Raw genomic sequence first — 57,671 nt, forward strand, 5'->3', positions numbered from 1 at the left:
GCGACCTTCTCTAAAAGTAGTTTCTTTAGCCAACTGATAACTGTGACACGCATAGAGTGCCAAATGGCGGCCTTCTGGCAAATGGAACTGAGTTGGATCAGAAGACAAGGCCAATCGTGCAGCCTCATCATCTTGGTAAAAAAGATACGAAGCAATGTCGTTCTGTTCCTTTATTCCTTTTAATGGTGTAAAACGTGCCAGTGTGCCCTCTTCTTTAAAACGGGTATTACCACTAGCATTACAACAATCCATCAACAGAACAATATCAGGGTTACGCGTCGCGATTTTAGCAATCAACCAACGTAATTCTTTATCGCGTAAGGCGGGTACAAATTGCCCATTTTTTGTAGTAAAACTATCCTGACAGACAATGGTTTCCGCGCGATGTGTACTGCGTTCTTCAGGGTCTAGGTGCCAGAGTTCCTGGGGGCGGGTTTCGTAGGAACCGTGCCCACTGTAGTGAACAAGAACCATATCGCCTTCCTCGGCCTGGGTGAGAAAGTCTTTGAAACCCGCTATAATTTCCGAACGCGTGGCTGTTCCTACTCTCCTGCTAGCGGGTATTGGGGCCTTTATCTCTGGGTCCTCTAGCTGCTGCAAAACGGGGCTCCGCAGACAAAGTAAATGCAGGCATTTTTCTGCATTACTCACACTTTCACGCAGGTACTTCTCAACGGCCCTACTGTCCTGAACACAACCTCCCAAATTTGCCCCCGGCACCTCGTAGCGGTCAATACCAATCAGGAGGCAATAAATACGACGGCCCGCAAAAGGTGGACTTTGGGGCAGTAATTCAATGGGTTCTGGTGTGGTGGTGTTCATAGGCTAGGAGTTCAAATTAAACCGATCTAACGCTTTAAGGAAATCATCCTTGCGCCGGCGAGAGATGCTGATGGCTTTGCCACCTTCCATAATCACAAAGCCGCCTTCGTTGCGAATGTATTCCGTCATTGCACTTAAATTAATCAAGTAAGAATGGTGGATTCGGCAAAAGCCCAAGTCCTTCAACTCTTCTTCCACCCAACCTAATGACCTACTGATTTTCAGCGGCTTACCTTCCTTCAGATAAACCAATGCTACATTGTCTTCTGCTTGAGCATAAATGACTTCTGACAACTCAATAAATTGCTGGCCAGTACTGATAGGGAATCCAAACCGAGGTGCCACAGGAACCTCTGGTATATTTCCGGTGGAACTGCTACTTCTTTGTTTTTGGCGTGCTTTGCCTACCGCATCCAGCAATTCGTCTTCATCAATCGGCTTTAGCAAATAATCAAGCGCACTGTTTTTGATTGCCTGGATGGCATATTCATCGTAACTGGTCGTGAATATCAGATCAAAAGTAGGGTGCTTGATGGCTTCAAGCACATCAAAACCACTCATATCTCCCAATCGGATATCAAGAAACAGCAGGTCCGGCAGGTGCATTTTTATCGCCCGTATGGCTTCTTTGCCACTGGTACATTCCGCTATGATCTCTACCTCTGGGCAGTTGTTTTGTAGTTTCCAACGTAGATTGTCCATGCCGCTGGGTTCATCTTCGACCAAAATGGCTCTTAACTTACTCATGGATCACATTATTGATTTGCTGATTTCTTTATACGGCAACCACAGTACGGTACGGGTGCCGCAAACTTCGTTATTTTCGTTTCGTAGGTCACTCACCTCCACCTTTGTATCCTCTTTACCTAATAATTGTCGATTTGCGAACTTTAAGAGGCTATGCTCACTTCGATGTTTCGTAGACACGCGAGGCAAGGCAGCATTCCCATGACCAATTAGTTCATCTGTAATAATACAACATAAATAGGAACCATCCCGCTTGGCCTCCAAGGAGAGTAAACTTGGCAATTCATTCCGCACAATACGCTCACAAATAGCTTGTTCAAGAAAAGGTTGAAAAATAAGAGAAGGAACCGCTACTTGGTCTACTTCTAGCTCACCTGAAATTTCTATCTGATAGTTAAGTTTACCCTTGAAGCGGAGTTCTTCCATAGCCAAATAATGCTTCGTGATCGCCAATTCCTTACTCAAACTAGTCATTTGTGTACGCGAGGCCAGCAAAACTTTGCGCATCAAGTGAGAGAAATGGACCAAGTATTTTGAAGCTGCGCGCTTTTGATCCAAGTTGACCAAGCTTTCGATTGCATTCAAGCTGTTAGAAAAAAAATGGGGGTTCAGTCGCGCATTTAACACCTCCATCCGACTTTCCAGTCGCAGATATCTTATCCTTTGTAGTCGAAATGACCACAGCAACAAAAGTACCGTTAGTAAAGTGAGGACGTAAAAAATACAGGCCATGAGAAAATGGGGTAATTTAGACGATTTCTGATTTGGGAGTTTTCCTTTTTTACGCTTATATCGCTATTGCTAACGCTTGTTTTTGCACCTTGCCCAGATGAATACTGTACGCTTGCAGCTTCCGTTGATCAATCGGTACAGGCCACCCCATAAAAGGTAAAGCAGGTGCATCAATCTTTCCGTTCTTATCCACCATAAGAGGGCAAGAAGTGAGGTCTTCTTTTAAAAGCATCGTCCCCAAAGCCCCCTCGCAAGCCGTCAGCTCCGGAGCAATCATTGCAAAAAGCAAGCCCGCAGCTGTAAGAATGCTGGTTTCACCATAATGAGCACTCAACTGGCAGAGTATCCCATTGGCTTGAGCCAAACGATAAATCTTGAGGGTATTGAATAGCCCTCCGTTTTTGGAAAGCTTGAGGCTAAAATGGTTGCACGCCTCATTTTCAATCAATCGCATTGCATCAGCATACGTACACAATGATTCATCGGCCATAATGCTTGCCTGATCGCCAAACGTTTGTACCAATTGTCTTGCTTCATTATCCTTCCCTGGCGCAAGTGGCTGTTCAAAGGAAGTGACACCTAAGGTGAGTGCTTTGCTGATTTGCTCTCGGGCCATCGCTAAGCTCCAGCCAGCATTAGCATCCATGCGAATTGGCCTTGTATTCCCCATTAGGGCTTTCATTTCTCTAATACGGTGCAAGTTGGGTGCTACTCTGCCATAAGCTTTAAATTTCCAGGAAGAAAAATTCAGTTGTTTTACAATAGGCCCAAGTTTAACCCAGTTACCTTGCGGAAGAACGCCACTGTACTGTACCTCAGATGAAGTGATGCCAGCGCCCAGTTCTTCTGCCAAATCTCTTTGATACTCCCAGCTCCAGGCATCTAACAGTGCAAGCTCGATGGCACATACTGCCGCAGGGCCAATCCCCCTATCGAGTTGCTCACTGGTCCATTTTTCTATGTCATCCAGGGAAGAAAACACTAAGCTTTTCAACTCCTCTTCCCAGTTAGCAACGCGGTCTAAAACACTGCTTATATCTTCTCCCGTCACATAGGTTCGTGGACAGCTTTCACCAAATCCTATGGATCGTTCTTTTGTATGAATACAAACAACAACCGATTTAGAGAACTGTGTCTTCTGGTTGGCTTGTGCAAATTGAATCCGTAATGGAATCTGTATATGGTAGCAGGATATTTTCTGTATTTGCATCTTATTTAGTGTATTCGGCTTGTAAAGAATTCCTAGAAGTCATCATAGGTGCAGCCTTCAGTTTCAAGAAGGCTTTCTTTGCCATAAAGACCAGGTTTTCCCAGGTGGCAGGGCCCATTGTCAACAGGCCGGATCCTTGTAAATATCCAGGGTTCTCCTTTGCAAAAAGATAGATATCAGGATCTCGGAGTTTTTCTTCCGCGATAATCATTTGAGGGTCATTAACCAGAAAACTATCTTTGACAACCGTTCCACTGGATGGACAATAGCAGTGACCATAGTTAGATTGCCCCAAGTAATCCCGCAAGTTTTTCATCCGTAAAGGAAGAAGTTGATGGCGACGAGGGTAGTATTCCAAAAGGTTCTTGGCGAAAACGAGGTAAGCACGATACGTGAGAGCGTCTGCCCAAAAGACGACCTTTCTGCTTAGCAAAGCTCGCCAGTATTTAGCCATTAGCAATAAGCCCGTACGGTTGATGAGGCCACAACCTCTTACTTGGTTGGAAACTACTGTTTGGCCAAAGTAAATAGTAAGGAACTTGTCTTTCGCCAAGTTGATTTTTTGAATACGCAGCCCCGTGAATCCTACGATACGTCCATTCCGGCGATAAAGTGCATAATGCGTATTGCGATCAATACGCTCGCGGAAATTTTTCTCCGAGTAATTGTAGTAAGGCGCGTAGATTGCCCACATTTCAGCAATCACCCGTTCTTCTAAATCATTGCCACAAAGTTCTATTTTGATCCTTTTCTGCATTGTCTTTTGTTATGTTGACAATACAAAACTGCTGGAAACACCATTGATTTAGAATAGCAGCGGGGTAAGTGGTCACTTCTGGAGGGTAATGTGCATGTTTAATGAAAATATCAGCAGCATTCTTTACCCAAGTAAGTAATAGACATAAAAAAAAGCCCTGTCAGCCAAATGCTAACAGGACCCAAAAGTCATCCCTATGATTAATTCTTTAGCGTAATAGGAATTACGCAATATTCTTAGCGTAAACGCTTTAACAAAAATAGACTTCCTTTTTTTCGCTACAAAATAATATCGGCTTCCTTTACGAAACGTACACTAAACTAACGGGAACGGTGACTTTATGGGCTTTTTTAGGCTTCCAAAAGTCGATTCTTGATTTTTTTATAAAAAAGTAAATATATAAAGCAGCGTTTTTGAGACATAAGGCATCTAAGCCTTATACACGAGTTGATTTTCAGAGCGAACCTTTAACAGATTTTCCTTCAAATGAAGCACCACTGAGCGTAATGCGAGTGGTGCTTTCTTCATTTTACCCGTATTTTCTCTATTCCCAGGCCCTTCCTCTTTTATCCTTTTAGATTGTTCTTATCTTGTGAAAAATTAAGACACAGGTAAATAAGTGTACTTAGCCATATCAAATTAACCAATTTATCTATATGAGATCTTTTCTTTTGACCAGCTTAATGGTCATCACATTAAGCATTACTAGTTTTGCGGGGGAAGGCATGTGGCTTCCGCTACTACTTGGCCAACTCAATGAATCTGAGATGCAGGCCATGGGCATGAAAATGACGGCTGAAGACATCTACAGTGTCAACCAGGGAAGCCTTAAAGATGCCATTGTCCACTTTGGCGGTTTTTGCACCGGAGAAGTTATCTCTTCTCAGGGCCTATTACTAACCAATCATCACTGTGGATTTGGACAAATCCAGTCGCACTCCAGCTTGGAGAATAACTATCTGGAAGATGGCTTTTGGGCAATGACCAAAGAGCAAGAATTACCTAACCCCGGTCTTTATGTCACCTTTATTGTTAGAATCGAAGATGTAACGGAAAGGGTAAATAGTGTTCTGAAACCAGAAATGGCCCCAAAAGAACGGCAGTCTGCGACTGATAAAATCCTGGAAGACATCAAATCTTCGCTCACAAAAGAAGAATACCAGGACGTCTCCATTCGCCCTTTCTTTAATGGTAACCAATATTTTGCCTTTATCACAGAAACTTACAATGACGTAAGATTGGTGGGTACTCCTCCGTCTAGTATTGGAAAATTCGGCGCTGACACCGACAACTGGGAATGGCCACGCCATACAGGCGATTTTTCGATGTTTCGCATTTATGCTGGCCCCGATGGTAAACCAGCAGAATACAGCGAAGACAACGTTCCAATGAAGCCTCGCCACTACTTACCTGTTAGTATGGATGGTGTAGAAGAAGGAGATTTTACGCTGATTTTCGGCTTTCCTGGTAGAACCAATGAATACCTTCCTGCGGTTGCGATGGACCAGATGGTCAACAAACTAAGCCCTGTACGTATTCGCTTACGCGATAGATCTTTGGCCATTCTTGATCAAGCGATGCGCGATAACCCTGAAGCTCGCATCCAGTACGCCGCCAAACAAGCAAGCATTGCCAACGGCTGGAAAAAATGGAAAGGAGAACGCCTAGGTATCGAAGCAACTGATGCTATAGAAAAACGCTTGCAGATGGAGCAAGATTTTATAGCAGCGATCAAAGCCGATGAAGACCTGCATGAAGCTCATAAAAACCTCTTGCCTGAGTTTGATTACCTCTACAATAAGATAGAACCACTGGCTATAAGCCGTGACTATGTTATCGAAATTGTTTATCGGAATGTAGAACTCTTCCGACTGACAACAACGCTAAAGCGATATTTGAATATCTACAAAAACAATGGCATTGATGCACTCGAAGAGCGCCTACCTGGATTACAATCCTACCTCGAAGAGTTTTACAAAAACTACAACCCAAAAATTGATCAAAAGATAGGAAAGGTCATGATGGAGGTTTATCATAAATCTGTTGTACCAATACATCAGGCTCCTTATGCCAAGGATCAACTTGAGTTTGCTAGTGGTGATGTTGAACTCCTTATGAATAAAATATTTGGTAACTCTTTCCTTACTAAAGGAGATTTCATGTTGGAAATTTTGAGCGAATATCCCGCAAAATTTTTCGAACAGCTAGAAGGCGATTATGCCTACCAATACATCAATGAGCTACTTAGTTTTTCAGAAGAGACTATCTTCAATCCTTACAATGAAGTCAATGAGCAAATCCAAGATGCTCAGCGCCGTTATATGGCTGCGCTAATGGAGGTCTTCCCAGATCGACGCTTCTACCCTGATGCCAACAGCACCATGCGTGTTACCTATGGCCAGGTCGACGGATATTCTGTAAGTGAAGATGAAACCTACGAATTTGCAACCGACCTTGATGGTGTTATTGAAAAATATGTTCCCGGTGATTACGAATTCGATGTCCCCGCCAAGCTTCGGAAACTCTACGAAGACAAAGATTTTGGTGAATATACCAATGACGAAGGCCGGGTTCCTGTTTGTTTCCTCGGTTCAAATCATACAACGGGAGGCAACTCTGGCTCTCCTGCCATTGATGCCCACGGTAACCTCATTGGTCTCAATTTCGACCGTACCTGGCATGGTACGATGAGTGACATCAACTACGACCCCGAGATTTGCCGCAACATCATGGTTGATGTAAAATACATCTTGTTTATCGTCGATAAGTTTGCTGGCGCAGGTCATTTGGTTGAAGAAATGACCCTGGTACACCCTAAGCAGTAGGCGAGGTAATAAATTACCGCATTTGTACTAAACATGAGTCATCCTGGATTTTGGCCTTAGCCAAAATTCGGGATGACTCTTTTTTTTCATCCTAATTGTAAACAACAATTGTAATTAACAGGCTTCGCTGCAGAAACAGAGATACTTCCAATTGCTATCTGCACCTTTACGACCAGTAAGTTTGTATAAAAAAGATAGAGAGATGCGGTTAAGCTTTATTATTCTAATCACCCTTTTCGGAGGCCCTTGCCTTATTGCGCAACAAATCACTGACATCCTATCGGAGGATCAATTTGAAGTATTTCAAAAACATTCTCCCGAGTTTCGAAAATCGCCCAACATCCTTCACCAGGCGGTTCAAGCCAACGCTGCGCTTATCACCCAGTTTCTTCTTGATGAAGATATTGATCCTAATCAATTAGACGATCAACAACTTTCGCCACTCCATTATGCGGTCCAGCAAAACAACTCAGAGATACTGGCTGTACTTTTGGCTGCTGGCGCAGCGGTTGATATCCCTTCAGGTGGTGAGCTCGGCGCCACGCCCCTTATGTGGGCCTGTGCCAAGGAAGACGCCAAGGTAGCGCGCTTGCTTTTACAAAATGGTGCCAACCTCAATGCCATCGACCGGCAAGGTGACCCCGTCATCAATTGGGCGGCCTACTACGGTCATCCGGAAGTGCTCAAATTGCTGGTAGAAAAAGGCGTTGACGTAAGTGTTCAAAGCAAGCATGGCGATGCAGGCGATGTATTATTGCGGCTTTGGCATTCGGATTCTTTACTGGAGATTTTCCACTCTACATCAATTTACCAGTCTCCTGGCGCTGAAGTGGAAGCTATTTTCAGTCAAACTACCCATAAGGACCTCCTTCCGCTAGACAAGTTATTGCAAAGCGGCGATTTTGCCGATAGCCGGGATGGTTTTGGCAACGGACTTATTCATCGTGCTGCCAGCCTTGGACAGGTAGACTTACTGGAACTGCTCTTGAAACATGGCGCAAATCTTAATCTTCTCAATCGAGTTGGGCAATCAGCACTTTGCATAGCTGCAAAAAATGGGGACGATGCCACGGTAAAACAACTCCTAACAGCAGGTGCAGATGTTAATGCTACAGATACCCTTTACGCATTGAGTGCGCTTATTGGTGGGGTCGTAGGCGGTGATACAAGTCTTGTAAAAATACTTATCGAAGCAGGTGCTCAATTGGATCATCAAGAGTATGTCAACCAAGCTACAGCACTACATTGGGCGATTTTTTACCAAAATGAAGCAATGGCTCTTCTCTTGTTACAAGCCGGCGCAAATTGGAAAATGAGCTTATTTAACAATCAAACAACAACAACCATTGAGTTAGCAGAAAACATGGGAATGACGGCTTTGACAGCAAAGTTAAAGGGATTCCAAAATCACCTTCAGAACTTGAGTGGATCGTGGAAAATGGAGCAGATTGCATACCTCTACCCCGATACAACCTACTTGATCGACGCTCCAGCTCCCGGTATTTTTGTTGTCAGTCCTGAGCGCTACGTTATTCAGTATCACCCCTCGAAAAATAACAGAGCACCTTTTGCAGATTTCACCAATCCTACTTGCGAGGAACTTAGGGCCGCTTTTCAGGGCTTGGTTTTTAATACGGGGCAGTTTCACCTGACGGATTCCTTATTTATAGCCCAACCCAATATTGCGAGAGTCCCCGGATTTGAGGGTGCACGACAAGTTTATAACTATCAAATCAGTCGTCAACAATTGGTGTTAACCCTAGAGGACGAACAATACCCCGATGGTACTCGCCCGGATTGGGTAGGAAAAATTAGCGTTCGTTTTACCTTAAGCAAAGAGGAGTAAGTATCTTTCCCCACCATGTTGATAAAAACGATTCTATTTGCTTATGCCATCTTGGCGATCTTCGTATCGGGAGGTTTATTTTTTCAAAAGAAAAACCTCCCCTATCGCCTGCTATCCGCCTTTGTGTTATTGCTGGGCTTGGAAATGATCGACTTCCTTTATTCTACCAGCCCTATCCGAGATATTTATCCTGAATTCTTTGGGAGATACTACTTTATTTCCGGGTTTCTTTATGGCCCGCTACTTTGGTTTCACTTACAATTCTCGCTTAAAGGCAAAGAGAAATTCAACTTAAAAGACGCTTGGCATCTACTTCCTATTGGCTTAGTTATGATCTACTTTGCTGATATTTTTGTGCTCCCTGGGGCTGAACGCATAGCCTATATGCAGCAGCATTTCAGTGATCGAATCATGCCCATGAACTATGCTCGGGCATTGAGCCAGATGGCGTATGGAGTCATGATATTGAGGCTAGTTCATAGCCTTGCCGCGTCACTACCTCCGCTTAAACGCATCTTTTCTGTTTGTTTGGTCAGTGTTTACTTCTTAACCTCTGTACTCATCAGTTGGCTCACCCAATTTGCGGATAGCTGGAACGATTTCATCCTCATCTATTTTGTAATCAACACGGTGGTAATGTTGATAGCGTATATGCTCTATTGGCAACCCGACTTTCTGCTGGAGCTAGGTGAGAAATACCTCAACTCCGGTATCCCCAGAAAGGACATGAAACGTATCCAAATCAAGATAACATCAGCACTTGCGGACGAGCAAATCTTCTTAGACAATCAGCTCAACTTGAAAGCCTTTGCCGCGCACATCAAAGAAAACCCTCATCATATTTCTCAAACCTTTTCTCAATTGATCCGTGAATCATTCAGGGATCATGTCAATCGCTACCGCGTAGAATTTGCAAAGATCCTCCTGCACAAAGAAGAACTACAACATTATACCATAGAAGCCATTGCACAGGAGGCCGGGTTCAACAACCGGGTCACTTTTAACAAAGCCTTTAGCAAATTTGCCCAGACGAAGCCTTCGACTTATCGCAACCGGGGTAATTAGTAGTAAGCTTTGATTCCAACAAAGTAATCCGGAGCAACCCTAAACCCCAAGAAAATCTCATCTAAAATTGGTAACTTGTTGTAAACCAATATTGGGAAAGGTCTACTCTTGCAACCATTCCATTCGTTTGAGCTGCTGGTACAGTTTTTCGGCCTGACCGAAACTCAAGGTCTGCTGACCATCGCTGAAAGCTTTTTCTGGCTCGTGATGTACCTCCATGATGATACCATCTGCTCCTGCTACTGCCGAAGCCAGCGCAATCTTATCCACAAAACGGCGCACCCCGATACCGTGGCTAGGGTCTGCGATAACAGGCAAGTGGGTTTTCTCTTTGAGCATCACCAAAGCATTGATATCAAAGGTATTGCGGTATGCTGTCTCGTAGGAACGAATACCACGTTCGCAAAGCATTATTCGCTCATTGCCATTGCTAAAAATATACTCTGCAGAAGCCAAAAGTTCGTCAATAGTGCCGGAAATACCTCGTTTGAGTAAAACGGGACGATCCACCTCTCCTAAAGCATCTAGCAAATTGAAATTCTGGCTATTACGAGCGCCTACCTGAAACACATCAACATAATCGTACATTTCTTCAATTTGGTCTACCATCATCACTTCTGTAATGATTTTGATACCGGCTTCCCGTGTCTGCTCATGCCACATTTTGAGGCCGTCAATCCCCAAGCCACGGAAGCTGTATGGTGATGAACGAGGCTTGTAAACCCCACCACGCATAATGCGGATACCATTCTTTTTCATGTGCTCAATCGTGAGTGCTACTTGCTCCTCCGATTCGATGCTACATGGCCCTACCATCATTGCGGGCGACCCCTCTCCTATCCGGATACCATCCCCCAAATCAATCACTGTATTATCTACGCGCCATTTTTTTGAAACCAACTTATAAGCATCACTCACACGATGAATATCTTTAATACCTGGCAGGGTTCCAATCGAGCGAATATCAAAATCGGTCTTGCCCACTCCAACCAAATAATTGGCATACTGGGTTTTCACAGGATTTACGGAGTACTTGATTTTGGTCAACTGTTCTTCCAGTCCAGCCAGTTGATCCGTAGTAATTTGAGGTTCTAATTGAATTATCATAAAGTTGTTGTTTTAAGGAACAGCAAAAAAGGTTACCCTCGCACCATTGCTACAAATTGATCGGTCGTTGTTTTCACTTCATCACCCGCAGTAAGCGCTTTGATATAAGCACTTCCTATAATCGCGCCAGCTGCATATTTACAGGCCGTAGCATAGGTAGCATGGTCGGATATACCGAAACCAATGAGACGAGGGTTCCGTAAATCCATAGCAGCTATCCGCTCGAAATAGGTTATTTGCTGATCGGAAATCCCGCTTTTCGCTCCTGTAATCGCTGCGCTAGATACCATATAAATAAATCCATCACTCAGCTCATCCACTATTTTTATCCGATCATCGGTCGTCTGCGGTGTAATCAGGAAGCTCATACTCAAGCCAGCTGCTTCCACCTTCTGCCGGTAATGTTCCTCATATTCGTAAAGTGGCAAATCAGGCAAAATCAAACCATCTACCTCTGCTTTAAGGCAATCCTCTAAAAAGCGATCGAAGCCGTATTGTAAGACTTGGTTAAAATAGCCCATCAACACTAGCGGAACATCCACCGACTTCCTGACTTCTCTTAGCTGCTCAAACAAGAGCGGCAAGGTAAGTCCGTTGCGGAGTGCTTGGGTGCCACTCTCTTGTATTGTGGGGCCATCCGCAAGCGGGTCGCTATATGGCATTCCCACCTCTATGAGATCGACACCAGCGTCCGACAGGCTCTTAATAATGGCCACCGTATCCTCTTTATGAGGATATCCTGCGGTAAAGTAGATGTTCAGGATATGCTCCTGTTTATTTTTAAAAAGCTGTTTTATGCGATTCATTCTCTTTGTTGTTTTGTACTCGTTGGCGCTCGTGGTAGTACTCGCTCCCGCGAGTGGGGGGCTCGCTACGCTCGCGGAGCATGAATTCCGACCTTTCGTCGGGATGAGCACTACCCTCTATCGAGGTACTTCATATACGCCTCCAGGTCTTTGTCGCCTCTGCCTGAAAGGCAAACTACGAGTACGTCATCTGCTTTATACTTCATTTTATCCAAGGCTGAGAAGGCATGAGCTGTTTCCAACGCAGGAATAATACCCTCTGTCCGGCTAAGATCAAGGGCTGCTTGTAAAGCTTCTTCATCAGTTACATGAATTGCCTCGGCACGGCCTGATTTGATGAGGTGGGCGTGCATGGGGCCAATTCCTGGGTAATCCAAGCCAGCAGAGATACTATATGGTTCGATGATCTGGCCGTCGTCCGTTTGCATAAGTAGGGTACGGCTGCCGTGAATCACTCCTTCGGTTCCCAGAACACTAGTGGCGGCGGATTCTCCAGAGTTAATCCCCAAGCCGGCGGCTTCAACGGCAACCAGGCGCACGCGTTCGTCATTAAGATAATGATAGAAAGCACCAGCAGCATTGCTGCCTCCGCCTACGCAGGCAATAATAGCATCTGGATAATCTCGGCCCGTATGCTCCTCTAATTGATAGCGCATCTCCTCTGAAATGACCGACTGAAACCGGGCGACCATATCAGGATAAGGGTGAGGCCCAACTACCGAACCAATAATATAATGTGTATCGGTAGGATTGTTGATCCAATCTCGAATCGCTTCATTGGTCGCATCTTTCAGCGTGCGGCTACCGCTCAATGCAGGCCGAACTTCCGCTCCCAGCATTCGCATTCTGGCTACATTAGGAGCTTGACGGGCGATGTCTACTTCGCCCATATAGACGATGCATTGCACACCCATCAGAGCACAAACCGTTGCTGTGGCTACGCCGTGCTGACCAGCGCCAGTTTCAGCAATAATGCGTTTTTTACCGAGGCGCTGAGCTAAAAGTATCTGCCCAATCGTATTATTAATCTTATGAGCCCCGGTGTGATTCAAGTCCTCTCTTTTGAGGTAGATGGTCACGCCGTAGTGTTCACTTAATCTTTTTGCTAAATAAAGCGGCGTCGGACGACCTACATAGTCGCGAAGTAAGCGCTGGAAATCCTGTTGGAATTTCTCCTCCTGCATCATGCTCAAGTAAGTCTGACGTAATTCTTTTACGTTAGGGTAGAGCATTTCCGGGATGTAGGCACCACCAAAATCACCGTAATACCCATGCTTATCTACTGCTATTGTTTTCATTTTTTATGATTTTAGCTTGCTTAAGAAGGTTGCCAACTTTGAGGCATCCTTTAGGCCGGGTTCAATTTCAAATTTACTGTTCACGTCAATTCCGGCCAGCGCGGGATGCTTTACTGCTTTTACTGCCGCTGCATCTTCCGAGCCGATGCCTCCACTCAAAAGGAAAGGTGTTTTTCCGGTGTACCGGTCCAGAATTTCCCAGTCGAATTTGTGGCCAGTGCCACCGTATTCCTGACCTTTAGTATCAAAAAGAAAGTAATCACAGTAGGCTTCATAATCTACGGTAATACCAAAATCAAAAGCGCGGCTTACTCGAAACGCTCGAATGATCCCAGCCTTACGAATACTGCTGTCTTGCCATAATTGCTGTAGCGTTGCGCAATAAACAGCTCCCTCCCCGCCGTGAAGTTGAACGTAATCCAGCTCGTAATCATGTACAGCTTCCAACACTTCTCTGAACTCCGCATTCACAAAAACACCCACTCGTTTGAGCTTACCTTCATGTCGTTTTTCCTCCTTAAGAAAAGCTTGAAGGTTAGCTTGGTGGCCAATATATCGCGGTGACTTGGGGTAAAAGATAAGTCCTATCCAATCCACTCCTAAGGCGCTAACTGCTTGAATGTTTTCCGGTTCACGTAAACCACAGGTCTTGATAATCATTTTCTTTCGTTGTAAAAACTTAAGCAATTGCGCCGTCCAGTAAAGCTTCCAATCGCTGGATGCGTTGGATAAATTCTCGGCAATGTTGTCCGGGGTTTTCATCACGCATAAAATGCTCGCCGATCAGAAAGCCCTGAAAACCCGCCCGACGCAACTCCACAATAGCTTGTGCGTCATTCAAGCCACTCTCCGAAATTTTGACCATTTCCGTGGGAAGCATCGGAAAGAGTTCAATGGAATGCGAAATACTTACTTCAAAGGTTTGCAGATTGCGATTGTTCACACCTACAATGCTTGCCGAAGGGCTAAGTTTATCTAGCTCTTGGGGACCGTGCAATTCCACCAAAACTTCTAACCCTAAGCTACGCGCAAAAGTCGCTAACCGATGTAGTTCATCTTTCTCCAAACAAGCAGCAATCAACAGAATGGCATCAGCACCAATACTGCGTGCTTCTACAATTTGGTATTCATCAATAATGAAATCCTTGCGAAGTATCGGGCAGTAGTTGAATTTCCTGGCCTCGGTCAGATCCGCATTTTTGCCACCAAAAAAATGTTCATCCGTAAGGATAGACAAGGCCGAAGCACCAGCCTGCATGTAGCCGATACTTACTTCTTCGACCTTTGCGTACAAATTGATTGCGCCTTTCGATGGGCTTTTTCGCTTAAACTCAGCAATAATACCCTGCTTGTCTTCTCTTTGCAAGTACTTACTCAGACTGACTGTTGGTGTCTTAAAGTAGATACTGTCTTCCAGTAATTTCACAGGAAAGCGTTCCTTTCGATCTGCTACTTCCTGCTTTTTATGAGCGACGATTTTATCAAGAATATCCATGATTCGTTAGTTGTTTGAAGTTATTTTGTAAAGTTTAGCAAGCGCGTTCCCTGTTTCAATGCTTTCGCGCGCTTCTTGTACACAGTCCAGCAATGATTTTTCCGGGCAAAGCGTATGAATAGCCAATCCCGCATTAGCACATACAACTGCTTTTTGAGCAGGAGTGGCCAAATCATTGAGGACATCCAGAAAAATAGATTTCGCTTCGGCTGGGGTTTCCCCACCATACAAGGATTTGGGATTAACCTGATACATTCCAAAGTCATCAGGCGAGAGTAATCGCTCTCCACGAGAACTGTGTACTTTCGCAAGGCCCGTAAGGCTGATTTCATCATAACCGTCTAAAGCATATACGATGGTATAGTCTCTGCCAGATTCCTGCATGAGGTAATGATACAAACGGGAAAGTTCCTGAGAGAACGTGCCAAATAATTGATGAGAAGGCTGCACCGGGTTTACCAACGGCCCCAGCATATTAAAAAAGGTCTTCATACCCAATTGCTTGCGCACTGGCACAACCGCTTTAAGGGCTGGATGGAAGAGTGGCGCATGCAAAAAGCAAATATTTGCCTTATCTAATTGTCGCAATAAGACATCAGAATCATTGGTAAATTCATACCCCAGTTCCATAAGCACATTAGAAGAACCTACCGCAGAAGAAACACCATAACTACCATGCTTGGTGACTTTATAACCAGCACCAGCCACCACAAAACAAGAACAAGTGGAAATATTGAAGGTGTTCTTTCCATCGCCTCCCGTGCCAACAATATCAATGGTCGTTTGTCCGCCTACATTCAAGGGCACTGATAGCTCAAGCAGTGCATCACGGAACCCCTGAAGTTCGGCCATGCCTATACTCCGCATTTGAAATACTGTTACAAAACTTGCGATTTGTACATCATTGAACTCTTCACGGGCAATGCCCAACAGCATTCTTCGAGCTTCTTCTCGATTCAATTGCTTGTGAGCGAATAATTTTTGCAAGGTCTTTCTCATAAGGCAACTGCACGTTTTTCTTGAACAAAAGCAAAGAAGTTCTCCAGCATTTGATATCCCTGCGGGGTCATAATACTTTCTGGATGAAACTGGACACCAAACAAGGGAAACTCCCGATGGCGAATAGCCATAATCTCTCCGGTTTGGTCTACTGCCGTTAGTAAAAACGCTTCGGGCAAAGTATCTTTCTTGATCACCCAGCTGTGGTAGCGCCCTGCCCTAAATTCTTTGGGGATTCCCTTGAAAAGGATAGGTTCTACCTCTGTCTGTAGCATATTGGTTTCAATACCGTGGTATACTTCAGCTAGGTTTTCCAGGCTTCCGCCAAAAGCTTCACCAATGGCCTGATGACCTAAACAAACGCCAAGAATAAATTTATCTCCCGCATACCGTTTGATCAGCTCAGGCATAATGCCCGCCTCTTCGGGCAAACCCGGCCCCGGAGAAAGAATAATCACATCGTAAGCTGCGACTTCCTCTACCGTAATGGCATCATTACGAATGACATCAACCTTCCGTTCCAGTATCTCCTGCACATATTGCACCAGGTTGTAGGTAAAGGAATCATAATTATCAAGCACTAAAACTTTCATATTTCTATTGTTGGATCGGTAAAAAGGGTACTGGAATCAGTTACTAGATTTTAGTCGCTTCCTCTAGTGCTCGCTTAAGCGCACCAAGTTTATTATTGACTTCCTGTAATTCTTTTTCTTCATCGCTGGCCACTACAACACCCGCACCAGCCTGATAAAACAGCTTATTATTCTGACTCATAAACGAGCGAATAACAATTGCCTGATTCATTTCTCCATTAAAATCTACATAGCCTAAAGCGCCACCGTAAAAGGAACGATTTTGGTTTTCGTAGCGATTGATCAGTTCGATCGCCTTATACTTGGGCGCCCCCGAAAGCGTCCCCGCTGGAAAGGTGTCCCCAAAAATTTGAATAGGATTACTGTCTGGCCCCAATTCCCCGGTAACGGTAGACACTAGGTGAATCACGTGACTGTAGTAATGAATATCTTTCAACTCCCGCACCTGTACATCATGGGCATGGCGACCAAGGTCGTTTCTGGCCAAATCGACCAACATGATATGTTCGGCATTTTCTTTAGGGTCCTCGCTTAAATCCTGGGCTGCTTGCGCATCTTCTTCCATATTCCCGGTACGGCGATAGGTACCAGCGATAGGGTTCAACTTGGCCTGCCCATGACGGATAACCATCTGCGCCTCGGGAGAAGAACCGAATATGCGGTAATCTCCATAATCAAAATAGAAAAGGTAGGGAGAAGGATTTACAGAACGGAGAACACGATACACCTGAAATTCGTCGCCTTGAAAAGCTTGCTGAAACTGACGGCTGAAAACGATCTGAAAGACATCTCCCCGCTGGCAATGCTCCTTACCAATTCGCACTAGGTCTTTGAACTCCTCATTGGTCAGGTTGCTGGTTTCTTCTCCTTTCAAAGTAAAAGGGTGTACCCTAAATCGGGGGCTATTGATACGCGTTTTCAGTTCCTCCAAACGACTTTCTTCACCGGGGAGCCTGTTCTCTAATAGATATAATTCGTCCTTATAATGATTGATGGCGAGAATAAAGCGGTAGAGGTGGTAACGTAAATCCGGCAGGTCAAATTTGCGCTTTTCTTTCGGAAACTCCAGGGTATCAAAATACTGCACGCCATCAAAGCCTGTATGCCCAAAGAGACCATTGAAGCCTCGAAAAGGCGCATCTCCTTGCGGCTCGAAATGACTTAAGAAGTTCTTGAACTCTTCCGCCACGGTTTCCGTTGCCGCTAAAGGGCGAGCATTCGTTTCTTCTCCTGGCAACTGGGTTTTCAAAACACCAGCCTGCACCTGAAAACTGGCCAATGTATCCAGGCCAATAAAGCTAAAACACTCCTCTTTGTTACTGATATCATTGCTTTCCAGCAAAACAGGATCGGTGTAGTGATCTCGCAAACGCAGATACAGCGAAACGGGGGTAAGCGTATCCGAGAGCATTCTACTAACGCTCACTTTCAAGGCTATTTTTGTTGTTGTAGACATCTATGTTGCACTAAAGATTATGGTCATCTGGTAAAATAAAAATCGGCTTGCCGAGTGAACGACAAGCCGATTTTCATAGTGTAAACAAATACACGAGCAGCCTATTCACTCTGGTTAGAATGTTTAGAATGCCACCACCAATTGTTCTGATTACACAAATTCATTGTAAATAATTATAGCGCCAAATATAAGGCAGGACAATTGACTTATGCAAGGATGGGCTGGATTTTCTTGAAAATATACTTTTTATGACATTTGTGAAACAAAAAACAATTTAAGTATATTTATGCGACTGAGTAACGCGCGGTGTCCTTGACTTGTGAAACGAGAATCCATTAATAGATTCTCTATTCTTTGATAATCAAAGANTAAAAGCACACCCTCCTTCAACCCCCAGTATAATGAACGTTTCTCTGAAAACTTCTTTATTCCTGTTTCTATGTTATTTGCCAATATTGATAGTCGCTCAAACAGAAACTGGATTTGTCTATTTAAAATCTGGAAAAACACTACAGGGCCAGGTTTTCACTCCTTCAGATAAGGATGATGAACACTTTTATTTCCTTGCTGAAGAGGAAAATAGCGACACGATACTTCTTAATCCATCTATTGTTGATCGCTTTGCCATCGTGACATCAAACGGGAAGGGACGTAAAAATAGCGTATTCATAACCCACCCTACAGACAAAGGTGAGCTTCTTTTTGTTGAGCCAGTTAGAGGACTTGACAATTTGTTTGCACGCCCAAATGGGAGGAATTTTTACCTTCTAAATAACAATGACAGATTAACAATTATTCCGGAAAACAAACCTTAGGGGCGGGCAACCGGGAAGTTTACATTTTAGTTTTATCCTAGATGGTTTATGTTATGTACAGTATGGGCAAGGTAATTTTGCAGCATTGAATCTTACTGACTTTCAAGGACTAACCGAGCTTAATGATGTCCCTTTTCNTACCAATGTGATCCGACACTATGGCTTCGCAGTAAATGAAATGGGTTACGTTTTGGTCGGCCCTCAAGGAGATCAAGAAGATCTTCCATTTTTCCCATCACAATTTTGGCAGTTTGACCCTACGACTAGCCAATGGAACCGTCTTTCAGATTTTCCTGGTACAGGTCAGATACATTTTGCTGTTTCAACTGATCAAGAGCGATATATCTATGTTGGGATGGGAGCCCAAAGTAATTTGCAACGGCAAATCTTAGAGGGAGATATGTGGCGGTATGATGTCATTGATCAAAAGTGGGAATTTATTGGTTATGGCCCCAAAGGTGAATTAGAAGTAATTCCAAGTAGAAACGCAATTGAATTAGAAGGAACTGTCCTCTGTGCTCTTCGAGACGGAGAATCATCACCAAGCTCTACTCCTACGTCAAGTAGATATACCATGATGCTTATTGACCCTAGTAAAATTTGGACACGATAGCACTATTGAGGTCCATTGTTCATGAGTTGTGCATAACTTAATAGCCCCCTAGCCTACACATGCAATATCCGCCAAGTCATTTCCTTCAGTAATTCTCCTTCTGGTTTACCCGTTGCATTATAGCCAACGCCTTTGCTTTTGAGGTCAAACTCACGTAGGATGTGGATGACCTCTTGTGCTTTGCTAAGTGGGTAATGACGAGCAGCACCTCGGTATTCTCTAAGAAAGAAGCTGGAGCGCAAGCCTAATGTTTGCAAGATTTCCGGCTCTGCGGCGCGGGCAACAGAATGGAAGAGGTAAATTTTACTGAAGTAATTGTACAAACTACCAATAACCACCTGGATTGGATTCTTGCGCGGGTTGGCAATGAAATATTGCACCATCCTGTTGGCTTTGAGTACATTCCTAACCCCTAGTGCTTTTTGAAACTCAAAAACGTTGTAGTCCTTACTGATGCCAATGTGTTGCTCGATTAGTTGCTGGGTCACTTCGGAATCAGGGGGAAGATTGAGCGCCAGTTTATCTAATTCGTTGACGACTTTAGATAAATCACTCCCCAGGTATTCTGCCAACAATTCCGCTGCTGCTGGCCCCGCCTTTAGCTTCTTGCTGCGTAAATAATCCGCTATCCAGTCGGGCACCTGATTATCGTAGAGAGGCTTGGCTTCGAATATGGTGGCGTTTGCTTTGACGGCCTTGCCAAACTTAGAATTGAAATTGTACTTTTTGTGCTTATGGCAGATGACCAATACTGTCGTCGGGCTGGGTTTCTCGACATAGCTCAAAAGGTCTTTAAGCGATTTCATCTCCTTGGCTTCCTTCACTATTACCAGCTGGCGCTCGGCCATCATCGGGAAGCGGCGGGCAGCATCTACTACCTGCAAGTTGTCTGTATCCTTCCCATAAAGGATGGTTTGATTGAAGGCTTTTTCATGCTCAGCCAGTGCATGTTCTTCAATTGTATCTGCAATCAGGTCAATAAAGTAACTCTCCTGACCGTGCAGGAAATAGACAGGAGCGAATTGCTTCTTTTTGACGTCCGCTAAGATTTTTTGATAACTCATACCTGTTATTGCGCAAAAAACAAGTTGAGCGTTCGCTTCGCGGCTACTTCGTGGTCTCTGAGGTTTTCCAAATAGCTGACACGCTTAAAATGAACCGCTTAGCCAGCTTTTTGAAAAACGAAGTCTCAACTTATTTTTGTGCTGTTTTCTTACTCTATTTCTTCGAAGAACCCGGTTTTCCTGTTTTTCCGCACCTTATCCCAATCAAAGTACCGGCCATTCATAACCACGTAAACCCCTGGTTGCAACATTTGGGCGAAAGCCAATGCACTCCCCAAGTTAAAGAATCCATCACTGGATGTACCAAAAGCGTAGGGAATCATGGCCCCAGTCAGCACAATGGTTTTATCAGCAACCCCTTGTTCTGCCAAATAGGTAGCTGTAGCAACCATTTTATCGGTCCCGTGGGTTAGCAATATATTTTTGCTTTTCGACCGGCGACAATTATGCAAGATAATACTTCGATCATCATCCGTCATTTCCAGGCTATCGACCATCATCAGGGTTTTCAGGTCGATATCAAGGGTGCAACGCCCGCGTTCAAACATACTGCTTAAATGCGTATCCTTGAAAAACAACTCGCCGGTAATCATATTGTACTCTTTATCAAAGGTACCTCCGGTTACAAAAATCTGGATCATTGGTTAGTTAAGTTGGCTATTCGCGAAGGTAGTTTTTGTCGATAAGAAATAAAACTATTCCCTGTAGCCATTTCCTACTCTACTTTAAATAAGTCATCCGAGACCCCTTGGTTTACTTTTAAAGTAGTCACCTGAAAAATTAAAGATTCTTCTATAAAGCCACCTGTCATGATAATTTGATGTGGAAACTTTACGCCATTTGTAGTCCGATAATCTGAAAAATCCGTCACTATTCCATCTCCATCGATACCGCCTACTACACGTACAAGGTAGCCTGTTCTGGTATCATAATAATGGATAGACTGCCTTCCCGAAGTGCTGGTCACTTCAATAGAATGAACATTTTTCCTATTCAATACTTCACTGCCTGTAAGTTTGAGTTCGACACCTTCCTCTTGGTACCGTAGTTGCGGAAAAGTTACCGCCAATGAACGACACATCTCCAAATCCTCTTCGGTTATTTCTTTTGGCGTATTTGTTCTTAGAATACGAGCATTGTTTCCATCAAAAACAATCTTTGCGAATTCAAGGTCACCGATGTGGAATTCTCCAAAAAACATCTCATCATTTTTCTTAGCACGTGTCATGATCATTGTTTCCGCCTGGAGTTTAGCTTCCGCCTCCATTTGAAAATCAGTAACCGCTGCCAGACGCTCCCGCCCACCTATAGCTGATAAATATTTCTCTATGACTCCTTCTGCTGTAACATTTTCTGTGATAGATGTCATTTCTACCATTTCAAGCTCAGCTCCTTCTTTGTTGTAGTAATGCACCTTACCATCGCCCGCAAACCGTGCAAGCGAAGGAGCAATAACTTGATCTCCGGCTACAATAATGTGAGCTCGTCCAGGTAAAAGATATTCCCGCGCAACTTCCAGTATTCCGGCTGATGTAATATTATTTATCCGTTGAAAATAATCATTATAATAATTGCGGGGCAACTTGAATCGAACAATAGAAAGTGCTCTTCCTGCTTTGCCATCTTGATGGAATAAAACTTCCTGATTTTTCCTAGATTGGCTAATCAAGGATGCTTTGGCATTAGCCAGTGCTTCTTTAGTAACAAGTTGATTTCTAAAGACGGAGAGTACATCTAAAATATCCTTTATTGCGTCCTCTGCCATTTCATGAGGAAGAACTCCCGGAGCTACCTTCAAAAACCCCAGATGCTGATCAGGAATGACCGTTACGATATCATCATACTCATTCCAGCTTTTTTCAGCTAATCTAGCTTCCACAAGTTGCTCTAAAACTTCTACCTTAAGTACATCTTCAGAACTGGGCCGTAATGGGATTGCATAGCCAACTTCAATGCTAATATCCTTGGCAGAAGGAACATTAACAAAACTAAGCCTCGTACTTTCAGGCAAAGGCGCTGGATTGTAAAAAGCTGCAAACATTGCCCCCTGTCCACGCCAGTTTCCAAAATACTTCTCCGCTAAAAAGCGTACTTCTTTTGCTTCAATATTCCCGGCAATAACCAAGTAAGCAACAATGGGACGATAGTATTTCCTATGGAAATTTTGACACGTTTCCTGTGTTACATTTGCCACGCTACTCTTCGATACCCTTTCTCCATAGGGATGATCTGCACCAAAAGATAATTGATTGAACAGATTACTAGATTGGTCGATGATTGAATAATCTGCCCTATCTAAATCGCCTTTAAACTCTTCTTTTAGCATCTCCAAGGCTGGTTCCGGAAAGGTTGGATGCTGGATAAGCTCTGCCAATAATGCCAAAACGGCCTCTTTATTTTCAGAGGGTGCCGATAATCGTAACGCTGTACTTCCCGAAGCCAAACTACAGTCCAATACCTTTAACAGAGAATCAATCTCTGACTTGGTGTGCATCTTTGTTCCCACAGGTAATAGCCGCTGAACAAGTTCGCCTACCCCTTTGTATTCCCCCTCTTTTACGAGTGGATAATCAAGCACTAAATCTGCCGAAAAACGATGGCTACTTGTATCGTTGAGCACAATAACCCGGAGGCCATTTTCTAGTTTAAAATCCGTAAAATCAACAGCAGCAGAGGCTTGCTCCTGCCCCCACAGGGTGTTTCCGAGACAGCAAAGTAAAAAGAATAGAACGAAGCTTTTATATTGCATTTGTAAGCAGTTTCTCATAGAAATTAATGAGCAGAAGGACACTCAAGCGCATTTACTCAATGACTTGTAAAGTCCCTTGGGTAAAGTTATGGAAATATGTTTTATTCCCGAATACTTACTCTTTTCGCAGGAGTTGTTCGGCTTATATTTTGGAAACGTAATAAGGATAAAACATGAGGCATCCCGATGAGGATTACAATAAATTATAGATCATCCTCCGAACCATGTAATGCCACTACACGCTATAAGTCCATGCTAACGCACAAGTCGGATAGCTAGTGGGATTACAAAAAATCTTCTTCTTGAATGGCAAGAAACTCCTCTTTTGTTACATAATTCCAATTAACAGAATAATTGATATGATGGTCCTCTGATTTTTCAAATATTAACTTGGAACCATGGTCAGCTACTAGAGTAATAGTGAAGTTACTCATGATTTTTTCGAGGTAAATATTCTCAATCATTTCTAGATTTCTGTCATAGCTATTATCCATACCAACAAGTAACTTTCCATCTTTCATATTCATCACTAAACAGAAAACGGTACTATCTGTAAAGAACTCATAAAATAGTCCTTTAGACTGTTCATTACCTTCAGGTTGAAAGACTAAATAAGATTGACATGGCTCAAATTTCTGTTCTTCAAGACATAGACCTTCATCATATGTTGACTCCACCTCAAATGGCTTGGTATCCACTAATGTCAGATTATGCCATAACTCCAAATCACAGTATTTTTCACCTATATTCAATTGAATAGTCGTACTATTTACCTGTCCAGAAAGTCTATTCCTGTCATAATGCCTTAAAATAACTAGTGAAAGGATAAATAATATGACTGCAAGACTGCCAATTTGTATCAGTGTTCTCATTTTCTAAAATTCCTTTGCAGCTCTATTTTCATTAAACACCTGGTCTCGGCTATGCGCAGTGTCCAGAAGGGCATTGCGTATAGGTGTTGTTGTAGCCAGTTTTTATTCTTTTAAATATTCTAAATATCCATTTACGGCTTCTTCTATTTCTTTCTTAACCTCGTCATTTTCTATTTCTGGACAAGTTTCAGGGTGTAGAAGGCACTTTTGCCACATATCCTTAATCTCCATTAGGTCTTCCGTTGTAAATTCAAAAATCTGAGTATCCAATATAGCAATTGCACTCATTTTGCATTCATATGCTTGATAGAACATTATTTTAAATATGTCCGTCAAATATTGTGAGCAGTCATGAGATTCTAAGGCAAAGACCATTGTCCCAGTATACCCTTTGTTTTCCTTTTTAAAAATCGCTTTTAATAATGGTTCTACTGCTCTGTTATCCCTAATCTCTTCGAGAGCAAGTGCAGCTCTATCTCTTATACTTGAGTCGCTTTGGTCTAATAGCGTTATCAAAAAGTCCGTGATTTCTTCACCTCCTAACTCACCAAGTCGTCTTGCGGATTCTTTCACAAGATTCCAATCACTTGAAAACATATTAGATTGTAATTTCTCAATCTCTTCCTTGTTCCTTTGATTTTTGATGGTCGTCATTTTTTAATTGGCTACAACTCGTTAATATGTGTTTACATTTGGCTATACCAGCTAAAGAGAATTGAAATCGCCTGACCTTAATGAGGTTTCTAACTTCTGCTCTTGTTGATTCAAATCCCCCATGACATACTTCGAAAAATCATGTTTTTTTGTAACGACAGTCACCAAAACCAGAAGGTCTTCCTTCCATTTTTAGATAGAAGGAGGAATTAAAAACGAAGAAAAAACGGAATTCTTTACCGCGTGGCTGCCAGCAAATAGAGGATAGCCATCCTCACCGCAACCCCATTCTCTACTTGTTGGAGAATGATACTGTGGTCAGAATCAGCCACTTCACTGGTGATTTCTACGCCGCGATTGATTGGGCCGGGGTGCATGATCACAATAGGGTGGTCCAATTCATCGAGCAAAGCTTTGGTGACGCCAAAATGTTGGGCGTATTCGCGAAGTGATGGAAAGAATTTAAGCTCTTGCCGTTCCAGTTGGATGCGGAGAATATTGGCTACGTCGCACCAATGCAGCGTGTCTCGAATATCATAAGAGACTTCTACGCCCAGGTCTTTAATGTATTTAGGAATCAAGGTTGGTGGGCCGCAAACTCGCACTTTAGCACCGATTTTCAACAAGCAGAAAATGTTGCTCAATGCTACCCGGGAGTGCAAAATATCGCCAATGATCGCTATCTTCTTTCCAGCTAGATCGCCCAATTGCTCCCGCATTGAGAAGGCATCTAAAAGCGCCTGTGTTGGATGCTCATGGGTACCATCACCCGCATTGACGATGTTTGCATTGATATGCTGAGAAAGAAAATGGTGAGCCCCTGGTGCAGGGTGCCGCATGACGACCATGTCGACCTTCATCGACAGGATATTGTTAACGGTATCCAGCAGGGTTTCCCCTTTTTTGACGGACGAGGAGGAAGCTGAGAAGTTCACCACATCCGCAGAAAGTCGTTTTTCTGCTAATTCAAAGGATATACGCGTTCTGGTAGAATTTTCAAAAAAGAGGTTGGCAACCGTAATATCCCGCAAGCTGGGCACCTTCTTAATCGGACGATTAATAACTTCTTTGAACTCTTCTGCCGTTTGAAAGATAAGCTCAATATCTGCTGCCGTGAGATATTTGATGCCCAGTACGTGCCGGGTACTCAATTGCTGAATCGTAGCCATTTAGTCCTCTGCCGGTTTTTGTGGAAAAAGTATAATTTGATCTTGTCCGTGATGCTTTTGATACTCTACACTTACGTAAGCATCATCGAGGGCATCTACCCGCATACCCACGAAATCGGGCTGAATTGGCAAGTGGCGATTAAACTGCCTATCGATCATCGACAATAAGGTTACCGAACGAGGGCGACCAAAATGATTAAGCGCCGTGAGTGCTGCCTGAATGGTTCGCCCTGTATAAAGGACATCGTCGATAAGAACAACTTCTTTTTCTTCTACCAGGAAAGGCATTTCGGTAGGGTTAGCTTTGAGTGGTTTCTCCCTTGTTCGAAAATCATCTCGATAAAAGGTAATATCCAGCTTGCCAAATTTAAGATCATCAATGCCAAGCAACTTCAACTCTTCGATGATCACTTCACCGAGCCATACGCCTCGATGCTGAACGCCTACCAAGCAGGCATTGGAGAAGTCATCATACCGTTCAATCAGTTGATGACACAAACGACGAATGGTGAGACCAAAACGTTCGCTATCCATTATTACACGACTGTTATCCATGTTGGACAAAGGTAAGTCTATATCCGCAAATTCAATAGTTCTTCGCACAGAGAAATTACTACCTTTGTTTAATGGATAACAGTAAACCCAGTACCATCCAGCGATTACCCGCTGCTTTTCGCCCCCTGGCTTTCGTGCTGGTTGCTGTGGCTGTTAGTTTCTTATTCCCCGCTGATCTGCGTTTCAAATACCAATATGAGAAGCAGCAGACCTGGCGCTACGAAGACCTGGAAGCCCCCTTTGATTTTGCTATCCGCAAAACAGAGGAGGAACTAGCAAACGAACGCCAGGAGGTTGTTCAGCATTCTGCCCCTGTCTTTGTGTTAGATGCTGATATTGCCAAAGCAAGAAAAGTAGCATTCTCCGACCAGTTTCAACAGCAACTTGAGCAGGCTAAAAAAAGTGCTCAATTTAGAGATGTCCCTCTCCATGCACAGAAATACCTCAATTATGGATTGGCATTTCTGGATCGTATTTTTCAACGGGGCATTATCAAGCTCGATGGTAATCAGAAAAACATAGCGCAAGGCGAGGTTATCACCGTGTTGCGAGGCAACACCTATCAGGATCAGACCCTCGAAAATGTACTCAACCTCAAGGCAGCTACCGAGCTTATCACCGACTCGCTCCCCTATAGTGGGCTTTCTGAACCAGAATTCCTATTGCCCTTACTACAAGATCAATTACAGGCTAATATCTTCTACAGTGGCGATCGGACTCAACAAATTCTCGACGATGAGCTTGGGAAAATTGTCACCTCTCGTGGCCTTGTTCAAAAAGGGGAAGTGATTATTACCAAAAATAGTGTTATCACAGAAGAACTCTACCAGACCTTGTATTCTTTCGAACAGGAGTATCAAGAGCAGGTTATTTCCAAACGATCCATTTCTAACATTTTTTTCGGGTACCTCATCCTCACCCTGCTGGTGCTTTTCTTTCTGGCACTTTACCTCCGTAAATATGCTCCACTCGTCTATAATCGTTTGCCGAAACTGTTATTTATCCTGATTTGGCTGGTGATCTTCAGTTACCTCGTTTACGTGATTGAAAATACCGAAGGGCTCAACAGTTACCTGATTCCTTTTTGTATTGTGCCCATTGTAGTCAAAACCTTCTACAATGAGCGATTGGCACTTTTTACCCACGTCATTATCGTATTACTTGCCGGGTTTCTTTTTTCATTGGGCTTTGAATTTGTTTTTCTTCAGATCATGGCGGGAATGGTCGTCGTTTTAAGTAGTATCAATACGCGAGATTGGTCAGGCTTTTTCTACGCTATCCTCTATATTTTCCTCACCTATTCGATTGGCTATTTGGGGTTGGCACTTATCCGGGAAAACAGCCTCAGTGCGATTGATTGGTCCATTTACACTTGGCTATTCCTCAATGCGTTTTTGACCCTCCTCTCTTACCCTTTGATTCCGTTACTAGAACGCGTTTTTGGCTTCGTCTCACCAATCACCCTGGTGGAGTTGATGGATATGAACCAGCCTCTTTTGAGAGACCTGGCCCTCAAAGCACCAGGAACTTTACAGCATTCGCTACAAGTTGGCAACCTTGCTGAAACTGCTGCCCGCCGTATTGGCGCAGACCCCCTGCTGGTAAAAGTAGCCGCTTTGTACCACGATATTGGTAAAATCAAAAACCCGGAATACTTTATTGAAAACCAATCGGGCCGTAATCCTCATGAAGGAAAAACGCCGTTGGAAAGTGCCGGAATCATTATTGAGCATGTCATTGAAGGTGTCAGGATGGCTAAAAAAGCTGGATTGCCTCCACTGTTAATTGATTTCATCCGAACCCATCACGGAGATACCCGTACTGAATATTTTTACCGAAAACATCTTGAGGATGACGAGCAAGAAAACGGACAGGACGAGGAAGAACAGTTCCACTATCCTGGCCCAAAGCCGCGTAGTAAGGAGGAAGCTATCTTAATGATTGCCGACTCGATTGAAGCGGCCTGCAAAAGCTTGAAAGACCCCACGGAAGAAGAACTCTATAATTTGATTGACAAAATCATCGAAGGGAAACAAAAAAAAGGTCAACTTAAAGATGCGGTGATCAGTTTCCGAGAACTGGAGCAATGCCGCATGGTTTTCCGCCAGATCATGAAGAGTGTTTACCATGTGAGGGTCGCGTATCCGGAGGAAGAGGAATAGGTTGGATGGTTGATGGTTGATGGTTTTGGACACACTTTTAGGTAAACCTATATTTATAAGGTAAGGCTAGAATAATTGAAGGTCTCCCCAAAGGTATCTCGGAGAGATGCCCTATTGGTAGAAAACAATGATAGCGTATCAAATCGACCTCAGATGAGGTCGCACCTTAGGTGGCCTGTTTGTCATGGCCCGATGTGTAGGCCAGCAGGCCGGAACACGCCGCATCCCGATCCATCGGGAGAGGAAGACAAGGGATGGGTAGGAGCGGTAGCGACAGACAGCCCGGTGCCTTCTCCCGACTGCATCAGTCGGGAGAAGGCATGGCCCATAAAACGCCTACTCCCTTCCAAATTTACGGCATACGATCACCCTACCCTCTTTGTAGGGGCAGTTACGGCAATCATTGCCACAACAATAACCTCGTTGTTTAAGGAAATAGGCTGTCAAGACCATTAATCCGTTCTCCAGATAATAATCACGGCCTTCCACTAATGCAGACATAGGGACTTAAGCCAATGATGCTGGGTACTGCTGACGAAACCAAGCGTACGCGCCAAAGATCACTCCGCAGTAAAACAAATCACCTGCTACGGTACTCCAGAAGAAGGGGATACCTGCTACGATGGCGGCAACAAAGCCGGTAAAATCCTTGGTATACAAAGGAGAAACCTGCCAGGAGGCTGCATTTGTGAGCAGGAAGAAAACAACAGAAGCTGTGAGGCTGGCCTTGATGACATTGCCTGTCTTGACACGGCCTCTAAGCCACCAGCCAATGCCCATAATCATTGCAAATGCGATGTATACAAAAGGACTGATCTTCCAGACAAAGCTATTGTAATAATCAGCGTAGATGATATTATTGATAAAGAGGTCGCTGAGGTAAAGGGCAACCACAGGGATCAATAAAGCCTGCCATTTATCCTTAAGTTGTGAAGCACCAAAAAGCGCAACTGCACCTAAGGCCGTAAAATTAGGATAGTGAGGGATAATCCGGCTGAGAACAGCAAAGAGGACTAATACGATGGCCAGAATTAAACTTTTGGAGGGCTGATTATTCATAATACTAAAATACAAAATGGTTCGCTGCAAAGATATGAAAAGTTTACCTTTGCCCATCGCAAAAAAATGATTCTCTGCTATTCTTTGATAGTCAGAGAAGGAGAAAATTTTAAATGCCCTTCGATACATCATGGATGCTATGAAAAATATTCTTGCCTTTTTACTTATTTACTGTTTAGTTTCTGCGTGCAAGCCAGATACGACTACCAGTACTCCTCCAGCAGCAGCAAGCAGTAACCCTGAGAATATTGCTTTATTGTCTCACCGTTACCTGGTACAGGATCAACAATTGTTGACGACCTTTCGTACCAGAGCCAACAAAGGGGTAGATGTTTATATCTATGAAGGCAAAGACGTGGTGGAGTTGGCTAAAAAAGGCCCACTTAAAGGTGACCTTGTCATTTTAGAGGACCTCTACCAAGCTCACCAGCTGAAAAAGGCAGGCGTAATTTCGCCTTATAATGCGGGCACCTTTGGTGATTATGTTCCTTCTCGCTATGTGGATAACGAAGGTTATTGGGCAGGAGTGAGCCGGTGGACGATGAGTTTTGTTTATCGTCCTGATAAGGTAGACTTGCTCCAAATGCGTAAATATGGAGGCATCCTTGATCCTCGCTACAAGGGTCGGGTTGCGATGGCTCATCCGGATAGTAGTGGCCTTATTAGTATGGTGGCCAGTATGATAGCGGCTCATGGAGAAGAACCCGCACGTATTTATCTGGAGACCCTGAAACAAAACCTCAACCACGCTCCTAAGGGCAGTGATTGGGAAGCCATTTCCTCCGTACTCAGAGGAGATGCCGACATTGCTTTTATCAATGGTTCAGAATTTCTTCGCTACCAGCATTCCGGCAATCCGGAGATGTTCAAATCACTGGCGGCTTTAGAGATGGAGATTCCTACTGACAATGATGAAAACAATTATTACAACATCACGCCTATCTGCATCTTAAACAATGCTCCTTATCGAAATTATGCCATCAACCTCGTAGAGTTTCTCACGATTGAAGAAAACCAAGGTATGTTTGCCGAAGCCGTTTTTGAGCATCCTGTTAATGTTTTCTCGCCATCTGGAGAATTACTGAACAATACTTTCAATCTCCCTCAAGGAAAGATAAGTGCAGAAATGACAGAAAATCAACTAGATAAGGCCGAGCAATTGGTTCACCAAATCTTCCGCTAACTTTTTTTCATCGTCTCCACCCGGGAAGACGTATTAAAAAGCATTTTTAAACGTTAAGGTAAAAACGCAACACAATATATATGGGCTTTAAAAGACTACTCTACACTTCACTTGTTGTTCTTTTTTGTTCTTCTCTGCTCTCTGCACAGGCCAATTATTGGCAACAAGCTGTAAAGTATAATATGGACATCGACTTTGATGTAAACAAGCATCAATTCACGGGCGATCAAACCATTATTTATACGAACAACTCACCAGACACGTTGAATCGCGTTTTTTACCACCTCTACTTCAACGCTTTCCAGCCTAATAGCATGATGGATATCCGCTCTCGTACCATTCGGGATGCAGATTCTCGGGTAGCAGACCGTATCCAAGGACTAAAACCTGATGAAATTGGCTATCACGAGGTAGAAATGCTCACCCAGGATGGTAATGCTACTACGTTTACCGTTGCAGAAACTATCCTCGAGGTTGACCTTCCCAACCCGATCCTTCCAGGAGCGAGTACCGAATTGAAGATGAAATTCAATGCTCAGGTACCGGTACAAATTCGCCGCTCAGGGCGCGACAACCGCGAAGGCATCTCCTACTCTATGGCTCAGTGGTACCCCAAGCTAGCAGAATATGACTACCAGGGCTGGCATGCCAACCCATACGTTGGTCGCGAGTTCCACGGTATCTGGGGTGACTTTGATGTAAACATTACCATCGACAAAGACTACCTTATCGGTGGTACCGGTTATTTGCAAAACAAAGAAGAAATTGGCGGCGCTTATAATAACGGCACTGCTGGTACCGCAACCGGCAAAACCCGTACCTACCGTTTTTCAGCACCAATGGTTCACGATTTCATGTGGGCTGCTGACCCTGATTACAAGCACACTACCCTTACCCGTGCTGATGGTACTGTACTCCACTTCTATTACCAAGAAGGCGATGCCACGACGACTAACTGGGAGCTTCTTCCTGGAATTATGGACAAAGCTTTCGACTTCATCAACGCTAACTACGGGTATTACCCTTATAAGAAATATTCGTTCATTCAAGGTGGTGACGGCGGTATGGAGTACCCAATGGGTACCCTTATTACCGGTGAGCGGAGCCTCAATAGCCTGGTAGGTGTATCGGTACACGAGTTGATGCACTCTTGGTATCAAATGGTACTCGCCACCAACGAAAGCCTCTATGCATGGATGGACGAAGGATTTACGAGTTACGCCTCCGCTGAGGTAATGAATCACCTCCGTCGGGAAGGACTCATCCAGGGAGATGCCGTAGCTGATCCTCATTTGAATGATGTAACCGGCTTTATCAATTTTGTAAAATCCGGGATGGACGAACAGCTTAGTATTCATGCTGACCACTTTTCTACCAATGCCGCTTACGGCGTGGGTTCTTATGTAAAAGGGTCTTTGTTTTTGTACCAACTGCAATACATTTTAGGTCAAGAAACCTTTAAGGCAGGTTTTCTCCGGTACTTTAACACTTGGAAATTCAAACACCCCAACCCTAACGATGTAATTCGGGTTATGGAAAAGGAATCAGGCATGGAGTTGGACTGGTTCAAAGAGTACTTTGTATACACTACCCGTCTGCCTGACTATGCTGTCGAGGGAGCCGACGAAGGGAGCAAGAAAAAGACATCCGTCGTCCGTTTAAAGAATTTAGGCACCATGCCTATGCCCGTTGATGTAACGGTAACCATGAGCAATGGTGACGAGGTGCTTTACACTATTCCCCTAGGCATTATGCGTGGTGCCAAGCAAGCAGAAGGTGGAAAAACCTATAATGTTGCTCCCGACTGGCCTTGGACCAACCCAACTTACGAATTGACCTTGGATATTGCTTTCAAAAATATCCGCTCAATCGAAGTGGACGCAAGTGGACGGATGTTGGATACCGACCGTTCTAATAATACATGGCAGCCGTCTGACAACAAGTAACAACACTGCGTAACCCTTGCACCTCCCAAAAGCTATACCGATCTTAAAGCAGTTTGGGCCTTTGCTCTAACTACTTTGATCGGTATATCCCGACTTATTTTTTTGTGCTTGTGCCCAAAAAAGTTCCTTGTCGGGATAGTTAAGAGAGAAGGATAATTATTGGTTCATTGTACTACTGATTATCCTTCTCAATATCTAAGCAACTATCGTACAAAGCCAACGCATGAAGATTCTACTACTCTGCAAAAAATTTCCTTATCCGCTTAAAGACGGAGAATCTATTGCGGTGCATACGCTTAGTCGTGCGCTTAGTGAATTGGGCTGTGAAGTCAGCCTTCTGGCGATGAATACCAGCAAGCATTTTTTCAAAGCCAGTACTTATCCACCTGAAGCCAGCCACTTCAAAACCATTAGAACTGTTGGCGTTGATAATCGGCTGAAACCCGCTGCTGCTTTTCTCAATTTATTTTCAGAGGAATCTTATCATATTTCCCGTTTTGTTTCTCCAGCTTTTTCTCAAATATTGTCTGAGATGCTGAAGATGGAAAACTATGACATTGTTCAGTTGGAAACCTTGTATCTGGCACCCTACATTCCTACGATCAGGGCCAAATCGCAAGCGCTTGTAAGTATGCGGGCTCATAATGTAGAACACGAAATATGGGAACGCATCACCAGCCATACCAACAATGGCCTCAAGCGATGGTACTTGCGGCACCTTACCAAAAAGTTAAGGCGTTTTGAGACGCAAGCCTTACGCGATTACGACATTTTGCTTCCTATTACAGAAAGAGATTTGCGGTATTTCCGCAACTTGGGATGTGAAACACCAGCAGTGGTAACCCCCATCGGTATTTCTGTTGAGCAATTTGGCGAAACAGGACCTCTGAGTAACCAAAACCCTAGCATATCTTTCATTGGCAGCCTTGACTGGATGCCCAATCTGGAAGGCCTTGAATGGTTTATTCAGCGGGTATGGCCTTTGGTGCAGAAAGAGTTTCCTCAGTTAGAACTCCATATTGCTGGTAGGAATACACCAAAATCACTGCTACAGCTGAAAAAGAAAAATATCATTGTTCACGGAGAGGTACCCGACTCTGCTACCTTTATTAACCAACACCCCATGATGATCGTACCTTTACTTTCTGGTAGTGGAATGCGGGCAAAAATTCTAGAGGGGATGGCACTTGGAAAAGTCGTTATCTCTACGAGTATTGGCTTGGAAGGTATCACTGCTACCCACCAGGAAGATGTTCTTGTTTCGAATACTCCTGATCAATATGTTGAAAGCTTACGCTACGCCCTGGGGACTGATCAGCGCTTAACCGATATAGGGCAACAAGCCCAGCGTTTTGTTTGCGAAGAATATGAAAGCCTTCATATTGCCAGGCGGGTAATGGAAGCTTATACCAATCACTTGGTGGAGATTGTTTGATGCTTATGTCCCTTTTTCTACAATGTATTTTCTGGTCGAGCCTTTTGGCACTCTTGTATACTTACCTGATTTATCCGGTAGTGTTGTCTATCCTCGCCCGGGGTAAGCAACTCGATACCGAACAATACGAATCTCCTGAGCATTTTCCACGTATTTCAGTGCTGATGGCCGTCCATAATGAGGAAGCTGTTATCGAGGAAAAACTCACAAGCTTGATCGAGCAGGAATACCCGCACAGAAAAATCAATATCTACATTGGCTCCGACAATTCTTCGGACAATACGAATGAAATCATCAGTGGCTATGCTGTACAGCATACCCATTTGCATTTTTTCCCTTTTTCTAAACGCCAAGGTAAGCCGGGCGTTATTAATCAATTGGCGGCAACGGCTACGCGTCACTTCCCTGCGGGAGCTGACCATGTTTTTGTGATCACAGATGCCAGCGTGATGATGAGCCCTGGAGTCTGTGCTACTTTGGTAAAACATTTTAAACATCCTGATCTTGCTATTGTGGATGCTCAGATGTTGCATACCGGTATGCTGCAAAAGGATATTTCCGGTTCAGAAAACAGTTACATCTCCTGGGAAGGCCGTTTAAAATACTACGAGGGGGTTTTGTGGAAAAAAATGATTGGCCCTTTTGGAGGCTGTTACGCCTTGCGCTCCGACTTTTTTGCGCCCGTCCCTGACAATTTTCTTGTAGATGATTTCTACATTACATTACAGGCTTTTCGCAAAGGCGGTTTAGCGATCAAAGAGCCTTCTGCCCTATGCTACGAACCTGTGGGGCACGAGCTTGACGAAGAGTTTCGGCGCAAAGCCCGAATTTCGGCAGGTAACCTTCAAAACATGTTTACCTTCCCGGATTTGTGGCTTCCTCCGGTCGGATTACCCAACTTTCCATTCTTTTCTCATAAAATTTTGCGTTGGCTTGGGCCAATATGGTTAATTTTGCTGTGGTTAACAGCAGGGTTGTTGTTCCACAACCAATTTTATGCCCTACTGTTTATACTGCTAACTGCCTTATATGTGCTTACACCACTCCTTGACGAAGGTCTTAAAAAGTTGCACATACACTGGGCTTTATTGCGAAACGTTCGCTATTTCCTAACCATGAACCTGGCCTTATTGGCTGGATATATACGCTATGTTAAAGGTATCAAATCCAATGTCTGGCAACCACCCAAACGACAATAAAGAGTTTAACCTCCACACTATCGAAGAAGCCATCGCCGCTATCAAGGCTGGAGAAATCATCATTGTTGTCGATGATGAGGACAGAGAGAATGAAGGCGACTTTATCTGTGCTGCAGAGTGTGTTACGCCCGAAATCATCAACTTCATGGCCACTCATGGCCGGGGTTTAATTTGTACACCGATTGATGAAAACAGGGCCAATGAATTGGATTTACCAATGATGGTGACTTCTAATACGGCGCTACATGAAACAGCATTTACGGTATCCATTGACCTTATCGGGCAAGGTTGCACGACTGGCATCTCCTCTTATGACCGAGCGACGGGTATCAAAGCTATGATTGATCCCGAAATCAAATCGACCGACTTTGCTCGTCCGGGACATATCTTCCCACTCCGTGCCAAAACGGGTGGTGTGTTGCGGCGTACAGGGCATACCGAAGCGGCTATTGACCTTGCTCAAATGGCAGGGTTCGCTCCGGCGGGTGTACTCGTAGAAATTTTGAATACTGATGGGACGATGGCTCGATTGCCCCAATTGATGAAGATTTCTGAACGCTTTAATTTAAAGATTATCGCGATCAAAGACCTCGTTGCCTATCGTATGCGCAATGAGCGTTTGGTTAAACGAGAGCTGACGACCGAGTTGGATACTCGTTTTGGCAAATTCACCGTAATCGCTTTCCGCCAACTAACGACAGATGATCTACACCTGGCTTTCGTCAAAGGAGGAAAATGGTCTACCGATGATAATGTCCTGGTCAGGGTTCATTCCGGAATGGAAAGTAATGGCCTGCTAAATCTACTCATGGGCGATAGCTATGTGAGCCTGGATAAAGCGCTTCAAAAAGTTTCAGAAAAAGGAGAAGGAGTTGTGCTGTATATGCGGCACAGCGAAAAACATGACGATATCCTGCAACACCTCTCAGAGCTCAATGATAGTAAGCCTAAGAAGGAAAAAGTTGCAGACAACAACCACCAGGTAGAACAACGTGACTTCGGCGTAGGTGCCCAAATCCTCCATGACCTAGGTCTCAGAAACATTGTGCTCCTGACCAATCACCCCCGCCGTCGTGTAGCTATTGATGGCTACGGGCTGGAGATTGTTGGAAACGAAGAGTTGTAATTGTCAATATCGGGAGTGTAGAGAAAAATGTTTTCGCGCAGAGGCGCAGAGTTTTTTTCTTTGAATACCAATAGTTGTAAATTACCTAAAGCTATTGGACACACATTCCTAAACACCCTCTAAATATCAACAGTGAATTGCGATACGAAAGGAAATACCGGATCGAAGGCTTGTCTCCTCCTTGGGTAGCCCAGGTGCTGCGGAGTCATCCAGCTAGCTTTAGGCCGTTATTTCCTGATCGTCAGGTCAATAATATCTATTTTGACACGCCAGCCCTTGATGAGTTTTATCAAAATGTGGCGGGCAACCCTCAACGACGTAAACATCGCCTGAGGTGGTATGGGAAAACAGCCGTTCAGCTCCCCCACCCCGTTTTCGAAATCAAGATAAAAGACGGTGAGTTAGGCACTAAAGAAAGCCAAAAACTACCGTCTACCGACTGGAAAGACCTAAGGTCGCTGTTCCAGCAAATACCTGCTTTGCAATACCTCCCCTTACGCCCAGTACTGATTAATAGTTATGATCGCTCCTACTGGGGTTCCGCCGATGGGCGCTTCCGGATTACCATTGACTGGAAGATGAATTTCGCGCCCTTCTCCTGGAGCCACCCGCCCGTCAACACCCAATTTATTGACGATATGGCCTGTGTCTTAGAGCTCAAATACGAGCAAGAATACGATCAGGCTGCGCAGGAGGTTTTCGCCCATCTCCCTTTCCGACTTACGAAGAATAGTAAGTATGTGATGGGAGTGAGTTTGGTGATGGGGTGATGTAAGTAAACCAAAACAACAATAACCATGCAAAAAGAACTTTCAGAATTAACAGATCAAGAACTGTTAGCAGAAGCGAAGAAAATGAAATATGCTCCCATTTTGAGTGCGCTAACCATTGGGATTATGATTGGCGTTATCGCTTGGAGCGTTTGGAAAAACACGGTTGGGCTTTTCACATTAATCCCATTGTTTTTTATTTGGAAAATAGTTAACGGTTCTAAAAACAACGACGCTTTGGAAGAGCTGTTGAAAGAGCGAGGGTTGAAATAAGTACTTGGACAAACCAGGGAGTGAATGGATATTTTTTAATAGAAAATACTGATTTAAGAAACGTTTACTCGGATAGTTTTGACATCAAAGTTCGACTGTGTAAATTACAGAATAAAACATGAGTTCCTTCTACTATGGTAACAATAAATAATAAGACAACAGTAGACTTAAACCCTTCGGTAATTATCGATTTCTCCATAAAAGAAGGGTCACTTTTTTTGGATTTAATAAATATTTCCAGTGTTCCTGCAATTGATGTGGGGGTAGTATTTTACTCAAAACTTATGGGGAGAAACGGAAGTAAAGACATATCTGCACTACCCATATTCCAAGGGCACACTTATCTAGCTCCATTCAAGAAAGTTTCAATTTTTGTAGATTTACTGGACATCTTTTTCGCGGATCAGAAAGCAATTGATTCCATTGAAAACCCAGCGAATATTTTTAATATGGAAATCATGTTCAAAAACGAATTGGGCAATAGGTTTACAAAAACAATCAAATATAATTTGAATTCGCTCAACGGGTTACCTCCCAAAAGTAGTACCAGTCAGGTATAAACACTATCCACAAAACACTAAAAAACCAATATCATAATGGCAAACCAATATTATAACTTTTCATTTGATGTTAAGATTAACGGAGAAAACATTTTATGTGATGAAGTCCTAAACTTATCCTTTAGTAGCCAACCGGTAGAGGGAGCTCCTGTTGATGAAGCCCAAGTCAAAGATGTATTTGAAAATGTGATCTTAAAGCGTAACATCACCAAAGGTGATAATCTTTTTTTTGACCTTTGGAATAGTAGAAGGATATCTCATGGCCCACAACAACCCATTCAATTAATAATTCAATTACTTGACGATGTGGGGGCAGCGGTCGTCGTTTGGTCGTTTTTTGATGTATTCCCAGTACGGGTAAGTTTTTCTGACTTCGATTCTCAAGGGAATGCCATAGCAAAAGAAAGTCTGGAACTTAGTTTTGGCATTATCAATGTTGATTACATCAAAGAAAATAACTCTAATTAAGAGCTGATCTAGGAATTTTATAAGCTAGTTTTAGTAGCTCTTTCACCTAATGTTCTTATGGTACCGCACCTAAAAACCACTTAAATTCGTTAGCTCCCCTACTCCCAATCGGCCTTTTTCATTGCGTGCCAAGCGTGTAACTGCCAGTTGTGGATCATGTTCAAAGGCAATCAACCAATCATTAGCTTCGGCCTCTTCCAGCAAGCGTGCTTTTTCGGCTAGTGTATCCAGTGGTCGTACATCATAAGCCATTACATAGGGCATCTTGATATGGAAAGACGAAGGCAGCAAATCAGCAGCATAAACCAAGGTTTGTCCTTGGTGCTCTATGATGGGCAGCATCATGGCTTCTGTGTGGCCGTAAACATAACGCAGGCGAATGCCCGGCAGCCATTCGAGATCGTCTTTTTGTACATCCAGCATTTCAAGAACACCGTGCTCTTTCAGTGGTAAAAGGTTTTCTTTCAGGAAGGAAGCTGCTTCTCTGGGGTTGGGATCGATAGCCCATTTCCAATGACGATCATTGGTCCAGTAGGTCGCATTGGGAAAGGTGGGTACCAACGCTCCTTTCGCATTGTATTTCACTGCTCCACCTACGTGATCAAAATGCAGGTGAGTTAACAACACATCGGTAATATCTTCGGGTTTCAGGCCCTGTTTAGCGAGGCTCCCTATCAGCGTATCCTCGCCATGAGGGTGGAAATGAGAGCGAAATCGTTCGTCTTGTTTGTCACCAATTCCTGTATCCACCAGAATCTTTCGGCTGCCTGTTTCGATGAGTAAGCAGCGCATTGCCCAGGTGCATAAATTGTTCTCATCAGGCGGGTTCAGGCGTTGCCATAATTGCTTGGGTACGACGCCAAACATAGCGCCGCCATCAAGTTTGAAAAGTCCGGTAAGTATAAAACTGAGCTTCATAGTTAAATTTATATCTCGAAATCAACGCCTCGTTTGAGGAGATCAGCTTCTCGATTTTGGAAAAGTTCCTGATATTTTTCTTTATCAAAACTAAAGAGCATCGCTGGGCGGTGAGCAACATTAGTTTGTCGGCCAACCTCGTTTAGCACCCCCATTTTCAAAATGCGGGTACGAAAATTGCGCTTGTTCAAGCTGGGAACTCCCAGTACTGTTTCGTAGAGTTGCTGTAATTGGGAGAGCGTAAAATGCTCTGGTAGCAATTCAAAACCAAGCGGCTGGTAGCGAAGTTTAGCACGTAGGCGATCAAGTGCCACACGAAGAATCGTAGAATGATCAAAGGCCAATTCTGGAAGCTCATTGATGCTAAACCAAGCGGCATCTTCGGCATCGGTGTCCGCTCGCAGGGTGTGTTCCGAGAGATTGACCAGTGCAAAATAGGCAACACTGATCACCCTGCCGCGCGGGTCGCGGTCGAGACTACCAAAGGTATAAAGCTGTTCCATGAACACATTCTCTACGCCAGTTTCTTCCTTAAGCTCCCGACGGGCCGCATTCTCCAAGGATTCCTCCATGTGTACAAAACCGCCGGGCAAGGCCCATTTATTAGCATAGGGATCTAGCTTACGCCGAATCAACAAGACTTTTAGCTGTTGAGATTCATCTAGACCGAAAATGATGCAGTCTACCGTGATGGAAGGGCGTTGATATTCGTAAGTATATGGCATGCCTAAGTTACTTGTTTTGAGCGATCAATTGTTGCTTTAGAGCAGCTAACTGAAGCTCTAATCCATAAACATAGGGTTTATCAGCCCTTTTCTCAAGGCCTTTAATTTGCGTGCGACAAAAGTCTTTAATTTCCTCTAAGGTAGGAAAATCATAGCAGAAATCTCCCTCTTTTATGATGGGTAGAAGAAGGTCTTTACTCTCTGCATTTTCGGGTAACTTTATGGTTCCTGCCATATTAAACGCGACCAACTCCGGCACCACTCCCGGAGGGCGACCAACCTGATAAATGATGTCTCCTACCGGAATTCCATCTTCATAAAATCGACGTACTTGCTGTGCACCGGGATTGGAGGTTTTAATTTCCTGGTCACTCAATTTGATACGTGGCTCTAACTGGCCTTCCTCATTGGCTATAGCAGCCAATTTGTACACGCCACCCAGTGCAGGTTGATCATAAGCCGTAGCCAAACGAGTACCAATACCCCAGGTAGTAATTTTAGCGCCAGCGTGTTTCAGATCACGTATAGCATGCTCGTCCAGGTCATTGCTCGCGACAATCTTTACTTCAGGAAAACCTGCCTCATCCAGTAAATCTCGGGCCCGCTTACTGAGACTGGCCAAGTCACCGCTGTCCAAGCGAATGCCTATCATCCGGTGCCCCTTTTCTTGAAGCTCTAAACCAACCTTGATGGCATTTTCAACGCCATCAATCGTATCGTAAGTATCTACCAAAAACGTACAATTATTGGGTAAGGCAGCAGCATATTTCCGAAAAGCTTCCAATTCATCGGCAAAAACCATGATCCAGCTATGGGCGTGGGTTCCTTTTACAGGAATGCCTAAATGCTGGCCTGCCCAAACGTTACTAGTCCCATTACAACCACCAATGAAAGCTGACCTGCTGGCTGTCAGGCCACCATCAATACCTTGTGCCCGCCGTAGGCCAAACTCAATCAGACTGTCGTCTCCGGCGGCCTGGCGCATCCGAGCAGCTTTGGTAGCAATAAGGCTAGAAAAATTGACCAGCGTAAGCAAGGCAGTCTCTATCAACTGAGCTTGTGCCAAAGGAGCTTCAATACGAATTAAGGGCTCATGTGGAAACATCAATGTTCCTTCTGGCACAGCGTACACAGAACCTGTAAAACGCATTCGCTGTAGGTAGTGCAAAAATGTTTCTGAAAACAGAGCCCGACCATCTCCACCTTTTAAGCTTCCTAAATACTGTACTTCTTCGGCAGAGTAACCAAAGTTCTGCAAGAAATCTGCCACCAATGCCAAGCCTGCGGCTACCGTATACTGCCCCTTAAAAGGATGAGCCCGGAAGAAAAGATTAAAAACAGCTGGACGGTCGTGTATCTTCTGCTGCCAATAGCCATAAGCCATCGTGAGCTGGTACAAATCGGTGAGGTTCCCCCACCCTGCCCGGTATATTTTACTTAAATGAGAGCCTTGGATCATTAGACTTAGTTTGTTTTCAAAACTAAGGTATGGCTTATTCTTGTAATTTACAAAAAAGCACCACTTATTTCTGATACAACCTATTTGGGTAACTATTCGTCTATACTACGTCACAATAAATAACCGGGAGACTGGTTTAAGAAACGAATGTGACCACAAAGATTACGACAAGTATGCCATTTAGTATGAAGATATCATTTTTCCTTTTTTTGAGCCTTTGCTTTACCAACCTTCTTTTCAGTCAGGACGATGATGCCCTTGACCCTCTAAAAAGCTGGGAATTGGCCGAGGCGACATGGGAAGAAAAAGCCCATTTTGAGGGTAAGTTTCGCGTGTGGAGCCCTGGTGACTTCCAGGAAAAAATTGATAGCATTGATACGCCTCTGGGCAAGATGGTCTACCATACGCTGTACCTTGCGCCTACCAGTGAAAAAGCGGAGAACGAGGTGTACATGATCAGCTATGTCGATTACCCGGAAGGGACACTACCGAAGGACAGTACTGACCTCTTAAATGCACTACTTGACGAAACCCAAGAGGCTGCTCTGGAATCGGTTCGAGGTGAAATGATGTTTTCTCAAGATGGTTTTATCCAAACTTTCCCTTATCGCTATTGGCGGATTGACTACCTCAATGGTCGAGGGAGTATTCGTACCAAAGCCATCATTGCTGATCACCGTTTCTACACTGTCCAAACCGTCACGCGTCGGGAGTATGGGATGAATACTTCTACTGATAGGTTTATTGATTCGTTTGCGGTTTTTAAGCAGTAAGTTCTAGTCAGCCTTGATTTTGGCTTAGGCCAAAATCAAGGCTGACTAGAACTTACGAAATCCTAAGTTATTAGTAATGCCAACTACTTCGCAATTACCAGTCGTTTGGTCATCTTTTCTGTGGCTGTTTGCAAGCTTACGAAGTAAACTCCATTCGCGAGACCAAGGCGTTGTAAGTCCAGCGTTTGTGATTGTTGGTCCATACTCCAGGCTTGGTGCCAAACTATCCGGCCAACTTGATCCATTATCGTTAATTCCGCATTTTCAGAAAGTGGCTTTACGCTAACATTCACGGCATCCTTCGCAGGGTTAGGAGCTAGCTGTAATCCCAAGGTTCTGGCAGCTGGAATAGCAATAGTTAACTGCGGCAGCTCACCCCCTGGGTTATTCACCGATTGCTGCTTTTGCTGATCAGTCGTTTGCGCTTGTGTCATTTCATCCTCCGACGCTATTAATCCCGCTGTGGAAAGTACATTTACTGAATAGTCCTCTACTTCTCCGTCACCAAAGTTATCGCAAGCGTTTGCATATTGATTGTACTGCATGGCTACCCGCATACGGGTGGAGCCTGCTAATGCATCTGTTGGTATCGTCATAGAGGTTATAATGTTTCCATTGCCATTTTCTTGTACCATCAGTTCAGCGGCACTGAAATCCCCATCTTGGTTCCAGTCTACCCAAACCCGCCAGTATTCTTGGTAGGAGCTACCCGAAAAACCTGGGCGCAATCTCATGTTATAGGTTGATCCGGTGCTCACATTGGTACTCAAGGCCGTATAATCACCATAGCCGCCATCGTCACCAGAATTGTTATTGATGCTTCTTAAACGTACTCTTCTGATCCATTCGTAACTCGTATTTTGTCCTTCTGATTCACAATAAGAAATACAACCAGGAATATCTTCACAATTTGCAATAACGACCGTATAATCCTCTACTTCTCCTTCAAAGTCATCGTCGCAAGTATTCTCAAAATCACCATAACTCATCACAACGCGCATTGTGGTTGTGCCTGTCAAAGTACCTTCCGGTAGTAAGATATTTGCTAATTGAAGCCCTTCTCCTTGTATTTGTGCAACTCTTTCAGCTGGATTAGAAAACACCCCATCCTGATTAAAATCGATATAGACGCGCCATCTTTCCGTGTAACTGCTAGCTGCATAACCGGGAGTGAGGGCTATTTCATAATTATTGCCAATTGCGAGCGTAGTGCTTAATGAAGTGAAATCAGCATACCCTCCATTATCTCCGGAATTATTATTTAGATCAGCTACTGCTACTGTTTCAATCCATTCATAAATGGTGTTATTTGGAGTAGTAACTTGTACTTGCGTAAAACACGAATTCGATAAACTGCCATCACTTACGGTAAGCGTAACGGTATACGTACCGGGTGCAAAAGGACCTTCATTGTCTATACTGTAGGTAAGCGGATCGCCATCTGGATCAAAAGAGCCAGCGTCAAAATCGGCAGGGAATAATAGTGGTGATTCACAATCTCCACCTACGGAGACACTAAGCCCATTTAGACAAACAGCAACGGGAGCTTCGTTTTCACAAAAACCACCGGGGTCAACAATACTCACCTCCGAGAAACAAGTATTGGTATTGCCACCAACATCTTCTACCGTTAGGAAAAGGGTAAATGTTTCTCCTACATCAGAGCAATCAAATTCCGTAGGACCGCTGCTAATACTGAGATCAATATCACAGTTGTCGAAACTACCTGCATCAATATATTCAGGCAAGGCGGTAATCGTACCGTCGGGGCCCAGGCTCACATTGACATTACTGACACAAATGGCCGTAGGGCTCATCTTATCTTCGACAGTAACGGTACTCCAACATTGATTCGTAGAACTGCCATCGCTAACAGTAAGAAAAACAGTATAAACACCAGGATCATAAGGCCCAGGGTTATCTAAACTAAAGGTAAGTGGATCGCCATCATCATCAGACGAGCCTCCATCAATCATTTCTGGTGTTAGGGTAACATCGCAGCTGCTTCCTACCGCTACATAAACATAGGCTAGACATACAGCAAGAAGCCCAGCCTCTGAAATATTTTCACCAGATGGTGTTCTAAAAGGGGCATTCTCAGGAATACTGCCCGCAAAAAGGTGACTAAAGGTTAAAAATAAGGAGCAGAAAAAGGTAAGGTAGGGACGCGTAATAGATAAATGCTTCATAGCAAATTCTTCTTTTAGGTGTTTTAGGATATGGATTTATAAACCGAAACTGTCCATAAATCTAATGATTATAGACACTAAGATAATGCATTGAATAATAACTCATTAATCATATTCTATTTTTTTTGAATATTTATCCGCCTTTCATTTAAAGGCATCATCTGAAATATGGCCTAACGATTTCTAATACGTACCTTTAAATGAAAATGCTCGCACGAAGCCGCCTACTCCTTTTCTCTTTCCTATTAGGTATTTCTTATCTCCTTAGTGCTCAATCCGATCCGGCTCATTTCCAGAGTTTGGAATGGCGCAATATTGGCCCCGCCAACATGATGGGCCGAATTGCAGATATTGATGCCTTGAATACCGACTATCGCCATGTCATTTGTGCCTCCGCTTCGGGAGGTGTTTTTCAAAGTAAGAATGGAGGGATCACCTGGGACGCTATTTTTGATGACTATGGCGCGGGGTCCATTGGCTCTGTTGCTTTACACCAGGCGCAACCGGAGATCATCTGGGTAGGAACGGGCGAATCTGCCAATCGCAACAGCTCAGGTTGGGGAGATGGTTTGTACAAAAGTACCGACGGGGGGCAAAGTTTTGTTCATATTGGATTTGAGGACAGCCATCACATTGCAGACATTGCCTTACACCCTACTGACCCTAACATTGCTTATGTAGCAGTCGTTGGTCACCTTTGGGGATATAGTGGAAAAAGAGGCTTGTATAAAACAATAGACGGGGGCGAAAACTGGGAAAAGCTAACGAACAAGCTCCCCCAAGATGGCAAAACAGGCTGCACCGAAATCGTTATGCACCCCGAAGATCCCAGTACCCTCATTGCTGGTTTTTATCATCGATTGCGGCAACCTTTTTATTACACCAGTGGAGGTGAACAAGGTGGATTATTCAAAAGTACAGACAGTGGAAAAACTTGGAAAAAACTGACAGAAGGACTGCCTACTGGCGCTATGGGAATGATTGATATTTCCATTTGCAGAAAGTATCCCAATATTTTGGTGGCTGCCATTGAGGCGGATGAAAACTTGCCTAAAGGCGTACCGGGTTCCGGTGTGTATCGCTCCGATGACGGCGGTAACCATTGGCGTTTTTTGTACAAACATGCCGTTCGGCCTTTTTACCACGGACAAATAGAAATTGACCCCTCCCGGCCTGATACGATTTACGTCGTTTCGCGTGACTTCCAAATCTCTTATGATGGTGGTGAAACCTTTAAGCCCCGGCGTTGGCGCACGGATGGAGGTGATGATCACGCGATGTGGATAGCCCCTTATGATAGTGATATCATGTACTTGGGTACAGACCAAGGTTTACGGATCAGCATAGATGGTGGAGCGACTATTCTTTCTTACAACAACATGGCCATTGGCCAGTACTATGCGATAGGTGCAGACATGCAAGACCCTTACTGGGTAGGCGGCGGTTTGCAAGATAATGGCTTGTGGGTAGGCCCCAGTAACAGCCGAGAACCCCGAGGGATTTTGAACGAACACAACACTTGGGTAGGCGAAGGTGATGGTTTCCATTTCCAGGTAGACCCTACCGATTGGCGAACAACCTACTTGGTGAATCACGTAGGTTTTGCCGTAAGGATAAATCGTGAAACCAGAGCGTACGAGTACATTACACCAAGCCCTCAAACCATTAGCAATTACCGCGATCATTTCGACCCTAAACGTACTGATCCTTTAATTGAATACACTATTGATCCAGGAGAACACTGGTTTTTCTACGAAGAAACCGACCGCCAAAAGCTTCCTCCTCAATTTCGGTTCAACTGGAGTAGCCCGCTGGTGCTCTCTCCTACCCTTCCCCAACGAATCTACTTTGCGGGTAACCATCTGTTCCGTTCCGATGACCGGGGAAAAAGTTGGCGCATTATCAGTCCTGATTTAACCGGTAATGATCCGGCGTGGCGCAATCCATCCGCTAGTGGTTACCTCACGCGTAGTGTTACAGGTGGAGAGAATCATTTCACGATAGTGACCACCGCCGAATCGCCCATGAATACGGATGTCGTCTGGGCAGGTACGGATGACGGTTACCTGCACGTAACCCGAGATGGTGGTCACCAATGGGAGGAAGTAGGTATTAACCTCCCCGAGGTACCTCGCCGTGAAGCTGCCCCAGGAAAATCTTACGGAGGGAGTGCCTGGGTAAGTAGAGTGGAGCCTTCTCGGCATCAACCCGGGCGGTGCTATGTCACGCTAGACAATCATCGCTACGATGATATGCAGCCCTATGTTTTTGTTACCGAAGACTACGGAAAAACCTGGAAAGCACTTCAAGAAGGCTTGCCAAAAGAATGGAGTTGCTACGTTGTTCGAGAAGACCCACAGGTAGAAAACCTGCTTTTTGTGGGCACAGAAACTGCCGTGCATTTTAGCCTCGACCGAGGTGAGCATTGGCAAACGCTACGAAACAATATGCCTTGGGTAGCCATTCATGACTTGATCATCCACCCGCGCGAGGGAGACCTCATAGCGGGCACCCACGGTCGGAGCATCTGGATATTGGATGACCTGAGTGCATTGCGTGCCCTTGCACAAACAGGTAGCAAAGGAGAATTCAGTTTTCTACCAAGCCGGCGGGCTACCCGTTGGCAAAGTATCAATACCGGGCGCAAGCAGCCCTATTTTGAATTTAGGGGCGAAAACCCTGCGCCTGGTGGACTGATCCAATGCTGGGTAGCTCCCGAAAAAGAAGGAGACTCGTTGACGATTACCGTCAAAGGAAATCTAACAGAAAGCCAGCGATGGAAAGTTGCCGCCAGGCCAGGCCTTAATCGCATCTATTGGGATTTGGATTTCCCGCCTGTTCCAGCGATGAAAGACATTTCCGTCATGTTGGAAACAATCGATCAATTGAGAGGAACCATTGAGGATAAAACGAAACAGAGCGAACTAGCGGAATTGTATAATGAGTTTGTAAAAGTCAGGCAAAACTATGATGAACATCGCTACCTGGAACTATGGGATATAATGTCTGCTACCTATGGCCGCTACGGATATTCACTAGGCAAAAGGCCACGTAGAACAAGTGCGGAAGCCGGTCATTACGCGGTAGAAATTGAGTACCAGGGCCAAGTAGTCAGTGGCCAGATAGAGCTGAGAGACGACCCAATACTCGATAAATAAACAAGTCTTTCCGCAAGAAAAAGAAATAGGCTTTGGCTTGCAGGGTTAAAGAAAAGTTTCTTTCTTTGCGTTCCCCTCAATGAAAATTGCTTTTTTAGCATTTTCGTTCCATTTCGGGATGTAGCGCAGCCCGGTAGCGCGTTCGCCTGGGGGGCGAGAGGCCGCAGGTTCAAATCCTGTCATCCCGACTTAAAGCCTGTTCTTCGGAACGGGCTTTTTTGTTTTAAACCACCTAAGGGTTCTTCTTTTTAACCACTTAAGGCACATAAGTTTTTTTGAACCATGTAAGGGATTATAAGGACATTTAAGGTTTTTTAAAAACAAGGGGATGCAACGTCAGATTTACAATCTTCGAAACAAATTTTAAACTATGTGGTATTTGCTCATCTATCAACTGGTCGATAATTACCTGGAAGCACGTGAGGCTTATCGGGCCGACCATTTCAAGCACGTAAAAGAAGCACAAGCCAAGGGCGCTTTTTTCATGGGGGGAGCATTTGACGATGGAAAAGAAGCCGGGCTCCTTTTCAAAGTGGGCAACAAACAAGAGGTGGCGCACTTTGTACTTAATGATCCTTATTACAAGGCTGGGCTCGTGACGAGTTGGGAGGCCAAGTTGTGGCATGTGGTGATCGGGCCGGAACAACAACAGTGACCTCCCAAGCGGTTACAATACTCCCTTCACCTTCTCTACCAAAATTTCGTTGGTTACAGTAAAGGTTTTTTTAAGGCGAATATCCGTACTGGATGCGCCTATTTTTACTTCATAGTCACCGGGTTCTACCATCCAGGCAGCATTATCCGTAGCGAAAGAAGCTAAATCTTTAGCAGTAAGGATAAAAGACAGTTTTTCTGTTTCTCCTGGCTGGAGGGTTTTGGTTTTACCAAACGCCTTAAGCTCTAAAGCAGGCTTTTCCATAGATTTCCCTGGTGCTGTGAGGTAGAGCTGTACGACTTCCTTACCACTGTATCCGCCGGTATTTTTCACGGTAACTTCTACCGTAAGGTTATCCGAAAAAGAGTCAGCGCTTAAAGACAAACCACTGTACTCAAAGTTGGTATATGACAAGCCAAAACCAAATGGGTAAGCAGTAGGCTTTTGGTAAGTATGGTAGTAGCGATAACCAACCATGATTCCTTCATCATAGCTAATTTTAGTGTCTTTACCCATACTCATTGGACCTACCATTTTTTCTTTACCACCAGGAATTTCTTCTCCTGGAAAAGTAGCTGCACTGGGAACATCATCATAACTTATTGGAAAAGTAGTTGGTAATTTACCGGAAGGAGTCACCTTTCCAGTCAACACATCAGCAAGCGCATTACCTGCTTCCTGGCCACCTTGCCAGGCGAGAACAACCGCATCCACCTGATCACGCCAGCTAGCCATTTCGATGACATTACCAATATTCAGCAGTACTACTACTTTTTTGCCCGCTGCGTGATATACATCGCTGACGGCTTTGATCATTGACTTTTCAGCAGCGGTCAGATAGAAGTCTCCTTCTTGTTTGCGGTCTTGAAACTCCCCTGAATTACGGCCGATGGTGATGAAAGCCATCTCTGTAGAAGCGGCGGTCTTTTCTATTGCCGCCTTTTCTAGTGATTTTTCCTTGATGGGAGGTAGCAATTCAAAAAAGAATTTCTTTTCCGGCAAATTGGCCTTTTCCTTGGCAATATAAGTTTCGTAACCAGCCTTTAGGTCAGAATCAAGGGTGATACCTGCATTTTCCAGCCCTTCTACCAATGATACGGTGTAGGCTTCATTGACATCTCCACTACCCGTGCCACCAGCAATAAAGTCATACGAACCGATCCCGAAGGCTGCCACCTTCTTGGTGTCTTCAGAAAGCGGTAAAGCCTTGTCCTGATTTTTCAGCAACACAATCCCTTCGGCACCTGCTCTACGTGCTATTTCCGCGTGCTTCTCAAGATCAGGACTATTGCTGTAAGCATAATTGTTGTAAACAGGTGACTGCAACAAAATGCGCAAAATACGCCCTACGTTTCTGTCCAGTACAGCTTCGTCTAGCTCACCTGCTTTTACCGCTTGTAAAATTGCAACTCTCTGCTCGGGAGCACCTGGCATGATGAGATCATTGCCTGCTTCCATCTGCGCCACGGCATCATCTCCAGCAAACCAATCCGTCATCACCAATCCTTCAAAGCCCCATTCCTCGCGGAGGATAACCTCCAGAAGGTCACTGCTCTGAGAGGTATAGGTCCCGTTTATCTTATTGTAAGAACTCATCACGGTCCAAGGCTGGGCATTCTTCACAACGATCTCAAATCCTCGAAGGTAAATTTCTCGCAAGGCTCGGGCACCAACCTCCGTATCCAACATCATTCGGTTGGTCTCACTGTTATTGGCGACGAAGTGCTTAATGCTTGTTCCAACGCCATTTGATTCTACCCCATTTACGATGGCCGCTGCCATGTATCCACTTAAATAGGGGTCCTCCGAATAATATTCAAAGTTGCGGCCCGCAAGCGGATTACGATGAATATTAAGGGCAGGAGCCAATAGAATATCAGCACCGTATTCCTTTACCTCTTCCCCGAATGCTTTACCCAATTCCTCGACCAAGTCCGTATCCCAACTTGAAGCCAAAAGCGTAGCAATAGGGAAAGCGGTGCAGTAAAAGGTCTTGTCCGTACCTTCTCTAGCTGGTTCAATACGAAGACCAGCAGGGCCATCAGAAAGTACCATAGATGAGATACCCAGGCGTTTTACCTCGTAAGTACTCCCCGCAGCTCCGGGCACCTTTTCGGGCTGTTCTGCTTCGGTCAACCCAGGAACATTCATCCCCATCCCCACTACTATACTTGCTTTTTCTTCCAGTGTCAACTGAGCAATCCAATCCTTTACCTGCTGATCAATAGCAGCATTGGTCGCCTCATTTTCCAGCGATTTACTCTCCTCCATGGTATTATTGTTGTTTTCACACGCTAAAAAGGTAAGCGAAAAAAATAAGACGACAAGTATTTTCTGCATGGCCAAATATTTTATTGTGTCACAATGACACAAATATAGAAAATTATTTATCCACCTTATTAATTATCTTTGATTTTTATCAATCACCATGCTTTGAACTTGCTCATATCCCTGTACAGAAAATGAATCCGTCTAATTATCTCCCCTCCGTATCAATAGATTGCGTTATTCTCGGATTCCATGACAATGAGCTTAGGGTACTGCTTTTGAAATTAAAAAACCAGGCTACCTGGGCTTTACCTGGAGGTTTTGTGGAGGCCGATCAAGACCTGGATTTAGCGGCTACTGTAGTTTTGAAAAACAGAACAGGTTTACAAGACATTTTCTTGAAACAATTCAAAGTCTTTGGTGCAGCCAACCGTACCCAGAAAGAAACGGTAGATAAGATGGTAAAGGACGGACTCTTGCCCGAGACCTCCCGAGCGTGGTTTGCGCAACGCTTTATTTCGGTTGGTTACTATGCCTTGGTAGAGTATTCTAAAGTAGTAACACCACAACCTGATTTCACCTCAGAAGTATGCGAATGGGTTCCCTTGAATAATCTTCCTCCGATGATTATTGACCATGCCGAGATCATCCAGCAAGCGCATATTACGCTAAAGAAAGAATTGAATTACCAGCCTATCGGCCTCAACCTTCTCCCTGACGAATTTACGATCCCGGAGCTGCAAGCCCTCTACGAAACCATCCTTATACGTAAACTCGACCGCCGCAACTTCCGACGTAAAATACTTACTTATGGCATCCTTGTAGACACAGGAAAGCGCCGTATGGGGGCCCAAAATAGGGCACCTATCATCTACAAATTTGATCAGGAGGAATACCAAAAAGTCTTGGCGCAGGAGTTGGAGAATGGGATATTTTAAGTTGACTATTATTTTTATAAGCGCACCATTAAACTTATGACGACGCCCCACCTATTTTCATTAGTACTAATGGCAATTACTTACATAGCTGCCGGAATCGCTCATTTCAGAATACCAAAATTCTTTTTGAGTATTATGCCTAAGTGGGTGCCAATGCCAGAGGTGGTGAACAAAATAGTAGGAGCCGGGGAAATCCTGTTAGGAATAGCCCTTCTATTTCCTCTTACCCGTTCTTACGCAGCTATCGGAATTATTCTACTGCTAATTGCTGTATTCCCGGCAAATGTTTACCATTTCCAAAAATCACTACAAAAGAACAAAATGGTTTGGCAAACTGCTCTACGGTTACCGATACAATTGCTTTTGATTTATTGGGCTTATAGCTTTGTATGAGCTATATCCAAAGGTTTTTGATCAGACCAACTGTAGCGGCATTTCTCTTAGTCGCTGCCCGGTCAATCTAAACACAGCATTAGCCACAGCAGCCCCTATCGGCCCCATAGGAGGTTCACCAACCGCACCAGGTTTATCATCATTTTGTAACAATACCACATCTATCTCTTTTGGTGCATTCCTCATCAATGCCATCTGATACGGGCCATAAATCGTAGGTGTAAGTGCTCCTTTCTTTACTTTCATCTGCTCATACATAGCTGCACTCATACCCATGATGATGGAACCTTCACACTGTGCTCGCACTTGATCAGGATTAACTGCAATCCCAGGGTCCATTGCACAGGTTACTTTATGAACTTTTATTTCGCCCTCTTCAATGGATACCTCTACTACGTGAGCACAAGGCGTATTTGCATCGGTAGAAGCTGCAAAGCCCATGGCTCGTCCATCGACTACCTCGTCTTTCCATGCGGCTTTTTCTGCCGCAGCTTTGATCACGGCTTTTAAACGCTGACCAGCTTTATCATCCTGAATTTGATCCAAACGAAATTGTACGGGATCTTTCCCTGCTTTGATGGCCAGTTCATCCATAAAGCTTTCGATGGCAAAAGTATTGGCCAAAAGCCCAAGGCTACGCCACCAACTGGTTGAAAAGGGGAGTTTCACTCGCCAGGATACCGCCCGAAAGTTGGGGATGGCACCGTATTGGATCATTCCTCCGCGCCAAGCACCAATGTCTGCGCCTACGATAGGGTCGAGGAATCCAGGCGTCAGTGCAGAACCAAACATTACATCACCACTGGACACATTGTGTTCGATAGTTTCTATCAATCCATCTTCTGATAATCGGGCCTTAAGCACGTGATGTGTAGGTGGCCGAAAAGTATCATTCTGGAATTCTTCTTTGCGATTCAAAAAACACTTTACGGGTTTCCCGACAGCCTTAGATAAAACTGCCGCCTGGATCGCATTTGGTGTGTGTAAACGCCGGCCAAAGCCACCGCCAAGAAACGTAGGAACAATATTTACTTGATCCTTGGAAAACCCAAGGCGATCAGCCACTTCGCTCCGCGTAATTTCAACAACCTGGGTGGAGATCATTACCGTCGCCTTATTTGCTTCCACATAGGCCACTGCGCCATTAGGTTCCAATTGTGCATGTGCACCAATCGGGCTTTTATATTCTGCCGTAATGAGCCCCTCTTCTGCTTCAAGTAGCCCTTTCGCATCTCCTTTTTTCTGTATTTCAACAGGGTCGCCTTGCCCTACCTGGATCATGGCTTCTATGTCTTCCGACTCCCAGTTGCGGTCTACTTCCCAGTCTACCGAGATAGCCTTCTTTGCATTTTCTGCTGCCATGCGGGAAGTTGCGACGACGCCGACAAAATCAGCTTCTTTGACAATTTTCACCACACCAGGCATGCCTTCAGCCTTGCTGGTATCAGCACCTTTATATTTTGCACCGATTAAAGAAGATCGCACTACTGCTCCATAAAGCATATCAGGCATGGTTGCATCCATTCCAAAAATGGGCGCGCCAAATACCTTGTCTGCTAGATCTACCCTGGCCACAGGCTGGCCAACAAATTTATAGTCTTTCAGGTCTTTGAGTGGTGGGGTCTTGGGAATTTCCCATTCTTGCACACCTGCGACAACCTCACCATAGGTTATCGCTTTGCCCCCACCCGTAATTACACCATTATTCAACTGTAAAGATGCAGGACTCGTATTGAGTGCTTTCGCAGCTTCATTTTTTAGCATTTCGCGCATGGTCGCTGCCAACTCGCGCATCGGCATCCACAGGCTAGATATAGAAGTACTCCCACCCGTACCGAAACCATCAATATTACCAGTGCTGGTTGCAGCGTGTACTACTTTAATTCGGTCAACATCCACTTCTAATTCATCCGCAGCTATTTGCGCTAAACCCGTAAAGGCCCCCTGGCCCATTTCTACTTTCGGAGAATGCAGAATGATTTGATTTTCTGCGGTAACCTCAAACCACAAAGGTGGTGTTTTGGTATCTCCCATATAAGGAGATTCCGCCGTATTGATCATGCCGGCAATACCACGCCGCCAGATGGAGCGTGTCAAATAGCCCGTTCCTAAAACTACACCAATTCCCACAGCTCCTCGTACCAAGAACTTCCGTCGCGAAAACCCTTTTTTATCTTTTTTCTCCTTGCTCATGGTTACGAATTTTGGGCGTTAGCAGTGTGAAGTTCAGCCGCACGGTGAATGGCCTTTCGCATCCGATAGTAGGTTGCACAGCGGCAAACATTGACGATATTGGCATCTATATCTTCATCTGTTGGGTTGGGGGTTTTATCGAGCATCGCAGCAGTAGCCATCATAAAACCAGGCTGGCAATAACCACATTGTGGTACGACTTCTTCCATCCAAGCTTGTTGCACAGGGTGAGGATTATCGGCATCTCCCAATCCTTCGATAGTCGTAATATTTTTCCCTTCTGCATATTTCACAGCATAAGAACAAGAACGTACTGCTTCTCCATCCACATGAAGTGTACATGCACCACAGGCCGCTTTTCCACAGCCAAACTTGGTGCCTTTTAGACCTATTACATCTCTCACGACCCACAACAAAGGCGTGTTTTCGTCAACATCTACCGATCGGAGTGTCCCGTTAATTTGAAAGGATATATCCATGATTATTAGGAGTTAGGTTATTCAGTAGGAATGTGAGCACCAGTTTCTGCCCATTTTTTGACGGCTGCAATATATTTCTCTTTGGGTACTGGTGGTTTTTCCCTGGGTGTTCCATCGGCATCTACGCCTGGTTCCCAAGCCCAGAGGACAAGCTCATGTTCGGTAAGGTGTTTTACCGTTTCCTCAAGAGAACGGCCGCCATTTATTGCAGGGTTCATGATTGACTTCGCTATTTCTATCCGATTGAGGCCCTCCCAGGCCATGCTGAGTGGAGCTAAACTCCACTCCGGTGCACCAGGGACGCCAGAGAATTCATTATTCTCCTCCTGGTGGCATGTTTCGCAACGTAGTGCAGCCACACCATGGTTATCTGGCCCTCGGCGTACCCCAAAATTATGCACATGACTATCTTCTCCCTGATGGGGACGGTCACCTGCCGGGTGGCAATTCACACAACGTTTGTGCGTAAGCACCTTCATCATGGTATTGAATGCCGCTAAGGATTCATTTTGCTCTTGCTGAGGTAATTCGTTTACCGAACTTCTAGACAGCTCTTCCCCTTCTTTTTCGCTGTAACCAAAACCAATACTTACGCTACCGATGAGTAGCATGATTGAAAGAATAGGTAATAAGGTCTTTTTCATAAATAGGATTTATAATGACAATCTATTTTTCCACGCCTTCGAAGGAAGTTCACAAAAGGTATTTTTTCAGCAAAAAATCTCGATATGCCATAGGTTCGTTCAAGGTTCCCTGCAACAAGCCAATAGAAGCACTGTCAATAAGCTGCATCAACATTTCTGTTTCTAACGGAGGGTTACTTTTGCCCAGACCTGTAAATACAGCTATCAATTTATCCCTGATTGGTTTCAGTTTCTTTTTGTGGTCGTAATTTATATTCCATTTCAATTGAAAAATCAGCCGCCAGAAATTATAAGCTTCTTGTGGCATATTGAAAGGTAACTCAATGTATTTACGCAATACTTCTTGAGGGTTTTCTTCCGCAACTATTGGTAAAGCAAGCACAGCAACACGTTCCTCTCCTTCTTTGAGCAAAGCCTCTAATAAGCCCTGCTTATTGCCAAAATGTTTGAAGAGTAGTCCTTCAGACACCCCAGCCTTCTTGGCGATGGCATTGGTAGAAGTAGCAGCAAAACCCTGTTTAGCAAAAAGCTCCAAGGCCGCTTCTAGAATACGTTCTTTTTTAGTAGTCAAGGCAAAAGTGATTAATTACTCACCAATAATAAGTAATGCTGAGAAAAAAACCAAATCCACCTACAATAAATATTAATAACAGGAGCTGGAATCTATCACGATGGGTAAAATGCCAGCTCCTTAAAACAAGTTAGTCTTTCAGAAAATCAAACTCCTTTTCATTAATGGAGACATTGTAATACTGCAACTCATAAAGCAACTTGGCCATAGCGGGTGAAAGCTCAACAATAAAGGGCAACCTTTCTGGAAATTCGGTTTTGTACTGGGGAAAGTCGGGGAAATCTCCTCTACTGCATTCATCAATTTCTCGTTGGATTTCTTCACTAAGCTTTTCTTCCCAGGCTGGAACAGCTTCGTTATAAAACCAAAGAATTTCAACTTCTTTTGCCTTAATTCCCCACCACTTATTAGGTATTGTTGTGGTATTGGTGCGAGCCATCACGGTTGTACCGTCCGCTATACATTTTTTAAACTGTCCAAAGATTTCATAAAAATCATCCTTCGAAAAAACGTGGTTTCGGGTATGGTTACCGTAGGTAAAATTCCCGAAAAGGGAATAAAAATCGTAATCTATCACTTGCGTATTGGAAACAGGTTCTCCTTCTTGGTGAGTAATATCGATTGGTGTGTCCGTATTCACAAATACCACCAGCCTGTCGACATCCCGTTGGAGTAAACTTAGCACCCCAAAGTTTTCCAGGCTACCACCATCGCCAAAACCGTACTCCCTGGCCAGTGTACCCTCTGCACCTGGTGACCAATACTCTTCACGAGGAATTATAGAACCCAAGGCTAATAAATCAGTGACGATTTCGTCCCTTTCACTTTGAGCGATTGTAACGGCAAAAGCAGCACTACTCGTACCCACCGCATCCGCTAAACGGAAACGGTGATGCTCTGACAACCTGACTTCTGCTAAAGAAAGTGCCTTGTCAATCACCTTAGGTGTATGAATAGNTGAAGATCCGCCCATCGCATACGGCTCAATAAACCCACCACCAACAGGGAACTTGTCTGTCAAATTCCCTGAGACGCCTAAAGCTTCATTGTATTGGGCTGAACCTACGCCTAGGGGCGAATAGTTCATCACACTCAATGGTGCTGGTGTTTTTATTGGAAAATCAACAGGAGGACTGATGATACAGGAATTCATCACCAAATAGGGCCTGGGAGCATCACCGGCTTGGTTGTGTACCAAGTGAAAATCGTTTTTTGATAATTTCAATCGGGGAGCACGGCTAATGATACTGTTTACCGAATTTTCATCGTAAGAAAAATAGCGTCTGGCCCGGTCGCCATACAATCCAAAAGGTTGGAGGTAAACAGCTCCAATGGCATCAATCCAGATATCATGGGGAGATTCTTCGAAGCCCAATGTAAGGTCATCGGTTGCTAAATTATGTAACAGCCTGCGAGATAAGTCCGTCGTTACCGGAGAAAACAACCATTGTTTAGGCACCGGTTCCTTGAGATAATCCATCGTAAGGTTCGCTGCTCCCAAAGGCGTACCCAATAAATGTTTGTCGTTTTGAGGGCCATCTTCTGTGGTTTCGTAATACGTAAAGATCGACGAGGCCCAGGAACCTCCCGACACCGAAGAAATGTAGCCGAAGTGTTGCCACATTTCAAGGTCATAGAGGGCTTTCATCTGTCCAGCAGCACAGGTCATGGCCCTGGTGCCGCCTCCAGAAAAACACACACCCGTCTTTTTTAAATCAAGAGATGCTTCCGGGAAATTCAATTGATCTCCATCACTCAAATAAAGGTAGGTTTCCGCTTTGCGGGTGCAAGAGAACGTTAAGGCTGCCACCAATAGACAGCAAGATACCGCTCTGAACAACTGTTGGTTGTACATAAGAATATGGGTTTGGGATACCA

50 protein-coding genes and 1 tRNA gene (1 of these 51 cut by a window edge) are annotated in these 57,671 nt (G+C 44.4%); 20 read left to right on the forward strand and 31 right to left on the reverse strand.

From position 1 onward, the window contains the following. The 5 genes in view from A3EU_RS0118700 to A3EU_RS0118720 are tightly spaced (at most 55 nt apart) and all read right to left on the reverse strand, a layout consistent with a single transcriptional unit that may run on beyond the window. Positions 1 to 822: the beginning of a caspase family protein gene (locus A3EU_RS0118700; RefSeq protein ID WP_020537725.1), read on the reverse strand. It extends 1,452 nt beyond the left edge of the window; the window shows 822 of its 2,274 coding nt (coding positions 1-822); its start codon is at positions 820 to 822; its stop codon lies beyond the left edge, outside the window. Positions 823 to 825: 3 nt separating this feature from the next. Beyond that, positions 826 to 1,569: a LytR/AlgR family response regulator transcription factor gene (locus tag A3EU_RS0118705; protein ID WP_020537726.1), complete on the reverse strand. Its 744-nt coding sequence runs from the start codon at positions 1,567 to 1,569 to the stop codon at positions 826 to 828. Between the two features lie 3 nt (positions 1,570 to 1,572). Then, a complete protein-coding gene (locus A3EU_RS0118710; protein ID WP_083937482.1) occupies positions 1,573 to 2,301 on the reverse strand; it encodes a histidine kinase in 729 nt (242 codons plus the stop codon). A 55-nt stretch (positions 2,302 to 2,356) separates the two neighbouring features. After that, positions 2,357 to 3,511, reverse strand: a complete 1,155-nt coding sequence (locus A3EU_RS0118715) for a mandelate racemase/muconate lactonizing enzyme family protein (RefSeq protein ID WP_020537728.1) — start codon at positions 3,509 to 3,511, stop codon at positions 2,357 to 2,359. A 1-nt stretch (position 3,512) separates the two neighbouring features. Then, complete coding sequence (locus tag A3EU_RS0118720; protein ID WP_020537729.1) at positions 3,513 to 4,268, reverse strand: hypothetical protein; 756 nt, start codon at positions 4,266 to 4,268, stop codon at positions 3,513 to 3,515. Positions 4,269 to 4,924: 656 nt separating this feature from the next. Here A3EU_RS0118720 and A3EU_RS0118725 point away from each other — a divergent pair. The 3 genes from A3EU_RS0118725 to A3EU_RS0118735 all read left to right on the forward strand — a co-directional run bounded on the left by A3EU_RS0118725 (position 4,925) and on the right by A3EU_RS0118735 (position 10,004). Continuing rightward, positions 4,925 to 7,093 (forward strand): S46 family peptidase, encoded by a 2,169-nt coding sequence (locus tag A3EU_RS0118725; RefSeq protein ID WP_020537730.1) that lies wholly within the window; start codon positions 4,925 to 4,927, stop codon positions 7,091 to 7,093. A 202-nt stretch (positions 7,094 to 7,295) separates the two neighbouring features. Beyond that, positions 7,296 to 8,939: an ankyrin repeat domain-containing protein gene (locus A3EU_RS0118730; protein ID WP_020537731.1), complete on the forward strand. Its 1,644-nt coding sequence runs from the start codon at positions 7,296 to 7,298 to the stop codon at positions 8,937 to 8,939. 15 nt (positions 8,940 to 8,954) lie between these two features. Next, complete coding sequence (locus A3EU_RS0118735) at positions 8,955 to 10,004, forward strand: AraC family transcriptional regulator (protein ID WP_020537732.1); 1,050 nt, start codon at positions 8,955 to 8,957, stop codon at positions 10,002 to 10,004. A gap of 102 nt (positions 10,005 to 10,106) precedes the next feature. Here A3EU_RS0118735 and aroF read toward each other — a convergent pair whose 3' ends face one another. The 8 genes from aroF to A3EU_RS0118775 all read right to left on the reverse strand — a co-directional run bounded on the left by aroF (position 10,107) and on the right by A3EU_RS0118775 (position 17,758). Continuing rightward, on the reverse strand, positions 10,107 to 11,111 hold the full coding sequence (gene aroF, locus A3EU_RS0118740) for a 3-deoxy-7-phosphoheptulonate synthase (protein ID WP_020537733.1): 1,005 nt from the start codon (positions 11,109 to 11,111) through the stop codon (positions 10,107 to 10,109). 32 nt (positions 11,112 to 11,143) lie between these two features. After that, positions 11,144 to 11,917, reverse strand: coding sequence for a tryptophan synthase subunit alpha (gene trpA / locus A3EU_RS0118745; protein WP_020537734.1), 774 nt, complete (start codon positions 11,915 to 11,917; stop codon positions 11,144 to 11,146). A 110-nt stretch (positions 11,918 to 12,027) separates the two neighbouring features. Continuing rightward, on the reverse strand, positions 12,028 to 13,215 hold the full coding sequence (gene trpB / locus A3EU_RS0118750) for a tryptophan synthase subunit beta (protein ID WP_020537735.1): 1,188 nt from the start codon (positions 13,213 to 13,215) through the stop codon (positions 12,028 to 12,030). Between the two features lie 3 nt (positions 13,216 to 13,218). Next, positions 13,219 to 13,875, reverse strand: coding sequence for a phosphoribosylanthranilate isomerase (locus A3EU_RS0118755; RefSeq protein WP_020537736.1), 657 nt, complete (start codon positions 13,873 to 13,875; stop codon positions 13,219 to 13,221). A 19-nt stretch (positions 13,876 to 13,894) separates the two neighbouring features. Next, positions 13,895 to 14,710: an indole-3-glycerol phosphate synthase TrpC gene (gene trpC / locus A3EU_RS0118760; protein WP_020537737.1), complete on the reverse strand. Its 816-nt coding sequence runs from the start codon at positions 14,708 to 14,710 to the stop codon at positions 13,895 to 13,897. A gap of 6 nt (positions 14,711 to 14,716) precedes the next feature. Next, positions 14,717 to 15,709 (reverse strand): anthranilate phosphoribosyltransferase, encoded by a 993-nt coding sequence (trpD, locus tag A3EU_RS0118765; protein WP_020537738.1) that lies wholly within the window; start codon positions 15,707 to 15,709, stop codon positions 14,717 to 14,719. Beyond that, complete coding sequence (locus tag A3EU_RS0118770) at positions 15,706 to 16,302, reverse strand: anthranilate synthase component II (RefSeq protein WP_020537739.1); 597 nt, start codon at positions 16,300 to 16,302, stop codon at positions 15,706 to 15,708. Before A3EU_RS0118770 ends, trpD begins: the two co-directional genes overlap by 4 nt. Positions 16,303 to 16,345: 43 nt before the next feature. Next, on the reverse strand, positions 16,346 to 17,758 hold the full coding sequence (locus A3EU_RS0118775; RefSeq protein ID WP_156825821.1) for an anthranilate synthase component I family protein: 1,413 nt from the start codon (positions 17,756 to 17,758) through the stop codon (positions 16,346 to 16,348). A 401-nt stretch (positions 17,759 to 18,159) separates the two neighbouring features. Here A3EU_RS0118775 and A3EU_RS0118780 point away from each other — a divergent pair, with 401 nt between their 5' ends. Then, complete coding sequence (locus tag A3EU_RS0118780; RefSeq protein WP_020537741.1) at positions 18,160 to 18,573, forward strand: hypothetical protein; 414 nt, start codon at positions 18,160 to 18,162, stop codon at positions 18,571 to 18,573. A 666-nt stretch (positions 18,574 to 19,239) separates the two neighbouring features. On the opposite strand, the gene holA is transcribed toward A3EU_RS0118780, so the two are convergent. The 7 genes from holA to pyrR all read right to left on the reverse strand — a co-directional run bounded on the left by holA (position 19,240) and on the right by pyrR (position 26,297). Next, positions 19,240 to 20,250 carry a DNA polymerase III subunit delta gene (gene holA / locus A3EU_RS0118790; RefSeq protein ID WP_020537743.1) on the reverse strand — a complete coding sequence of 337 codons (1,011 nt, stop codon included), beginning with the start codon at positions 20,248 to 20,250 and terminating at the stop codon, positions 19,240 to 19,242. A gap of 149 nt (positions 20,251 to 20,399) precedes the next feature. Beyond that, positions 20,400 to 20,891, reverse strand: coding sequence for an asparaginase domain-containing protein (locus A3EU_RS0118795; protein ID WP_020537744.1), 492 nt, complete (start codon positions 20,889 to 20,891; stop codon positions 20,400 to 20,402). 74 nt (positions 20,892 to 20,965) lie between these two features. Continuing rightward, complete coding sequence (locus tag A3EU_RS0118800; protein WP_020537745.1) at positions 20,966 to 22,999, reverse strand: insulinase family protein; 2,034 nt, start codon at positions 22,997 to 22,999, stop codon at positions 20,966 to 20,968. Between the two features lie 284 nt (positions 23,000 to 23,283). Continuing rightward, positions 23,284 to 23,871 carry a hypothetical protein gene (locus tag A3EU_RS0118805; RefSeq protein ID WP_020537746.1) on the reverse strand — a complete coding sequence of 196 codons (588 nt, stop codon included), beginning with the start codon at positions 23,869 to 23,871 and terminating at the stop codon, positions 23,284 to 23,286. A 102-nt stretch (positions 23,872 to 23,973) separates the two neighbouring features. Next, a complete protein-coding gene (locus tag A3EU_RS0118810) occupies positions 23,974 to 24,525 on the reverse strand; it encodes a HEAT repeat domain-containing protein (protein ID WP_020537747.1) in 552 nt (183 codons plus the stop codon). Between the two features lie 236 nt (positions 24,526 to 24,761). After that, positions 24,762 to 25,685 (reverse strand): aspartate carbamoyltransferase catalytic subunit, encoded by a 924-nt coding sequence (locus tag A3EU_RS0118815; RefSeq protein ID WP_026211466.1) that lies wholly within the window; start codon positions 25,683 to 25,685, stop codon positions 24,762 to 24,764. Positions 25,686 to 25,694: 9 nt separating this feature from the next. Continuing rightward, positions 25,695 to 26,297: a bifunctional pyr operon transcriptional regulator/uracil phosphoribosyltransferase PyrR gene (gene pyrR / locus A3EU_RS0118820; protein ID WP_245569374.1), complete on the reverse strand. Its 603-nt coding sequence runs from the start codon at positions 26,295 to 26,297 to the stop codon at positions 25,695 to 25,697. 23 nt (positions 26,298 to 26,320) lie between these two features. Here pyrR and A3EU_RS0118825 point away from each other — a divergent pair, with 23 nt between their 5' ends. Next, on the forward strand, positions 26,321 to 28,411 hold the full coding sequence (locus tag A3EU_RS0118825) for an HD family phosphohydrolase (RefSeq protein ID WP_020537750.1): 2,091 nt from the start codon (positions 26,321 to 26,323) through the stop codon (positions 28,409 to 28,411). 336 nt (positions 28,412 to 28,747) lie between these two features. On the opposite strand, the gene A3EU_RS34595 is transcribed toward A3EU_RS0118825, so the two are convergent. Both A3EU_RS34595 and A3EU_RS0118830 read right to left on the reverse strand, forming a co-directional pair. Next, positions 28,748 to 28,912: a DUF5522 domain-containing protein gene (locus A3EU_RS34595; RefSeq protein ID WP_169433371.1), complete on the reverse strand. Its 165-nt coding sequence runs from the start codon at positions 28,910 to 28,912 to the stop codon at positions 28,748 to 28,750. Positions 28,913 to 28,918: 6 nt separating this feature from the next. Beyond that, positions 28,919 to 29,470: a DUF6580 family putative transport protein gene (locus tag A3EU_RS0118830; RefSeq protein ID WP_044086206.1), complete on the reverse strand. Its 552-nt coding sequence runs from the start codon at positions 29,468 to 29,470 to the stop codon at positions 28,919 to 28,921. Between the two features lie 139 nt (positions 29,471 to 29,609). On the opposite strand from A3EU_RS0118830, the gene A3EU_RS31060 reads away from it, so the two are divergent. From A3EU_RS31060 to A3EU_RS0118875, 9 genes are all read left to right on the forward strand, one after another. Beyond that, positions 29,610 to 30,653, forward strand: a complete 1,044-nt coding sequence (locus tag A3EU_RS31060) for an ABC transporter substrate-binding protein (protein WP_169433372.1) — start codon at positions 29,610 to 29,612, stop codon at positions 30,651 to 30,653. Positions 30,654 to 30,733: 80 nt separating this feature from the next. Beyond that, entirely contained in the window at positions 30,734 to 32,599 is a 1,866-nt protein-coding gene (locus A3EU_RS0118840; RefSeq protein WP_020537753.1) for a M1 family metallopeptidase, read from the forward strand. Positions 32,600 to 32,822: 223 nt separating this feature from the next. Beyond that, a complete protein-coding gene (locus tag A3EU_RS0118845; RefSeq protein WP_020537754.1) occupies positions 32,823 to 34,034 on the forward strand; it encodes a glycosyltransferase family 4 protein in 1,212 nt (403 codons plus the stop codon). A 5-nt stretch (positions 34,035 to 34,039) separates the two neighbouring features. Beyond that, positions 34,040 to 35,233, forward strand: a complete 1,194-nt coding sequence (locus tag A3EU_RS0118850; protein WP_169433373.1) for a glycosyltransferase — start codon at positions 34,040 to 34,042, stop codon at positions 35,231 to 35,233. Beyond that, a complete protein-coding gene (ribB, locus tag A3EU_RS0118855) occupies positions 35,205 to 36,359 on the forward strand; it encodes a 3,4-dihydroxy-2-butanone-4-phosphate synthase (protein WP_020537756.1) in 1,155 nt (384 codons plus the stop codon). Before A3EU_RS0118850 ends, ribB begins: the two co-directional genes overlap by 29 nt. A gap of 137 nt (positions 36,360 to 36,496) precedes the next feature. Continuing rightward, positions 36,497 to 37,129 carry a polyphosphate polymerase domain-containing protein gene (locus A3EU_RS0118860; RefSeq protein WP_020537757.1) on the forward strand — a complete coding sequence of 211 codons (633 nt, stop codon included), beginning with the start codon at positions 36,497 to 36,499 and terminating at the stop codon, positions 37,127 to 37,129. 27 nt (positions 37,130 to 37,156) lie between these two features. Then, the gene (locus A3EU_RS0118865; RefSeq protein ID WP_020537758.1) at positions 37,157 to 37,402 is read left to right on the forward strand and encodes a hypothetical protein; all 246 of its coding nucleotides are present in this window, start codon (positions 37,157 to 37,159) and stop codon (positions 37,400 to 37,402) included. Positions 37,403 to 37,536: 134 nt separating this feature from the next. After that, positions 37,537 to 37,962 (forward strand): hypothetical protein, encoded by a 426-nt coding sequence (locus A3EU_RS0118870; protein ID WP_020537759.1) that lies wholly within the window; start codon positions 37,537 to 37,539, stop codon positions 37,960 to 37,962. A gap of 36 nt (positions 37,963 to 37,998) precedes the next feature. Continuing rightward, a complete protein-coding gene (locus A3EU_RS0118875) occupies positions 37,999 to 38,430 on the forward strand; it encodes a phage tail protein (protein ID WP_020537760.1) in 432 nt (143 codons plus the stop codon). A gap of 69 nt (positions 38,431 to 38,499) precedes the next feature. Here A3EU_RS0118875 and A3EU_RS0118880 read toward each other — a convergent pair whose 3' ends face one another. The 3 genes from A3EU_RS0118880 to A3EU_RS0118890 are packed head-to-tail and all read right to left on the reverse strand — an operon-like array spanning position 38,500 to position 41,532. Further along, positions 38,500 to 39,348: an MBL fold metallo-hydrolase gene (locus tag A3EU_RS0118880; RefSeq protein ID WP_020537761.1), complete on the reverse strand. Its 849-nt coding sequence runs from the start codon at positions 39,346 to 39,348 to the stop codon at positions 38,500 to 38,502. A gap of 8 nt (positions 39,349 to 39,356) precedes the next feature. Next, positions 39,357 to 40,073, reverse strand: a complete 717-nt coding sequence (locus A3EU_RS0118885) for an NUDIX hydrolase (protein ID WP_020537762.1) — start codon at positions 40,071 to 40,073, stop codon at positions 39,357 to 39,359. Between the two features lie 7 nt (positions 40,074 to 40,080). Next, positions 40,081 to 41,532 (reverse strand): nicotinate phosphoribosyltransferase, encoded by a 1,452-nt coding sequence (locus A3EU_RS0118890; RefSeq protein ID WP_020537763.1) that lies wholly within the window; start codon positions 41,530 to 41,532, stop codon positions 40,081 to 40,083. A gap of 185 nt (positions 41,533 to 41,717) precedes the next feature. Here A3EU_RS0118890 and A3EU_RS0118895 point away from each other — a divergent pair, with 185 nt between their 5' ends. Beyond that, positions 41,718 to 42,305: a hypothetical protein gene (locus A3EU_RS0118895; protein ID WP_156825824.1), complete on the forward strand. Its 588-nt coding sequence runs from the start codon at positions 41,718 to 41,720 to the stop codon at positions 42,303 to 42,305. An 83-nt stretch (positions 42,306 to 42,388) separates the two neighbouring features. Here the strand turns inward: A3EU_RS0118895 and A3EU_RS0118900 are convergent, their stop codons facing one another. Then, a complete protein-coding gene (locus A3EU_RS0118900) occupies positions 42,389 to 44,494 on the reverse strand; it encodes a GEVED domain-containing protein (protein WP_020537765.1) in 2,106 nt (701 codons plus the stop codon). 200 nt (positions 44,495 to 44,694) lie between these two features. Between A3EU_RS0118900 and A3EU_RS31065 the strand changes: the two genes are divergently transcribed. The 3 genes from A3EU_RS31065 to A3EU_RS0118915 all read left to right on the forward strand — a co-directional run bounded on the left by A3EU_RS31065 (position 44,695) and on the right by A3EU_RS0118915 (position 48,307). Beyond that, positions 44,695 to 47,652 (forward strand): WD40/YVTN/BNR-like repeat-containing protein, encoded by a 2,958-nt coding sequence (locus tag A3EU_RS31065; protein WP_020537766.1) that lies wholly within the window; start codon positions 44,695 to 44,697, stop codon positions 47,650 to 47,652. Between the two features lie 114 nt (positions 47,653 to 47,766). Further along, positions 47,767 to 47,840 (forward strand) — tRNA-Pro (locus tag A3EU_RS0118910). A gap of 182 nt (positions 47,841 to 48,022) precedes the next feature. Next, positions 48,023 to 48,307, forward strand: a complete 285-nt coding sequence (locus A3EU_RS0118915) for a YciI family protein (protein WP_020537767.1) — start codon at positions 48,023 to 48,025, stop codon at positions 48,305 to 48,307. Positions 48,308 to 48,319: 12 nt separating this feature from the next. Here A3EU_RS0118915 and A3EU_RS0118920 read toward each other — a convergent pair whose 3' ends face one another. Continuing rightward, positions 48,320 to 50,647: a glycoside hydrolase family 3 C-terminal domain-containing protein gene (locus A3EU_RS0118920; RefSeq protein WP_020537768.1), complete on the reverse strand. Its 2,328-nt coding sequence runs from the start codon at positions 50,645 to 50,647 to the stop codon at positions 48,320 to 48,322. A gap of 122 nt (positions 50,648 to 50,769) precedes the next feature. On the opposite strand from A3EU_RS0118920, the gene A3EU_RS0118925 reads away from it, so the two are divergent. Together A3EU_RS0118925 and A3EU_RS35395 are read left to right on the forward strand one after the other, a co-directional pair. Next, positions 50,770 to 51,513: an NUDIX hydrolase gene (locus tag A3EU_RS0118925; protein WP_044086190.1), complete on the forward strand. Its 744-nt coding sequence runs from the start codon at positions 50,770 to 50,772 to the stop codon at positions 51,511 to 51,513. 36 nt (positions 51,514 to 51,549) lie between these two features. Further along, positions 51,550 to 51,906: a DoxX family protein gene (locus A3EU_RS35395; RefSeq protein ID WP_026211471.1), complete on the forward strand. Its 357-nt coding sequence runs from the start codon at positions 51,550 to 51,552 to the stop codon at positions 51,904 to 51,906. 21 nt (positions 51,907 to 51,927) lie between these two features. On the opposite strand, the gene A3EU_RS0118935 is transcribed toward A3EU_RS35395, so the two are convergent. The 4 genes from A3EU_RS0118935 to A3EU_RS33070 are packed head-to-tail and all read right to left on the reverse strand — an operon-like array spanning position 51,928 to position 55,793. Then, positions 51,928 to 54,099 (reverse strand): xanthine dehydrogenase family protein molybdopterin-binding subunit, encoded by a 2,172-nt coding sequence (locus tag A3EU_RS0118935; RefSeq protein WP_020537771.1) that lies wholly within the window; start codon positions 54,097 to 54,099, stop codon positions 51,928 to 51,930. A gap of 2 nt (positions 54,100 to 54,101) precedes the next feature. Further along, complete coding sequence (locus A3EU_RS0118940; RefSeq protein ID WP_020537772.1) at positions 54,102 to 54,578, reverse strand: (2Fe-2S)-binding protein; 477 nt, start codon at positions 54,576 to 54,578, stop codon at positions 54,102 to 54,104. 17 nt (positions 54,579 to 54,595) lie between these two features. Then, positions 54,596 to 55,222 carry a hypothetical protein gene (locus A3EU_RS0118945; protein ID WP_020537773.1) on the reverse strand — a complete coding sequence of 209 codons (627 nt, stop codon included), beginning with the start codon at positions 55,220 to 55,222 and terminating at the stop codon, positions 54,596 to 54,598. Between the two features lie 49 nt (positions 55,223 to 55,271). Next, positions 55,272 to 55,793: a TetR/AcrR family transcriptional regulator gene (locus tag A3EU_RS33070; RefSeq protein ID WP_020537774.1), complete on the reverse strand. Its 522-nt coding sequence runs from the start codon at positions 55,791 to 55,793 to the stop codon at positions 55,272 to 55,274. Between the last annotated feature and the right edge of the window lie 1,878 nt (positions 55,794 to 57,671).

Source organism: Lewinella cohaerens DSM 23179, from assembly GCF_000379805.1.
Lineage (GTDB): Bacteria > Bacteroidota > Bacteroidia > Chitinophagales > Saprospiraceae > Lewinella > Lewinella cohaerens.

What these genes read in the sequence shown, in the direction of transcription:
- A3EU_RS0118705 (WP_020537726.1), bottom strand. Translation starts at nt 1,569, where the DNA reads ATGAGTAAGTTAAGAGCCATTTTGGTCGAAGATGAACCCAGCGGCATG.
- A3EU_RS0118710 (WP_083937482.1), bottom strand. Translation starts at nt 2,301, where the DNA reads ATGGCCTGTATTTTTTACGTCCTCACTTTACTAACGGTACTTTTGTTG.
- A3EU_RS0118715 (WP_020537728.1), bottom strand. Translation starts at nt 3,511, where the DNA reads ATGCAAATACAGAAAATATCCTGCTACCATATACAGATTCCATTACGG.
- A3EU_RS0118720 (WP_020537729.1), bottom strand. Translation starts at nt 4,268, where the DNA reads ATGCAGAAAAGGATCAAAATAGAACTTTGTGGCAATGATTTAGAAGAA.
- A3EU_RS0118725 (WP_020537730.1), top strand. Translation starts at nt 4,925, where the DNA reads ATGAGATCTTTTCTTTTGACCAGCTTAATGGTCATCACATTAAGCATT.
- A3EU_RS0118730 (WP_020537731.1), top strand. Translation starts at nt 7,296, where the DNA reads ATGCGGTTAAGCTTTATTATTCTAATCACCCTTTTCGGAGGCCCTTGC.
- A3EU_RS0118735 (WP_020537732.1), top strand. Translation starts at nt 8,955, where the DNA reads ATGTTGATAAAAACGATTCTATTTGCTTATGCCATCTTGGCGATCTTC.
- aroF (WP_020537733.1), bottom strand. Translation starts at nt 11,111, where the DNA reads ATGATAATTCAATTAGAACCTCAAATTACTACGGATCAACTGGCTGGA.
- trpA (WP_020537734.1), bottom strand. Translation starts at nt 11,917, where the DNA reads ATGAATCGCATAAAACAGCTTTTTAAAAATAAACAGGAGCATATCCTG.
- trpB (WP_020537735.1), bottom strand. Translation starts at nt 13,215, where the DNA reads ATGAAAACAATAGCAGTAGATAAGCATGGGTATTACGGTGATTTTGGT.
- A3EU_RS0118755 (WP_020537736.1), bottom strand. Translation starts at nt 13,875, where the DNA reads ATGATTATCAAGACCTGTGGTTTACGTGAACCGGAAAACATTCAAGCA.
- trpC (WP_020537737.1), bottom strand. Translation starts at nt 14,710, where the DNA reads ATGGATATTCTTGATAAAATCGTCGCTCATAAAAAGCAGGAAGTAGCA.
- trpD (WP_020537738.1), bottom strand. Translation starts at nt 15,709, where the DNA reads ATGAGAAAGACCTTGCAAAAATTATTCGCTCACAAGCAATTGAATCGA.
- A3EU_RS0118770 (WP_020537739.1), bottom strand. Translation starts at nt 16,302, where the DNA reads ATGAAAGTTTTAGTGCTTGATAATTATGATTCCTTTACCTACAACCTG.
- A3EU_RS0118775 (WP_156825821.1), bottom strand. Translation starts at nt 17,758, where the DNA reads ATGTCTACAACAACAAAAATAGCCTTGAAAGTGAGCGTTAGTAGAATG.
- A3EU_RS0118780 (WP_020537741.1), top strand. Translation starts at nt 18,160, where the DNA reads ATGAACGTTTCTCTGAAAACTTCTTTATTCCTGTTTCTATGTTATTTG.
- holA (WP_020537743.1), bottom strand. Translation starts at nt 20,250, where the DNA reads ATGAGTTATCAAAAAATCTTAGCGGACGTCAAAAAGAAGCAATTCGCT.
- A3EU_RS0118795 (WP_020537744.1), bottom strand. Translation starts at nt 20,891, where the DNA reads ATGATCCAGATTTTTGTAACCGGAGGTACCTTTGATAAAGAGTACAAT.
- A3EU_RS0118800 (WP_020537745.1), bottom strand. Translation starts at nt 22,999, where the DNA reads ATGCAATATAAAAGCTTCGTTCTATTCTTTTTACTTTGCTGTCTCGGA.
- A3EU_RS0118805 (WP_020537746.1), bottom strand. Translation starts at nt 23,871, where the DNA reads ATGAGAACACTGATACAAATTGGCAGTCTTGCAGTCATATTATTTATC.
- A3EU_RS0118810 (WP_020537747.1), bottom strand. Translation starts at nt 24,525, where the DNA reads ATGACGACCATCAAAAATCAAAGGAACAAGGAAGAGATTGAGAAATTA.
- A3EU_RS0118825 (WP_020537750.1), top strand. Translation starts at nt 26,321, where the DNA reads ATGGATAACAGTAAACCCAGTACCATCCAGCGATTACCCGCTGCTTTT.
- A3EU_RS34595 (WP_169433371.1), bottom strand. Translation starts at nt 28,912, where the DNA reads ATGTCTGCATTAGTGGAAGGCCGTGATTATTATCTGGAGAACGGATTA.
- A3EU_RS0118830 (WP_044086206.1), bottom strand. Translation starts at nt 29,470, where the DNA reads ATGAATAATCAGCCCTCCAAAAGTTTAATTCTGGCCATCGTATTAGTC.
- A3EU_RS31060 (WP_169433372.1), top strand. Translation starts at nt 29,610, where the DNA reads ATGAAAAATATTCTTGCCTTTTTACTTATTTACTGTTTAGTTTCTGCG.
- A3EU_RS0118840 (WP_020537753.1), top strand. Translation starts at nt 30,734, where the DNA reads ATGGGCTTTAAAAGACTACTCTACACTTCACTTGTTGTTCTTTTTTGT.
- A3EU_RS0118845 (WP_020537754.1), top strand. Translation starts at nt 32,823, where the DNA reads ATGAAGATTCTACTACTCTGCAAAAAATTTCCTTATCCGCTTAAAGAC.
- A3EU_RS0118850 (WP_169433373.1), top strand. Translation starts at nt 34,040, where the DNA reads ATGTCCCTTTTTCTACAATGTATTTTCTGGTCGAGCCTTTTGGCACTC.
- ribB (WP_020537756.1), top strand. Translation starts at nt 35,205, where the DNA reads ATGTCTGGCAACCACCCAAACGACAATAAAGAGTTTAACCTCCACACT.
- A3EU_RS0118865 (WP_020537758.1), top strand. Translation starts at nt 37,157, where the DNA reads ATGCAAAAAGAACTTTCAGAATTAACAGATCAAGAACTGTTAGCAGAA.
- A3EU_RS0118870 (WP_020537759.1), top strand. Translation starts at nt 37,537, where the DNA reads ATGGTAACAATAAATAATAAGACAACAGTAGACTTAAACCCTTCGGTA.
- A3EU_RS0118875 (WP_020537760.1), top strand. Translation starts at nt 37,999, where the DNA reads ATGGCAAACCAATATTATAACTTTTCATTTGATGTTAAGATTAACGGA.
- A3EU_RS0118880 (WP_020537761.1), bottom strand. Translation starts at nt 39,348, where the DNA reads ATGAAGCTCAGTTTTATACTTACCGGACTTTTCAAACTTGATGGCGGC.
- A3EU_RS0118885 (WP_020537762.1), bottom strand. Translation starts at nt 40,073, where the DNA reads ATGCCATATACTTACGAATATCAACGCCCTTCCATCACGGTAGACTGC.
- A3EU_RS0118890 (WP_020537763.1), bottom strand. Translation starts at nt 41,532, where the DNA reads ATGATCCAAGGCTCTCATTTAAGTAAAATATACCGGGCAGGGTGGGGG.
- A3EU_RS0118895 (WP_156825824.1), top strand. Translation starts at nt 41,718, where the DNA reads ATGAAGATATCATTTTTCCTTTTTTTGAGCCTTTGCTTTACCAACCTT.
- A3EU_RS0118900 (WP_020537765.1), bottom strand. Translation starts at nt 44,494, where the DNA reads ATGAAGCATTTATCTATTACGCGTCCCTACCTTACCTTTTTCTGCTCC.
- A3EU_RS31065 (WP_020537766.1), top strand. Translation starts at nt 44,695, where the DNA reads ATGAAAATGCTCGCACGAAGCCGCCTACTCCTTTTCTCTTTCCTATTA.
- A3EU_RS0118915 (WP_020537767.1), top strand. Translation starts at nt 48,023, where the DNA reads ATGTGGTATTTGCTCATCTATCAACTGGTCGATAATTACCTGGAAGCA.
- A3EU_RS0118920 (WP_020537768.1), bottom strand. Translation starts at nt 50,647, where the DNA reads ATGCAGAAAATACTTGTCGTCTTATTTTTTTCGCTTACCTTTTTAGCG.
- A3EU_RS0118925 (WP_044086190.1), top strand. Translation starts at nt 50,770, where the DNA reads ATGAATCCGTCTAATTATCTCCCCTCCGTATCAATAGATTGCGTTATT.
- A3EU_RS35395 (WP_026211471.1), top strand. Translation starts at nt 51,550, where the DNA reads ATGACGACGCCCCACCTATTTTCATTAGTACTAATGGCAATTACTTAC.
- A3EU_RS0118935 (WP_020537771.1), bottom strand. Translation starts at nt 54,099, where the DNA reads ATGAGCAAGGAGAAAAAAGATAAAAAAGGGTTTTCGCGACGGAAGTTC.
- A3EU_RS0118940 (WP_020537772.1), bottom strand. Translation starts at nt 54,578, where the DNA reads ATGGATATATCCTTTCAAATTAACGGGACACTCCGATCGGTAGATGTT.
- A3EU_RS0118945 (WP_020537773.1), bottom strand. Translation starts at nt 55,222, where the DNA reads ATGAAAAAGACCTTATTACCTATTCTTTCAATCATGCTACTCATCGGT.